At 41.7% G+C, this 40,702-nt stretch carries 37 protein-coding genes (1 of these 37 only partly in view); 12 read left to right on the top strand and 25 right to left on the bottom strand.

What is annotated here, in order from left to right:
* Nucleotides 1-426, top strand: a 426-nt coding sequence (locus tag ACOV1Q_RS05580; protein WP_424493376.1) for a transposase, incomplete at its 5' end; no start/stop codon positions are given.
* A 44-nt stretch (nt 427-470) separates the two neighbouring features.
* On the opposite strand, the gene ACOV1Q_RS05575 is transcribed toward ACOV1Q_RS05580, so the two are convergent.
* From ACOV1Q_RS05575 to xerA, 3 genes are all read right to left on the bottom strand, one after another.
* On the bottom strand, nt 471-1,013 hold the full coding sequence (locus ACOV1Q_RS05575) for a hypothetical protein (protein WP_424493375.1): 543 nt from the start codon (nt 1,011-1,013) through the stop codon (nt 471-473).
* Nucleotides 1,014-1,277: 264 nt separating this feature from the next.
* The gene (locus ACOV1Q_RS05570) at nt 1,278-1,676 is read right to left on the bottom strand and encodes a hypothetical protein (protein ID WP_424493374.1); all 399 of its coding nucleotides are present in this window, start codon (nt 1,674-1,676) and stop codon (nt 1,278-1,280) included.
* A gap of 199 nt (nt 1,677-1,875) precedes the next feature.
* Complete coding sequence (gene xerA / locus ACOV1Q_RS05565) at nt 1,876-3,000, bottom strand: site-specific tyrosine recombinase/integron integrase (protein WP_424493373.1); 1,125 nt, start codon at nt 2,998-3,000, stop codon at nt 1,876-1,878.
* A 99-nt stretch (nt 3,001-3,099) separates the two neighbouring features.
* On the opposite strand from xerA, the gene ACOV1Q_RS05560 reads away from it, so the two are divergent.
* From ACOV1Q_RS05560 to ACOV1Q_RS05550, 3 genes are all read left to right on the top strand, one after another.
* Complete coding sequence (locus tag ACOV1Q_RS05560; RefSeq protein WP_424493372.1) at nt 3,100-3,480, top strand: hypothetical protein; 381 nt, start codon at nt 3,100-3,102, stop codon at nt 3,478-3,480.
* A 292-nt stretch (nt 3,481-3,772) separates the two neighbouring features.
* A complete protein-coding gene (locus tag ACOV1Q_RS05555) occupies nt 3,773-5,077 on the top strand; it encodes a hypothetical protein (RefSeq protein WP_424493371.1) in 1,305 nt (434 codons plus the stop codon).
* 82 nt (nt 5,078-5,159) lie between these two features.
* Nucleotides 5,160-5,738 carry a hypothetical protein gene (locus ACOV1Q_RS05550; protein WP_424493370.1) on the top strand — a complete coding sequence of 193 codons (579 nt, stop codon included), beginning with the start codon at nt 5,160-5,162 and terminating at the stop codon, nt 5,736-5,738.
* A 128-nt stretch (nt 5,739-5,866) separates the two neighbouring features.
* On the opposite strand, the gene ftsZ is transcribed toward ACOV1Q_RS05550, so the two are convergent.
* From ftsZ to mraZ, 13 genes are all read right to left on the bottom strand, one after another.
* Nucleotides 5,867-7,861, bottom strand: a complete 1,995-nt coding sequence (ftsZ, locus tag ACOV1Q_RS05545) for a cell division protein FtsZ (RefSeq protein WP_424493369.1) — start codon at nt 7,859-7,861, stop codon at nt 5,867-5,869.
* 71 nt (nt 7,862-7,932) lie between these two features.
* Nucleotides 7,933-9,279 (bottom strand): cell division protein FtsA, encoded by a 1,347-nt coding sequence (gene ftsA / locus ACOV1Q_RS05540; RefSeq protein ID WP_424493368.1) that lies wholly within the window; start codon nt 9,277-9,279, stop codon nt 7,933-7,935.
* A 3-nt stretch (nt 9,280-9,282) separates the two neighbouring features.
* Nucleotides 9,283-9,999: a cell division protein FtsQ/DivIB gene (locus ACOV1Q_RS05535; protein ID WP_424493367.1), complete on the bottom strand. Its 717-nt coding sequence runs from the start codon at nt 9,997-9,999 to the stop codon at nt 9,283-9,285.
* Nucleotides 9,996-11,357, bottom strand: coding sequence for a UDP-N-acetylmuramate--L-alanine ligase (gene murC, locus ACOV1Q_RS05530; RefSeq protein ID WP_424493366.1), 1,362 nt, complete (start codon nt 11,355-11,357; stop codon nt 9,996-9,998). Before murC ends, ACOV1Q_RS05535 begins: the two co-directional genes overlap by 4 nt.
* A 1-nt stretch (nt 11,358) precedes the next feature.
* A complete protein-coding gene (murG, locus tag ACOV1Q_RS05525; protein ID WP_424493365.1) occupies nt 11,359-12,459 on the bottom strand; it encodes an undecaprenyldiphospho-muramoylpentapeptide beta-N-acetylglucosaminyltransferase in 1,101 nt (366 codons plus the stop codon).
* The gene (locus ACOV1Q_RS05520) at nt 12,456-13,664 is read right to left on the bottom strand and encodes an FtsW/RodA/SpoVE family cell cycle protein (protein WP_424493364.1); all 1,209 of its coding nucleotides are present in this window, start codon (nt 13,662-13,664) and stop codon (nt 12,456-12,458) included. Before ACOV1Q_RS05520 ends, murG begins: the two co-directional genes overlap by 4 nt.
* A 59-nt stretch (nt 13,665-13,723) precedes the next feature.
* Nucleotides 13,724-15,100 (bottom strand): UDP-N-acetylmuramoyl-L-alanine--D-glutamate ligase, encoded by a 1,377-nt coding sequence (gene murD, locus ACOV1Q_RS05515; RefSeq protein ID WP_424493363.1) that lies wholly within the window; start codon nt 15,098-15,100, stop codon nt 13,724-13,726.
* A gap of 6 nt (nt 15,101-15,106) precedes the next feature.
* Nucleotides 15,107-16,351, bottom strand: coding sequence for a phospho-N-acetylmuramoyl-pentapeptide-transferase (gene mraY / locus ACOV1Q_RS05510; protein WP_424493362.1), 1,245 nt, complete (start codon nt 16,349-16,351; stop codon nt 15,107-15,109).
* 30 nt (nt 16,352-16,381) lie between these two features.
* Nucleotides 16,382-17,845: a UDP-N-acetylmuramoyl-L-alanyl-D-glutamate--2,6-diaminopimelate ligase gene (locus tag ACOV1Q_RS05505; RefSeq protein ID WP_424493361.1), complete on the bottom strand. Its 1,464-nt coding sequence runs from the start codon at nt 17,843-17,845 to the stop codon at nt 16,382-16,384.
* Entirely contained in the window at nt 17,842-19,848 is a 2,007-nt protein-coding gene (locus ACOV1Q_RS05500; protein WP_424493360.1) for a penicillin-binding protein, read from the bottom strand. Before ACOV1Q_RS05500 ends, ACOV1Q_RS05505 begins: the two co-directional genes overlap by 4 nt.
* A 5-nt stretch (nt 19,849-19,853) precedes the next feature.
* Nucleotides 19,854-20,174, bottom strand: a complete 321-nt coding sequence (locus tag ACOV1Q_RS05495; RefSeq protein ID WP_424493359.1) for an FtsL-like putative cell division protein — start codon at nt 20,172-20,174, stop codon at nt 19,854-19,856.
* 24 nt (nt 20,175-20,198) lie between these two features.
* Nucleotides 20,199-21,095 carry a 16S rRNA (cytosine(1402)-N(4))-methyltransferase RsmH gene (rsmH, locus tag ACOV1Q_RS05490; RefSeq protein WP_424493358.1) on the bottom strand — a complete coding sequence of 299 codons (897 nt, stop codon included), beginning with the start codon at nt 21,093-21,095 and terminating at the stop codon, nt 20,199-20,201.
* Nucleotides 21,082-21,552, bottom strand: a complete 471-nt coding sequence (gene mraZ, locus ACOV1Q_RS05485; RefSeq protein ID WP_424493357.1) for a division/cell wall cluster transcriptional repressor MraZ — start codon at nt 21,550-21,552, stop codon at nt 21,082-21,084. Before mraZ ends, rsmH begins: the two co-directional genes overlap by 14 nt.
* A gap of 290 nt (nt 21,553-21,842) precedes the next feature.
* On the opposite strand from mraZ, the gene ACOV1Q_RS05480 reads away from it, so the two are divergent.
* The 3 genes from ACOV1Q_RS05480 to ACOV1Q_RS05470 all read left to right on the top strand — a co-directional run bounded on the left by ACOV1Q_RS05480 (nt 21,843) and on the right by ACOV1Q_RS05470 (nt 23,536).
* Nucleotides 21,843-22,607: an alpha/beta fold hydrolase gene (locus ACOV1Q_RS05480; RefSeq protein ID WP_424493356.1), complete on the top strand. Its 765-nt coding sequence runs from the start codon at nt 21,843-21,845 to the stop codon at nt 22,605-22,607.
* A 10-nt stretch (nt 22,608-22,617) separates the two neighbouring features.
* Nucleotides 22,618-23,223 carry a ribosome biogenesis GTP-binding protein YihA/YsxC gene (yihA, locus tag ACOV1Q_RS05475; RefSeq protein WP_424493355.1) on the top strand — a complete coding sequence of 202 codons (606 nt, stop codon included), beginning with the start codon at nt 22,618-22,620 and terminating at the stop codon, nt 23,221-23,223.
* 145 nt (nt 23,224-23,368) lie between these two features.
* The gene (locus tag ACOV1Q_RS05470) at nt 23,369-23,536 is read left to right on the top strand and encodes a hypothetical protein (protein WP_424493354.1); all 168 of its coding nucleotides are present in this window, start codon (nt 23,369-23,371) and stop codon (nt 23,534-23,536) included.
* A gap of 84 nt (nt 23,537-23,620) precedes the next feature.
* Here ACOV1Q_RS05470 and gldC read toward each other — a convergent pair whose 3' ends face one another.
* Nucleotides 23,621-23,959 carry a gliding motility protein GldC gene (gldC, locus tag ACOV1Q_RS05465; RefSeq protein ID WP_424493353.1) on the bottom strand — a complete coding sequence of 113 codons (339 nt, stop codon included), beginning with the start codon at nt 23,957-23,959 and terminating at the stop codon, nt 23,621-23,623.
* Nucleotides 23,959-24,918, bottom strand: a complete 960-nt coding sequence (gene gldB, locus ACOV1Q_RS05460; protein WP_424493352.1) for a gliding motility lipoprotein GldB — start codon at nt 24,916-24,918, stop codon at nt 23,959-23,961. The genes gldC and gldB overlap by 1 nt, the downstream gene beginning before the upstream one ends.
* Nucleotides 24,919-25,021: 103 nt before the next feature.
* On the opposite strand from gldB, the gene nadE reads away from it, so the two are divergent.
* The gene (gene nadE, locus ACOV1Q_RS05455; RefSeq protein WP_424493351.1) at nt 25,022-25,810 is read left to right on the top strand and encodes an NAD(+) synthase; all 789 of its coding nucleotides are present in this window, start codon (nt 25,022-25,024) and stop codon (nt 25,808-25,810) included.
* A gap of 141 nt (nt 25,811-25,951) precedes the next feature.
* On the top strand, nt 25,952-26,590 hold the full coding sequence (locus tag ACOV1Q_RS05450) for a response regulator transcription factor (RefSeq protein WP_424493350.1): 639 nt from the start codon (nt 25,952-25,954) through the stop codon (nt 26,588-26,590).
* Here ACOV1Q_RS05450 and dnaG read toward each other — a convergent pair.
* The 4 genes from dnaG to ACOV1Q_RS05430 all read right to left on the bottom strand — a co-directional run bounded on the left by dnaG (nt 26,583) and on the right by ACOV1Q_RS05430 (nt 31,100).
* Nucleotides 26,583-28,535, bottom strand: coding sequence for a DNA primase (gene dnaG / locus ACOV1Q_RS05445; RefSeq protein WP_424493349.1), 1,953 nt, complete (start codon nt 28,533-28,535; stop codon nt 26,583-26,585). The two genes, ACOV1Q_RS05450 and dnaG, sit on opposite strands and share 8 nt — an antisense overlap.
* Nucleotides 28,536-28,648: 113 nt before the next feature.
* Nucleotides 28,649-29,680 (bottom strand): hypothetical protein, encoded by a 1,032-nt coding sequence (locus ACOV1Q_RS05440; protein WP_424493348.1) that lies wholly within the window; start codon nt 29,678-29,680, stop codon nt 28,649-28,651.
* Nucleotides 29,681-29,800: 120 nt separating this feature from the next.
* Entirely contained in the window at nt 29,801-30,556 is a 756-nt protein-coding gene (locus ACOV1Q_RS05435) for a hypothetical protein (protein ID WP_424493347.1), read from the bottom strand.
* Nucleotides 30,543-31,100 (bottom strand): RNA polymerase sigma factor, encoded by a 558-nt coding sequence (locus ACOV1Q_RS05430; RefSeq protein WP_424493346.1) that lies wholly within the window; start codon nt 31,098-31,100, stop codon nt 30,543-30,545. Before ACOV1Q_RS05430 ends, ACOV1Q_RS05435 begins: the two co-directional genes overlap by 14 nt.
* A gap of 304 nt (nt 31,101-31,404) precedes the next feature.
* Between ACOV1Q_RS05430 and ACOV1Q_RS05425 the strand changes: the two genes are divergently transcribed.
* The 3 genes from ACOV1Q_RS05425 (at nt 31,405) to ACOV1Q_RS05415 (ending at nt 36,223) form a co-directional block, all read left to right on the top strand.
* Nucleotides 31,405-32,304: an alpha/beta hydrolase gene (locus ACOV1Q_RS05425; protein ID WP_424493345.1), complete on the top strand. Its 900-nt coding sequence runs from the start codon at nt 31,405-31,407 to the stop codon at nt 32,302-32,304.
* Nucleotides 32,305-32,481: 177 nt separating this feature from the next.
* Nucleotides 32,482-35,082, top strand: coding sequence for a glycoside hydrolase family 2 TIM barrel-domain containing protein (locus ACOV1Q_RS05420; protein ID WP_424493344.1), 2,601 nt, complete (start codon nt 32,482-32,484; stop codon nt 35,080-35,082).
* Between the two features lie 4 nt (nt 35,083-35,086).
* Nucleotides 35,087-36,223, top strand: coding sequence for a formylglycine-generating enzyme family protein (locus tag ACOV1Q_RS05415; protein ID WP_424493343.1), 1,137 nt, complete (start codon nt 35,087-35,089; stop codon nt 36,221-36,223).
* 121 nt (nt 36,224-36,344) lie between these two features.
* Here ACOV1Q_RS05415 and ACOV1Q_RS05410 read toward each other — a convergent pair whose 3' ends face one another.
* From ACOV1Q_RS05410 to ACOV1Q_RS05400, 3 genes are all read right to left on the bottom strand, one after another.
* Entirely contained in the window at nt 36,345-38,054 is a 1,710-nt protein-coding gene (locus tag ACOV1Q_RS05410) for a sulfatase family protein (protein WP_424493342.1), read from the bottom strand.
* Between the two features lie 28 nt (nt 38,055-38,082).
* Nucleotides 38,083-39,666, bottom strand: coding sequence for a sulfatase family protein (locus ACOV1Q_RS05405; RefSeq protein WP_424493341.1), 1,584 nt, complete (start codon nt 39,664-39,666; stop codon nt 38,083-38,085).
* Between the two features lie 69 nt (nt 39,667-39,735).
* Nucleotides 39,736-40,702, bottom strand: the 3' portion of a protein-coding gene (locus tag ACOV1Q_RS05400; protein WP_424493340.1) for a glycoside hydrolase family 172 protein. 239 nt of this gene lie beyond the right edge of the window; only the last 967 of its 1,206 coding nucleotides appear in the window; its start codon lies beyond the right edge, outside the window; the stop codon is at nt 39,736-39,738.

Raw genomic sequence — 40,702 nt, 5'->3', positions numbered from 1 at the left:
GAGATCGTAAAGGAAGAGCAACAAAAACAATTAACCCTTCTGAAAAGTATTCCCGGGATGGGCAGTAAGACCGCGATTATGTTGATTGTTTTAACCGACGGATTTTCCAACTTTGAAAATGCCAGGCAACTTTGCAGCTACACCGGGATCACGCCCTCCTTGCGAGAGTCAGGTACTAGCGTGAGAGGTCGAAGTCGAATAACCAAAATGGGTAACGCAAAGCTTAGAAATCTGCTATTCATGTGTAGTTTTTCGGCTTGTAAACACAACAAAGCCTGTAGAGAGATCTATGAGCGGCTCATAGCAAAAGGGAAAAGTAAAAAGTTAGCTCTTATCGCTGTATGTAACAAGCTACTGAAACAGGCATTTGCTATCGCTAAATCAGGTCTGCCTTATGAGGAAAATTTTGTTTCGAAATTAGCCTAGAGAACTTGTTTTTTAACTCAGTTCTTTGTTGGCCACAGTTTTAATCAGTCTTCAAAATGTGCGTAAATATGTTTTACACATCTGACATTCCATTTTCCATTTTCCTTTACTAAAACAAATAGAGTTTCTTCACTATTCTTATTAGTCCGATAAATGATTGCTTTGTTTTTATAAACTAAAGGAAGAGTAATTGCCTGATGGATGTTCTTCCTATCTCTTACCAATTTCACTTTATCTGTAAGGAGCTTCCTATCCAATTTATTATAATCTCCAAATGAGCTGATTTGAGTACCTAATTCCGCAATTTCTTTAGGAGACAGGATCTCTGAATAGGAGTAGTATTTATTCTTTTCCAGATCCACACAACTGCCCATTAGATCTTCCATTAATTCCAGGTCTGATATGATTACGCTCAGCCCTAAAAAAGGAAAGAATTTTTTATCCAGCTCTACTTTGCCATATTTCTCAACGTCAAAACTTCCATACAACGCATTAATCACTTCGTAACGTTCTTTGTGAATTGAATCGTTTTGCGCATAAATAACGCCCGTTAATGTCAGAAATAAACACCATATGATTTTCTTCATTTTTCTAAATTGTGGGCAACGTCTCGTATAAAAACAGTGCGAGCTGGAGAGCTTGATTGTCCGCAGGACAATCAGGCGTTGCAAGCGAGCAGGAAGTTTCGATTTAAGACTGAATTAAGCATTGTTTTNTTATCGCTGTATGTAACAAGCTACTGAAACAGGCATTTGCTATCGCTAAATCAGGTCTGCCTTATGAGGAAAATTTTGTTTCGAAATTAGCCTAGAGAACTTGTTTTTTAACTCAGTTCTTTGTTGTTGCAAGTTTTATTTCACGGACTTTTGATCTTCATTATAAACTATGATTTTACCTTGATTTTTTGTCATCAATGAGAAAATCCCATTTTCATCATAATTTATACCTTCTATGTAGGCACAGGAGAAAATTCCATTTTCATCTATTACTTTCAAAAAGAAATCTTTATTGGAGAGCTTCTCTCCATCACAGTCTTTAGTAATTTCATATTTCTCGATTGAGATTGATCCATTTTCATCAGATCTTTGTAGAGTTCCGTCTTTAAAAAAAGTTAATCTGTCTTCAGCGCTGTTTTCTAGATGCCAAGACCCGATAATCTGTTTTGCTAATTCATCTTTTGTCTGGTAATCTTGGGCGCAAGCAGTGTTTGTAATAAGTAATAATAGAACAGTAATTTTAAGATATTTCATAAGTAAGTTAGTATCGAATTAATGATTAAATTTTTAGATATGACTGATTGGAGTCCGTTTTATTATCAAACGATTTATTTGATTAATTATATAACGAATCGCACTAATAAAATTTGCTACAACGTACCTATAAATGCACTAGTGCATTTATTTACAAATAAACGTACTGGTACATTTATATCTACTTTGTCTTTACCAGCTAATCTAGCGGATTTTTGATTTTGAAAAAAATATTTGTGGCTACGTGGGTGTAAATTTCTGTGGTCTTGGTGCTTTTATGTCCAAGTAATACCTGTATGTAACGTAGATCTGTTCCGCTTTCGAGTAAATGTGTGGCAAAAGAATGGCGCAACATATGAGGGGTCACTCGTTTTCTTATCCCTGCTCTATTGGCTGCCTCCTTTACAATCTTAGCAATACTTTCTGCCGAATATGCATGGCCGGAGGGACCTTCAAATAAAAGATTCCGCGGCTTCCACTTCACATAGTATGTGCGCAGGTTCTTGAGAAGTTTTTCAGACAGGATAGTGTACCTGTCCTTATTTCCTTTCCCAGAACGTATTTTTATCACCATTCTCTTGCTATCAATGTCATCTGGTTTGAGGTTCAAGATTTCACACCTGCGCAACCCGGCTGAATATAAGAGGCTTACAATGCACCGGTGTTTTATATTATTGGTATTTTCGATGATGGAAAACACTTCTTCTTTTGCCAGTACCTGTGGCAGCTTCTCTTCTGCCCTTGGGCGTTCCACCGCATAGAACCTGTTGGGCATCTCCAGGACTACTTCGTAGTAGAACTTGATGGAATTGATCGCCTGGTTGAGATAGGAGTTAGATCGATTTTCTCTAATTAAATGCTGAAGATAAAGCCTGATGTCGTTTTCGTCCAGCTCCTGCAAAGATCTCTCCCGGTAGTAATTCATGAAATTTTCAAAACAGGACACATAGGTCCTCACCGTATTCTTCGCATAGCATTTTAGTTGAAGTTTGCTAAGATAGTTTTCGGGGCAATGCCTCTTTCCTTCTACTGGCATCCTTTTTCTAAACCATTCCACATCAATAGTTTCCTGCTGCCTCCCAAAACTACTCCTGGAATAAAAATGATTACAGTTGATCCAGGCCACGCCTCTAAAAGTTTTAAAAACAAGATCAAGATTTTCCGGGGAATTCAGCAGGTAATCCATTCCATAGTCCTCGCTCCATTTCACCTCTGGCAGATCGTTCACCAGGGCCTGTAGCACTTTATCAGTATAAAATTTAAGGCCAATGCATTTCTTCTGCTCTATCACAAGATTCTTTAAAGTAATATATTTCCGGTCCATGGTCTTTTCCTATTCTCCAATCTGCTTTTTAAATATCGCAGTCCTTAGGTCAAAAAAGGTTTATTAAACGTATATTATACGACTAAAACGGATCGCTGAATGGATAACTTCAAGAAATGTTTGGCCTGTAACCGGCAACTCGAAGGAAGAACTGATAAAAAATTCTGTGATTCCTACTGTAAAAGTTCCTGGCATTATCAGAAAAACCGGGAAGGCGCAGCCGGATTTTATTCTAAAGTAGACCGCCAGTTAAAAGCTAACAGAAAACTCCTGAAATCCTTCAACAAAGCAGGCAAAGCTACAGTTCGTGCCCAGATGCTATTGGATAAAGGATTTGACCCACAATTTTTTACGCATTACTGGAAAAACAGCAAAGGTGATGTTTATCTGTTTGTTTATGAATATGGATTTCTTCTAAAAATGGAAAACGGAAAGAAAAAATATATCCTGGTCACCTGGCAGGATTATATGAGGAAATAATATAATCTGCGGGTGTTCCCCACACCTCCGGTCTCCTGAGTCACACTCACAATTGGAAAGACCCGGAATTCAATATTCAAAAATAGCAGATTTTTCCTACTATCCTAACAAAAAATTAAAGTCTGCCGAATCCTTAAGTAAACCGTTTGTTCCCGGGTAATAATTAACTACATACAGGCAAATTGCACGGAAAATTCCGTCGTTTCAGGATGTTTTCTTAAATTTATTCCCACAAGAGGAACCCGTTTTAACCTTGCATTTTTTTTTAAATCCATATCATCAATCATTTCCAATGCAAAAACCAATTTACCTGGGCCTACTCCTGGCTGCTGCTCTATTATTTTCTTCATGTGAAAAAGACGACGCCGTTTCAGAAACCGATTATTCCATTGAACCTGACACTTACTTTGAGCTCATAAGCCAGCACCCCAACGGCTGGATTAAGGAAGCCAGGTATAATGATTTACATTTAGGCGAGGAAGTTCCTAAAGATGAATTTGAATATTATGAAAACGGCTATATTAAATGGGCTAAAGTGTACTCTCATTATCCGAAACAACATTTGTATATGGAAGTAAGCCGCAGTGAAGATAATAAACCGCTCTGGTCAAAATATTATACTCCTGAAGGAGATCTCTGGTTTGAAACCCAATACACCCAAGGCCTGCCTTCTCAAAAAAAGGTCTATAGCGAAGAAGGTACGGCCGTACATACTTACGCTGACGGTGATTTAATTTCTGTGGAATTTACCACGGTCAATGATGAAGCAGGAAGTACTACTGTGCTCGACAAAGCTTCAGCAACCAGGAAGGTAACTATTACTAAGGACGCAGAAATTATACTGACAGAAGAGTATAAAGATGAAGATTTTGGCGACGGAGTGCTAACTGGTCATCATGTCCCCCTGGCCAATCCGTTCGAAACTACAGAAGGATCCTATCGCAAAACGGAAGAGTCCTTCTTCCATAGTCCTACCTGGAAAAACAATTTAGATCCTATTGAATACATTTATCCTTACCGTCATTTTTCCGAGGTCTATGTGCCGGGACCAAATTTTGCTACAAAATTTGCAGTAAGTTCAGATCTATACCAATCGGTTATTGAGCAATATCCCGTAACCGAGGATGATATCCTGGTACAAAGTTACAAGTACGTGGAGGGGAACAGTAGTTTCCTGCCTAATTTTGAAGAGAGTCGTGCACTAAAAGAGGAAATGGAACAAAATCCCACCCTTTTTGAATTGAAGTATGGCAATGAATATGTCGAGAAAATGTACTTCGGAAAAACAATTTTGGTCATTGGTGCCCTGCGAAATATACCTACTGGCGAAATCGCAGCCAAAGAGATAAAAGAACTGGCTCAAAAGCATATGAATGCCATTGTAAGCGGTAACAATGCTTTGAGCACCGAAGAAGTGAACATTTTAAATAAAGCATGGTTTGAAGTGAAGTTTTTCTCAAGGCTTAAAATGCACCACAACGGCCTGGTACTCAATACTACTGAAGATTATGAAACTGCTGTACAGGAGGTGCTGGATGCAGAATCATCTGTACTTCAACTCGAATATGCTGCGTATGAGCATTTATTTGGGAACTAAGAGAGAGTTTAGACCATAATATGAAAAATCATGTTTTAAATTATTCATCCCGATGAGCAGATAAACATTTTAATCCGCTTCCATGAAAAAACGAAGGCTTAACTTCCTTTTTTGGATATTTCTGTTTTCAATTGTCCTGAAATCCTGCAGTAAGGATGATGGTGTAGATTTACCCGGTACTGGTGAGAATTCCTTTAGAGCCAAAATTGAAGACAGAATTTTTATTCCTGAAGATGTTCATAAATTCATTGGAACCACTCATGGTATTCTTTGTAATGTTCAGGAAAACTCCTGGCATATGACGTTTCGTAATAGCAGCAAAAAAAATATTCACATCTATTTGAAAGATGTAAATGGGCCTGGAAAATATAGGATAGGAAAACTTGATGATGATTTTATATTTTTTACACCCACAGATACCGAGTCTGCAATAGGCATCTCCAACGGTGAGGATAATTATTATGGAGTAGCATTTGCTTCATCTAATTTGCACGAACAATATCTTGAAGTAACAAAGGTAGAAGGTGATTCCATCATAATAGGTTCCTTTAAAGAAATCATCCTGAAAAACCAAAACAACCCGGAAAAAATAGTGAAATTAACTAAGGGACAATTTCATATAAATACAAATAATTTAAATCCGCCAAACTACATCGAGTAAGGTTCATTTCCAGAAATAAATATTCTTTATTTAACACCTGGTTTCCATTCTGAAATTTTAAAATACCCCAAATAAAAAACCCGAAATTCATCTTGAACTTCGGGTTTCAAAAAGGGTATTTTCGCTTCTTAATCTACATTGTCATGTAAAAAGGAATTGTTACTTCTAAAATGAAGCTCATTGTTATCATCAGAGCTTATAGAAGTTCGGGACATCCTTTCCTCGCCGGGATTAGCACTATTAAGTTCAATTCCGGCCCTTTTGTAAGCCGGCTGCTTCTCAATATCCTCGATCTTGGTCACATTATTCCTGAACTTGTAATTAAACTCCTTCATTTTCGCTCTCCGCTCGGCTGCACGCTTTACAAGATCTTCAGAAATAGGACTATTAAATGGGTCTACTTCCTCCTCTTTTGCCGGTATGGAAGGAGCCTCCTGCTGCGCCTTCTGCTCGGGTGCAGGTTGCTGTGATTGTTGTGAATGCTGTGGCTTCTCCTGGATTGGCCGGGAAGTAGGTTCAGAATTCTTCATCATCTGCTCCACTTCCATATAATCTTCAAGACTGTAACGCTTTACGCCATTTTGTCCCACTTCGGGAGAAATTTCCCGCTTTTGGCTGCTTCTTTTAGCTTCGTTTTCTTCTTCTGAAAGATGATGAACGATCTTGGATTCCTCTTCGGAAGCATCGTTGTTATTTTGAATATTTTCCTGTTTCACCTCTCTATTTTCAGAAACAGCCGGCTTTTCCACCTTTTTGGGCATATCAAAGCTGAACATGAACTGTTCCTGTTCTTTTGCCTCCTGCGACGCCTGTTTCACTTCTTCAGGCTCATTTACCTCAATTTCCTTTACGGCATCAGTAATGATAAAATCTTCAATGGGTGCAGGTTTAAGTGCTTCGGTAGGTTTTACCTCTTCAAAAATGACATCCATGTTCCTCACTTCAGCAGAAGGATTGCGATCATCTGGCTCCTCTGTTTCCTCTTCTTCTAGGGAAAGGGTGTGAACAATTTTATCTTCTTTTGGCGGTATGGCTTCGTAAGAAGATGTTTTCTTCGGATTCAAATTCTGCTCCGCTCTTTGCTCATCTTCCAGCGTGTGAATGATCTTTTTTGTTTCAGTATTAACGATCTCATTTTGTTGTTCAATATCAAAACCCGTAGCAATAATGGTTACAGAAATTGCTTCATCAAGGCTTTCATCTTCTCCAACCCCCATAATGATGTTAGCACTATGGCCGGCTTCTGCCTGGATGTGATCATTGATCTCCCCTATTTCGTCAATGGTAATTTCCTCGGAACCTGAAACGATAAGCAGCAACACGTTTTTAGCACCGGTAATTTTATTGTCGTTTAGAAGTGGGGAATCAAGCGCTTTGGCAATGGCGTCATTAGCCCTTGTAGCACCCGAAGCCTGCGCAGAACCCATAATTGCAGTACCGCTGTTGCTTAATACTGTTTTGGCATCGCGCAAGTCAATGTTCTGCGTGTAGTGATGTGTAATTACCTCGGCAATTCCGCGGGAAGCGGTGGCCAAAACTTCATCGGCTTTGGAGAAACCGGCTTTAAAACCTAAGTTTCCATAAACTTCACGCAGTTTATTGTTGTTGATCACGATTAAAGAATCTACATGGCTTCGAAGGTTTTCAACTCCCAACTGGGCCTGCTCATTTCGCATTTTTCCTTCAAACTGGAAGGGAATGGTTACTATACCAACGGTAAGAATATCCATTTCCTTGGCCTGTTTGGCAATAATGGGTGCAGCTCCCGTACCTGTACCACCACCCATCCCGGCGGTAATAAATACCATCTTGGTATTGGTATCAAGCATTCCTTTAATATCGTCAAAACTTTCTACAGCTGCCTGCTCTCCCACCTGCGGGTTTGCCCCCGCTCCAAGTCCTTCTGTAAGGCTTACCCCCAACTGGATCTTATTGGGCACAGAACTGTTCTCAAGTGCTTGTGCGTCTGTATTGCAAATAACGAAATCAACCCCCTTGATTCCCTGTTGGAACATGTGGTTGATCGCATTGCTACCTCCACCACCTACACCAATAACTTTAATTACGTTCGATTGGTTCTTTGGTAGATCGAATGAAATGTTCTCGAATTCTGTGCTGCTCATAAATTCTGTTTTACTGGTTTTCTACTTCTTTCTCTTCTAATTTTCATAGAATATTTTATCAATTTTTTTTCTTATTCAGCCTTGTCTAAAAAGTCCTTGAACTTTTCTGCCCACTTTTCAAAAAAGGTCTTTTTTTGCTGTGTTACACTGGCCGACAAATCTTCTTCTTCAAATTCCTCCTGTCCGGCTTCAATTGAATTCGCCGGCTCGGGAGCAACCTCTTCTTCTGCTGCTTCTTCTGCTTGTATGTTCTTCTTGCCTATCTCCAGGCTGTTTAGCACAAGCCCCACTGCCGTTGCATATAACGGGCTGGTAGTTTCTGCATCGCTGTCTCCCGCCAAATGTTCGTTGGGATAACCTATCCTGGTATCCATGCCGGTGATGTATTCCACCAGCTGCTTAATATGCTTTAGCTGTGCCCCGCCACCGGTCAAAACAATCCCTGCGATCAGTTTTTTCTTCTGCTCCTCGTGTCCGTAATTCTTGATCTCTAAGTATACCTGCTCAATGATTTCCACAACTCGTGCATGAATGATCTTGCTAAGGTTCTTAAGGGTGATCTCCTTAGGCTCCCTTCCGCGTAATCCCGGAATTGAAACAATCTCGTTATCCTTATTCTCACCCGGCCATGCACTTCCGAATTTAATCTTCAGAAGCTCTGCCTGCTTTTCAATGATCGAACAACCTTCCTTGATGTCTTCGGTAATTACGCCACCGCCAAAAGGAATTACAGAAGTATGACGAATAATGCCATCTTTGAAGATCGCAAGATCTGTCGTACCACCTCCAATATCCACCAAGGCCACCCCGGCTTCTTTTTCCTCCTGACTCAAAACCGCATTTGCTGAAGCCAAGGGCTCAAGGGTTACGGCCGATAGATCAAGGCCGGCGCTTTTCACGCACCTGCCAATATTCCTGATGCTGGAAACCTGTCCAACCACCACGTGGAAGTTTGCTTCCAGTCTTCCGCCGTACATTCCAATGGGCTCTTTGATCTCGGCCTGCCCGTCAACTTTAAATTCCTGCGGAAGCACATGAATAATTTCCTCTCCCGGCAGCATTACCAGCTTGTGAACCTGGTTGCAAAGCTTATCAATATCTGTTGAATCAATAACCTCATCGGCATTGGGTCGTGTAATGTAATCACTGTGCTGCAGGCTTCTAATATGCTGCCCCGCGATTCCCACCACTACTTCCTTTATCTTCAATCCTGAATCCGATTCAGCTTCCTGAATGGCCTGCTGAATAGATTGTATAGTTTGTGTAATGTTATTTACTACCCCACGATGAACACCAAGACTTTTTGCTTTCCCAATTCCAACAATCTCCATCTTACCGTAATCATTCATACGGCCAATCATGGCAACAATTTTCGTGGTACCAATATCTAATCCTACTGCAATGTCGTTTTGTTCCATATCTTATTTTTTAGTGCTTACAACCTGGTCTCTAAATTGTAAATCCACTTTTTTGTAGGCGTTCAGTTTTTTATCTTTCATTGCTTTCTGATAAAAAGCCTTAAAATTTGTTGCCTTTCTTTCTATATTTTCAATCGCCCCAAAGTGAACAGAAAAATCCTGCTCCCGCACCTCCAGCTCATACATCCCGTTGTAGAGACGGTTGATTCCGGTTACATGGATCTTCAAAAAAGGATCTTTCCTAATGAAATCCAGCAACGGAAAAACCTCTTTCACATGCTCTTCCCTTATCCCGGTTACCAGCGGCACCCGCGCAGAATAGAACTCTGAAAGCGGCATTTTTTCTCCCTGCCTGTCAACATAGTACTGCCTGGCAGCCAGCACTCTGCCTATTGGTTTACGTTGTGTGATGTCTGCTCCCATCCTGCCGTCAACGCTCATATAAACCTCTGCCTTCTCTATCATTTCATGAGCATCCAGCACAGCCTCGACCCTACTCAAATCTAAAGTATCTTTATCTATAGATTTGGGTACTACGTGATTTTGTATTAACAATTTATTAACCGCTTCTTCAGTTACATAGAGGTTTTCGCTATTGGTAAACTGAAGATTTACTTCGGCTAATTTTCGGGAATTATTGCGTTTTTCCGCAAATGCAAATAAAAAGAACACTGCGGCAATGAGCAAGAAACCTTTTATGTAATTCCAGTTAATTTTCACGATAACAAATATTTTTTCACCACATCCACTTCTTCGCCAATATCACCGGCTCCCAGCATTAGAACTACCTGCGCCTTATCTTTCCTCACCGCTTCAAAAATAGCCTCTGAAAGTGCCTCTTTTTGAACCAGTTGCTTCTTCTCATTCACTATCTTGTTTAAAAGCCAATCTGAAGTAATTCCTTCTACAGGCTTTTCCCTGGCCGGATAAATATCCAATAGCATGATTTGATCAAATAAGCCCAGACTTTTCGCAAAATCTTCAGCAAAATCCCTTGTTCGGCTAAAAAGGTGCGGCTGAAAAACCGCCAGAACCTCTTTTTTGGGGTGCATTTCACGCACCGCCTGGTGCACGGCCGCAATTTCGGCAGGATGATGTGCATAATCGTCAATCATCACTAGGTTTTCCTGTTTGATCCTGTAAGAAAACCTTCTATGAACTCCTTTAAAAGCAGCCAAAGCCCGGGCGAGGCCAGCTGGGGGGCAGCCGAATTCTAAGGCCATCGCCAGTGCTGTGACTGCATTAAACAAATTGTGCTTACCGGGTAAGCTCAAACTAAAATCTTTATATACTTCTCTTCTAAAATTTAAATCGAAGTGATAAGTGCCATTTTTGACACGTATGTTTTCCGCAGTAACATCGGCATCGTCTTCTATTTCAAGGGAAGTGCCATTTAGTGGAAGTCCCTTTTTGTAAAACAAAGTGCCATCCTGCGGTACGAGTCCGGCGAAATCCAAAAATGACTGCTGCAGTTGTTCATTTTCACCGTAAATATCAAGGTGATCTGCATCCATAGAGGTGATTGCGGCAATATTCGGCGAAAGCTGCAAAAATGATCTATCAAATTCATCGGCTTCGGCCACCATGACTTTAGAACCTTCCAAAACAAGATTGCTTTGAAAATTTTCTGCCAGTCCGCCAAGGAAAGCGGTTACTTCGGCTCCTGTTTCTTTCAGTAGGTGTGCCAGCATGGCCGTAGTAGTGGTTTTTCCGTGGGTTCCTGCTACAGCAAGGGTATAAATTTCCTTGGTGATCCTGCCCAGCACCACAGATCTCTTTTCTACCGTAAATCCTGCAGATTTAAAATAATTCAACTGCTTATGATCCTGCGGAACAGCCGGTGTATAAACAATAAGTGCATTTCCCGGATCTTTAAATTCTTCAGGAATAACTTCTACTACATCTTCAAAAATGACATTTATTCCTTCCTTTTCCAGTGCATTGGTTAACGTCGTTCTGGTTTTATCATAACCGGCAACGCGCATTTTCTGCGCATTAAAGTAACGGGCGAGCGCACTCATGCCTATTCCTCCAATTCCGAGGAAATACATATTCGTTATGTTCTCAAAGCCGCTCATATCACTTTTTCCCGATTAATTTTTCTATTTCATCCACAATATTGGAAGTGGCGTAAGGTTTCGCCATCTTCTGAATATTTTTTCCCAGCTCATACAGCTTGTCTTCAGACTCCAGCAACGGGAAAAATATCTCCCTGAATTTTTTATCCAGGTCTTTTTCTGAAATCACTACCGCGGCATCTCTTTGCGCGAGGGCTAGGGCGTTTTTTGTCTGGTGATCTTCGGCCACGTTTGGAGAAGGGACGAAAAGCACCGGTTTTCCCACTATGCACAATTCAGAAACAGTTCCTGCACCGGCACGCGAAATGATTACATCTGCCCCGGCATAGGCAAGGTCCATTCGGTTCATGAACGCATAAGTCTTGACATTTCCGGCCTCGTTGTATTTTCTGTATTCATCAAAGTACAGCGTTCCCGTCTGCCAGATGATCTGTAAATTATGTCTCTCGAATTCCACCAGATTTTCATGAACCAGTTCATTGATCTTCCGGGCACCAAGGCTTCCGCCCAGTACAAGTAAGATTTTCTTTTCAGGATCCAGTTTAAAAAATGAAATCGCTTCTTCCCTTTTTTGAGGTACGCTCAAAAGATCCTGTCGCACCGGATTTCCGGTTAAAACCGTCTTTTCGGCGGGGAAAAACCGTTCCATATCTGGATAAGCCGTGCAAATCACGTTAGCTTTTTTTGCCAAAAGTTTGTTCGTTACTCCCGCCAGAGAGTTCTGTTCCTGAACTACCGTCGGAATGTTATTTTGATTCGCCATTTGCAATAGAGGGCCACTTGCAAATCCTCCTGTACCAACAACCACATCGGGTTTAAAGCGGTTTAATATTTTCTTTGCCTTCCAGAGACTTTTCATAAGCTTTACCGGAAAAAGCAGGTTTTTGAAGCTTAATTTTCGTTGAAATCCGCTGATCCATAGGCCTTCGATCTTATATCCTGCTTCGGGCACTTTTTGCATTTCCATGCGATCTTCAGCTCCTACAAAAAGAATTTCGGCATCAGGGTATCGTTCCTTTATCTCATTGGCAATTGAAATGGCAGGATAAATATGCCCTCCTGTTCCTCCTCCAGATAATATCACTCGTACTCCTCTTTTCATATCGCTTCACTTAAAATTTCCAGTGGATTTTCTTCCTCCTCGCTCTCCTGGTCTTCGATTTGCTTTATCTCTTCTTCGCGTTTCGCACTAACACTAAGAATAATTCCCAGCGCCAGGCAGGTCATCCAAATGGAAGAACCACCACTACTTATAAGCGGCAAGGTTTGCCCGGTTACAGGAAAAAGCTCCACCGCAACCGCCATATTCACCAGCGCCTGCACGATAATGGGTAAACCCAGGCCAATGACCAGCAATTTTCCAAAGGCGCAGTTTGCTTTAGTGGCTACAATGATGATCCTGAATAGTAATAAAAGATAAGCCAGCATAACTCCAAGGCCGCCAATAAGCCCCATTTCCTCTACAATGATTGCATAAATAAAATCTGAAGAAGACTGCGGAAGAAAATTCCGTTGTACACTTTTGCCTATTCCGTTACCGCTAATACCACCAGTGGCAATCGCAATTTTAGCTCTTTCTATCTGGTAATCTGCTTCAGTGTCCTCATCATTGGCGAAATTTTCTACCCTGCTTATCCAGGTATCCACCCTGTTTGGAAAAAGCCCCGGAAATGCTTTTGCTGTTAACCCGAAGATCAAAAGCACCACAAGGCCAGAACCTACAATAATAGATAAGTATTTAAAAGGATATCCACCAATAAAAACCAGCAAAATAACCATTGCAAATAAAATTGCTGTAGTTGAAAAGTTAGCGGGAAGGATAAGCATTAGTATAATCGCCACCGGCACCCATAAAGGCAAGATGGTTTGCACAAAATTGTACTCCCTGTCCTTGAGTTTTGCCATATAACGCGCCACGTACGTAAGCAGCACGACAGAGGCTAGTGTGGAAGTTTGAAAGGTTTTATTAATAAACGGGATGTTGATCCATCGGCTGGCATTTGCCCCGTCAATGGTGACACCTTGTGAAATGGTATAAATGAGAAGCACTACCAGAATGGGCATCACCAGAATGGAGAGTCCTTTGAAATAGTGATAAGGAACTTTATGAATAAAGAACATAATCACAAAGCCCAGGAAGAGATAAATTAAATGATTGACCAGGTAGTGAAATGTACTTCCGTCTCCATACAAATAGGCGAGATTGCTACTGGCGCTGTACACCGGCAAAAATGAAAATACAGCCAACAATCCGGCGGTGGCCCAGATGGCTTTATCTCCCTTTACGTATGAAAAAATAGTACTCATTTTCTAATTTCGTTGAGATCCTGAAATAAATTCAGGATGACGATCAATCCTTATTCTGATTATAAATTTCTAACTGCGTCTTTAAATTGTCTTCCCCTGTCTTCATAGTTCTTGAAGAGATCAAAACTTGCACATGCGGGAGATAATAAAACTGCATCCCCTTTTTCGGAAAGTCTGTAGGCTTCTCTTACAGCTTCTTCCATATTGCGGGTTTCCACAATAGTGTCTACACAATTTCCGAAGGCATTCTGGATACGAGAATTATCCACACCAAGGCAAACGATCGCCTTTACCTTCTCATTCACCAGCGACAAAAGTTCTGAATAATCGTTGCCTTTATCAACGCCACCAACGATCCACACGGTTTCTGCTTCCATGCTTTCCAGCGCATAATAAGTGGCATTTACATTGGTCGCTTTAGAATCATTGATATATTGCACATTATTGATCTTCAAAACCTTTTCAAGACGATGTTCTACCCCCTGAAAATTTTCAAGGCTTTCCCGAATGGTTTCTTTTCTAATTCTTAGCAACTGCGCTACCGTGGCAGCAGCCATGGCATTCTTTGCATTGTGTTTCCCTTCCAGGGATAATGTATTTGTTGGCATAGTGAAAATGTTGTTATCAATCTTGATTTGTATTTCATCATTTTTTATACAGGCGCCATTTTCCAATTCTTCCTGAAGGGAAAAAGGCAATTTTCTTGATCTAATAGGAAATTCTTTAAGCCATTTTGCAATAATTTCGTTATCTGCATCGTATATAAAAAAGTCTTCTTCTGTCTGATTTTTAGTAATCCTGAATTTTGAAGCAATATATTCTTCAAACCTATGATTATATCTGTCCAGATGATCTGGGGTGATGTTTGTAAGCACCGCGATGTGTGGCCTGAAATTTTCAATTCCATCCAGCTGAAAACTGCTTAGCTCCAGCACAAAAGTTTCTGCTGCATTTTCTGCCACCTGCCGCGCGAAACTTTTCCCTATGTTTCCCGCCATTGACACATTTAGATCTCCATTCTTTAAAATATGATGTGTAAGAGACGTGGTCGTGGTTTTGCCATTGCTTCCGGTAATTCCGATAATTTGACTCTCTGTAAATTCTGAAGCAAATTCTATTTCAGAAATAACATTGATGCCTTTGCCCCGCAATTGGTTCACCATTGGGGCGTCCTCAGGAATCCCCGGACTCTTCATTACGAGTCCGGCTTCAAAAAGGACATTTTCAGTATGCTTTTCCTCTTCCCATTCCACCTGGTGTTCTACCAGAGTTTCCTTGTATTTATCGGCTATCTTTCCAAGATCGGACACAAAGACCCTGTAACCTTTTTGTTTTGCTAGAATAGCAGTACCCACGCCGCTTTCACCACCACCAAGAATGACGAGGAAATTGTTCCCGTCGTTCTTCAAAGTTGTATTTTGAGTGGAAATTGCCATTTTATGCTATCTTAGTTTTAATGTTACTACAGTGACAATTGCCAGGAAGATCCCAATGATCCAGAACCTCACGACGATCTTGCTCTCATGAAAACCTGCTTTTTGAAAATGATGGTGCAGCGGTGACATCTTAAAAATGCGCCTTCCTTCGCCATATTTCTTCTTGGTATATTTAAACCAGCCCACCTGCATCACTACCGAAAGGTTTTCGATCAAAAACACACCGCACAACAGCGGGATCAATAATTCTTTTCTAGTGGCCAGGGCAAGTACCGCGATAATTCCGCCAATAGTTAAACTTCCCGTATCGCCCATAAAAACCTGGGCAGGAAAGGTATTGTACCAAAGAAATCCCACCAATGCTCCCGCAAAAGCAGAAATATAAATCGTCATTTCACCCGATCGCGGAATATACATGACGTTCAAATAATCTGAAAAGATGATGTTCCCCGAAACCCAGGCAAACAGCCCCAGCGTAAGAACAATAATTGCTGAAGTTCCTGCCGCTAGTCCGTCAATTCCGTCTGTAAGGTTTGCCCCGTTTGATACCGCTGTTACGATGAAAATGACAATTGGAATAAAGATAAGCCAGGCATATTTCGCCCATTCTGGATTTATCCAGGAAATGAGACTGGCGTAATTGAATTCATTATTTTTTACAAACGGAATGGTGGTTTTGGTTGACTTTTCTTCCGTAGAAATCTTTGCTTCAGGATTTCCCGCTGAAGAAACCATCTCTACAGCCGATGTTCTGCTGGGCAGCACCGGGTTTTCATTAATGGTAATATCTGGATGAAAATAAATAGTAGCACCTACAATGAGTCCAAGACCTATCTGGCCAAATACTTTAAAAATGCCTTTTAGCCCTTCTTTGTCTTTTTTAAAGGTTTTAATATAATCATCTATAAAACCAATTGCTCCCATCCAAAGCGTGGTCACAATCAACAGGATCACGTAAATATTTGTGAGATTCGCAAAAAGTAAGACAGGAATGAGCGTGGCAATGATAATAATCACACCACCCATAGTTGGCGTACCTGCTTTTTCGCTCTGCCCTTCCAGGCCAAGATCCCGCACACTTTCTCCCACCTGCTGGCGCTGCAGATAGTTGATGATCTTTTTTCCAAAAATAGTTGAGATACCCAAAGAAAAAATGATCGCCATGGCAGACCGAAAAGAGATGTACTGGTACAAACTCTCCCCCGGAAACTGGTATAATCGCTCTAAATATTCAAATAAGTGATACAACATAAGCTTTCCTACTTCCTTCCTGCGGAAGAATTATTTTTTTAATTCTTTTAGAAATTCTGTTACGATCTTTAGATCATCAAAATCAAATCTTTCTCCGTTGATCTCCTGGTACGTCTCATGACCCTTGCCGGCAATGAGAATAATATCATTCTTACCCGCTATTTGGCAGGCAGTTTTTATCGCCTGCTTGCGGTTGGTTATGGACATTATTTTCTTGAAATTCTGTGGTTCCACCCCGGCTTCCACTTCTTCCACGATCTTATCGGGGTCTTCGGTACGTGGATTATCGCTGGTAAATATCACTTTAGTACTTAAAGCCGAAGCGATATATCCCATTTTTGGCCGTTTTGTTTTGTCGCGATCTCCGCCGCAGCCAACCACGGTAATAAGTTCTTCGTTTTTCGTACGAATGGTATTGATCGTTTCCAGTACATTTTGCAAAGCATCGGGCGTGTGTGCGTAATCTACGATTGCCGTAACTTTTCCTTCGGAAATGAAATACTGAAACCTGCCGCTTACGGCCTGCAGTTCACTTATATATTTCAGGCTTTCAAGCGTCTTCAGGCCAAGCAATTCCGCGGCTGCGTAAATAGCCAGAACGTTGTATGCATTAAAAGTTCCTATGAGCTTGGTCCATACATCCTGCCCGTTGATCTTAAGAAGCAATCCGCTGAATTCATTTTCCAGGATTTTTGCTGAATAATCTGCATAAGATTTAAGGGCGTAAGTGACCTTTTTGGCTTTGGTGTTCTGAAGCATCACCGGCCCGTTCTTGTCATCAATATTGGTAAGCGCAAATGCCGAAGGAGAAAGTTCATCAAAAAACCTCTTTTTGACATCCCTGTATTCAGCAAAGGAACTGTGATAATCCAGGTGTTCGTGCGACAGATTGGTGAAAATCCCGCCGGCGAAATTCAATGCCGTAGTACGGTGCTGGGCAATCCCGTGGGAACTCACTTCCATAAAACAATACTCTACTCCAGCCTCGTTCATTTTTTTGAGGTAAGAATTAATGATCAGGGAATCTGGCGTGGTGTGCAAGGTTTTAAAACTTTCCTCACCCACTTTAATTTCAACGGTAGATAATAATCCCACCTTAAAACCGGCTTTTGTGAACAGCTGGTAAAGCAGGGAAGCAATGGTAGTCTTACCATTGGTTCCGGTTACACCTACAAGCCTAAGGTTTTCGGAAGGATTTCCGTAGAAATTTGCCGCCATGATGGCAAGAGCCTTGTGAGAATCCTGCACCTGGACATAAGTAATGCCGTTTTCATGTTCTTTAGGAAGCTCCTCACAAACAATGACAGATGCACCTTTTTTGATAGATGGTTCGATGAAATCATGTCCATTAGATTTTGTTCCTTTAATAGCGACAAAAACGTCGTTTGAATCCACTTTTCTGGAATCAAAATGTATGGCATTCACGGTGGTGTTGGTGTCGCCAATTACTGCTTCCAACGGAACTTTATATAATATGTCTTTTAAAATCGTCAACTTAAATTCAGGTTTATCGTCTGGTTTGGTTTAATGCTTTCCCCGGCGCGTATAGATTGTTGAGCTACTTTCCCATTTCCGGATATCTTCACCTGTAGTCCCAGGTTCTCAAGAATGGAAATAGCATCCATGGCAGGCATTCCTCTTAAATCTGGCATCACCTGCTTTGCAGATCTTGAAATGGCAAAGTACTGTTCGTATTTTTTCTCAATCTTCGCGTCGGTACTGTCAAGATTCTGAAGTTCATCGGTCACCGGAGTATCTGTAAAGATCTTTTGAGCGATTCTCTTAAATACAGGTCCGCTTACATCGGCACCGTAATAACCAATTTTGTTGTTGGGTTTATGGATGACCACAATACAGGAGTATTTAGGATTTTCTGCCGGGAAATATCCTACAAAAGAGGAAATGTACCGAGGGTTTGACGGCCAGTCGTCCATCCAATATTCGGTTTGTGCAGTTCCGGTTTTTCCTGCCATGGAAAAATCGGGATCATAAAGGCTTTTTCCGGTACCTCTTTCCACCACATTTTTCATCATTTCCTGCACCTTCGCCACCGTTTCTTCAGAACATATTTGAGGATCGATCACCTCTTTATCAAATTTTTCAATGGTTTTATCCCACTCCTTAACCTCTTTAATAAACCTTGGCTTTACCATTTCCCCTCCATTGGCAATGGCGTTGTAAAAGGTGAGGGTTTGCAACGGAGTGATTTGGATACTTCCATAACCATATGCCATCCACGGCAATGACAACCCGGACCATTTACTATCTCCCGGAGCCGGAATGTAGGGTTTTCCTTCTCCTTTTATTGCCAGTCCCAGCTCCTCTCCAAGGTGCATGTCCTTAAGAGCGTCTACAAATTCCTGTGGCTTATCTTTATAATTGTCATAAATAAGTTTCACCACCCCCACGTTTGAAGAAACTTCAAAAGCCTTGGCAGCAGAAATTTTTCCATATCCTCCACGGCGCGAATCTCTTACTTTTCGACGGTAGATGGTCATGATCCCGTTCTCGGTATCAACCACTGTACTGGTGTCAATTACCTTGTCCTCCAGTGCCACTACCATGGCCATCAACTTGAAGGTTGATCCCGGTTCATGAGATTCACCTACAGCGTAATTCAATTTTTCATAATAGGTGCCTCTGGAAGTGCGGCCGAGGTTGGAAATCGCACGTATTTCCCCAGTTGCGGTTTCCATTACCACAACAGAGCCATGATCTGCTTCATATTTTTCCAGCTGCTTTAATAGAGCATGGTGGGCAATATCCTGAATCTTTACATCTATGGTAGAGATAAGATCATAACCGTCTTTTGGCTCCAGTTCATTATTGTCACTTATAGGCTTCCACTGCCCCTTGGCGATCTTTTGCTTAAGCCGCCGTCCTTCTTTGCCACGCATGTATGGTCCAAAAGCACCTTCTAAACCCACTCTTGTAAAATATCCGTTTTCATCCTGGCGCTCGTAACCCACCGTTCTTTCCCCCATTTTACCCAAAGGATGCTCCCTTACGGTACGCTGCTCTACGATAATGCCGCCGCGATTGGAACCTAGCCTGAACATGGGAAAATTCTTCACCTTAATATATTCGGAATAGCCAAGATTACGCGCAATGAGAAAATACCTGTGGCGATTTGCACGTGCAGTCCGTAAGGTTTGGGAATAATGTGCGGCAGACTTCCCAAACATTTTCGACAACTCTTCTGAAAGCGGCGTGATATTTTCCTCAAAATTTTTATCCGAAACCGTTACAGCATCAAACCTTATGTCATATTTTGGAACAGAAGTCGCCAGAAGATTCCCGTTTACATCGTAAAGATTACCACGGTTTGCAGGAATTGTAAAATTCCTGTAGGTTCTCTCCTGGGCCAACTGCTTGTATTCTTCGCCCTCCACGAATTGTATATCCATCAACTTCAACCCTACCAGGACAGCAAAAAGGAACATGCAGCCTACCACGATGTACATTCTGTTTAATATGTGCTTCTCTGTCGTAGCCATTGGAGCTATTCAGGTTGAGATTTGATTACAATTTTCGTGGGCGGAGTTTCAGATGGTTTTATTCCTTTTTCCGCCATTTTTTCGGTTATGGTCGATTCCATTTTAATGCGCATTAACCTGGATCGTAGATCGGAGAATTCACTGCGCAATTCCAGCACATCATTGTTCAGTTTTGCAATGTCATGAACCTTTCTTTCTGCACTGTGCGAACTGGCGATCATAATGATAGCCAGCCCGGTACAAAAAAGAATAAAGCGCCAATTTTTAAAAGCGTCATTGCTTATTAAAAACTTCCCCTTTAATATGTCATAAAAACTCTTGGTCATACCATCCAAAAATGCCGTTTCCCGCTATAGTTTTTCAGCAACACGAAGTTTGGCACTTCGGGCGCGATTATTTCTTTTTATTTCTTCGGAAGAAGGAACAATTAACTTTCCCACCTTTTTAAAGGGAACAGAAATGTTTCCGTAGAAGTCTTTTTCGGGCTCCCCTTCAAACATGCCGCTTCTAATAAATCGCTTCACCAGCCTGTCTTCGAGCGAGTGATACGAAATAAGGCTCAATCGTCCGCCCTCGTTCAGCAATTCCTCCGTCTGCAGTAAAAATTCCTTTAAAGCTTCAATTTCCTGGTTCACTTCAATGCGAATCGCCTGGTAAATTTGCGCCAGGATCTTATGCTCTTTGGCAGCAGGTAAAAATGGCTTCAAAACCTCCTTTAAATGCTCACTGGTCTCAATCGGCTTTTCTTTTCTTTCTGAAACAATCGTTCTTGCGATCTTTGGAGCATTGCGCAGCTCTCCATAATTATAAAGAACAGCCTTTACCTGCTTTTCTTCATATTCATTCACAACATGATATGCACTTAGGCTGCTTTTTTGATCCATTCGCATATCCAGCCTGGATTCAAAGCGGGTTGAAAACCCCCTTTCTGCGACATCAAACTGGTGCGAAGAAACTCCAAAATCCCCGAGAATTCCATCTACCTTCCGGATTCCGTGAAACCTCAAAAAACGCTTTATGAACCGGAAATTTTCATTGATAAGCGTAAAACGCTCATCATCAATCGTGTTATCCAAAGCATCTTTATCCTGGTCAAAAGCAAAAAGTTTCCCGCCATGACCAAGCCGGTTAAGAATTTCCTTAGAATGCCCGCCACCGCCAAAGGTCACATCCACATAAACACCATCTTCCCTGATGTTAAGACCATCTACCGTTTCCTTTAATAATACCGGGTTATGATATTCCATTGTTCTGTTGGTTTCCCATAATTTCTTCAGCCAGTTCTGCAAAATCGTCTACTGAATCATCAAGGGTATTTTCATATTTCTGCTTGTCCCAAATCTCGATGTAATTCATCGCCGAAGTGAGTACAATTTCTTTATCTATTCCGGCAAACTCCACCAAATCCTTAGGAATAAGCAATCTTCCATTTGTATCCACATCCACAGTTTTCGCTCCCGCTGTAAACCTTCTCATAAGATTCCTGTGCGGCTTCAAAAAACGGTTCAACCTGCCGTCCATTTCTTCCATGACCGCGTCCCACTCCTTTAAAGGATATAGCTCCAGGCAGTTCTCATAAACCGATCTTTTCAACACAAAACCATCTTGTAACATAGGCACAAGCTGCTTTTTCAGAGGCGCCGGGACCATTAATCGGCCCTTTGCATCTACCTTGCATTCATATGTTCCAACGAGGTTTACCACTGTGAATAGATTTCGATTCAAATATATTGAAAAAATTACCACTTTTTACCACTTTTTACCACATTGTTAATAAATTACGCCAACATTGAAGCTCCATTGCAGATACAATCAACTATCTGACAGAGTTTCAGTTGGGTGCAGGATTGTTAAGAATTTTTTTTCGAACCGGCAGATTTTAAGGAAAAAGAATTGCAGCAAAACTGCCTCTCAGGGATTAGGAATTTTAACTAAAATCCTTATACTTGTAATGAAATCGCTATATTTGCGATTGCTAACAGCAAAGGCAACCAATGAAAAATAATTTAAGGAAAGAAGGAAAATTCAGTTATGTAGAAGAAGGTGAAGGAACTCCAATAATCATTCTGCACGGACTAATGGGCGGGCTGAGCAACTTTGAAGGAGTGATGAATTTTTTTCCAAAAAATGGATATAAAGTGGTCATTGTAGACCTCCCTATCTACAGCATGCCTCTCATCAAAACCAGCGTAGCAAACTTTGCCAAACATCTTAAGGAATTTATAGATTTTAAAGGATTTAATGAAGTAATTCTTCTCGGAAATTCTCTTGGGGGGCATATCGCCCTGCTAACCACCAAAATGTATCCTGAAGTTGTTAAAGCTCTGGTTATTACCGGAAGCTCTGGCCTCTATGAAAGTGCAATGGGTGAAAGCTACCCAAAACGTGGAGATTACGATTACATTAAAAAGAAGGCAGAAAACGTATTTTACGACCCGAAAGTAGCCACAAAAGAGATAGTGGATGATGTGTTTGAATCTGTCAATGACCGCAAGAAATTGATCAAAACCCTTGCTATAGCCAAAAGTGCAATAAGACATAACATGTCCAAGGATCTTCCAAAGATGCGCACTCCTACCTGCATCATCTGGGGGAAAAATGATAATGTCACTCCTCCTGAAGTTGCAGAAGATTTTAATCGCCTCCTGCCAGATTCAGATCTTTACTGGATAGAAAAATGCGGCCATGCAGCCATGATGGAACACCCGGAGCCTTTCAACCAGATCCTGTACACATGGCTCACCGAAAGGAAATTATAAAACAGGTCTCATGAAGATCAAATCGGCTGAATTCGTTATCAGCAACAGTGAAGTTTCTAAGTGTCCGGACAGTAAGTTGCCGGAGTATGCCTTCATTGGGCGCAGTAATGTTGGAAAGTCTTCCCTCATCAACATGATCACCGAAAGAAAGAGCCTAGCCAAAACTTCAGGACGACCGGGAAAGACCCAGTTGATCAACCATTTTTTGATCAACGGGGAATGGCATCTTGTAGATTTACCAGGCTATGGTTATGCCAGAGTATCAAAATCGGCAAAAAAAACCTTTCAGAAGTTTATAACAGCTTACTTCGAAAAGCGAGAGCAAATGTTATGTGCTTTTGTATTGATTGACAGCAGGCACAAACCCCAGCCAATAGATATGGAATTCATGCAATGGCTGGGAGAACACCAGGTTCCATTCTGCATCATTTTCACTAAAACCGATAAGCTTAAACCAAAAGCCCTGGAAAGGAATATCGAAGAATACAAAGCTGAAATGCTGCAAACCTGGACTGAAATGCCACAGTATTTTGTCACCAGTTCCACTACAGGAATGGGCAGGGAAAGCGTTTTGGATTATATTGACAGCATCAACGAACAGTTTCTTCCACAGTAAAACTCTTCTTCGCGACTTAATATTATCTCAGTTTTTAAAAGCAGGATTTTGGAAGAAAAAGCTTCCTTTTACCAGCCCAAAAAATAGTCCCGCTCCGGAAAAAAATCCGCAGCTACAAAAGAAAATGTTTCAAAGAGTGGCAAAAATGTCATTTTCCCGCGCTTTTTTGGAGGAGCAAGGCTTCAAAGGATGCCGGGATTCAGAACATCAATATTGCCAGACAATTCTTTTCTTCGGAAAAGCCTTTTTCACCTACACCCCCAAAACTGCGGCGCTTTCGTTTATGCAAAACCTAATAGCCAGGTTCTATTAGAACTTAAAAATTCCACGAACTGGTGCACGAATTTTCTCGCATCAAAAAAATGGGATCCTTCTTTTCCTAAAGGTATAAGGTCTATTACTTCTTTTTAAGATCAAGTTTATCTGCAAAATAATCTGTAAAATCCTTCATGGTATCCCGCATTTTGTCATCCTGGGTTGCCCTGTAGAAAGTATCACTCATCGCAACCAGGGTTTGATGAAAGAAAACCTTCATGTCATCGAGCGGCATGTCTTTTGTCCACAGGTCGATTCTTAAGGTTTCCTTCTGTTTTGGATCCCACATAGATAAAAGCATTGCTTTCGCTTCTTCGTTTTCAACACCTCCATCTTCGGCACTCCAGTGAAGTTCTTCAGGAACCCGGTTTTCATCAAGCGTTACGTTAATATTGATATTGGATTTTTTAAATTCAGCCATTATTTCTTTGGTTTATAATTCGATTGATTAAAAATAGTTTCTGCCTCTGCCTCTATTAAATCTTCTACAGAAATGTCATTTTTGGACATGTACTGCCGTACAATCTGCCAGCCAATATACTGTCCCAGTTTCGCAGGAGAGTCGGCATCGAGCTCCAGGTAAAATTTGGAGAAAGGTCCGGGAAACAAGAACCGGCTTTGCAGCTCAGAATTTGTATCATACAACAGCTCCTTTTCCACAAAATATCTCCAAACCTGCGTTTCATTTTGCCGGGCCCAGTTTAATTCGGCTTCGGTATATCCAATTTTTTGGGCATCGGTTTTAAATGGGATCAAAAGATCATTGAGGTATAATATTTTTCCGTAGTAGATCATATGCGCCAGGAAAGTTCGGGCGGTGGGCCTGTTGATCTGGTTCTGAGCAAAAGCATCTGCTACATCCGAGGCGATTTGCTCCTTCTCAAAAGTCTTCTTTATATACTCTTGAATCCCGATATAAAAATGATGATCTGTCCCTAAGTAAGTGTCCAAAGAAATGAGCAATAGATCGTCCTCCCAAATTACTTTGTTTCGATAATCTACTTCGGAAGTGAGGGTAACAACCTCCGGAATATTTTCCTGCGGAAAATAATATTTCACATGCTGAAAAAGAGAATGCAGCTCCTCTTTCGTTTGATCAAGGTTTGGAAATTCTTTGGCGACTTCCCTATTTATCTCCAGTTGTATGGTGTCCTGCATCTTCTCAACCCACACCTCATCGGGAAACTGCGAAGGGAAAAGGTAAGAAAAATCTTTCTTTAAGCCGCGTAAATCTTCCGGCGCGGCCGCTGCAAATATTTCATCAAAGCGGATAAGTTCCACTTCTACAGGAATAGCTGCAATTTCTTCCTCCCTTTGGTCTTCATTGGCGCAGGAAAGGCATAAAAAGAGGAAAAACAGGGCAATGAATTTTCTTAGCATAGCAAGAATTAAGAAGGCTTTAACGGGTCACGCTACCAGGTTTTGAAGCTTTCCGTTATTTTTGTGTACAAAGATATTGTTTACTTCTTTAAAACACCAATTTATGCAAAGCGAAAAAGTGATCGACCATATTGTAAACTGGCTAAAAACCTATGCTACTAATTCGAAAATGAACGGGTTTGTACTTGGCATTAGCGGCGGAATTGATTCTGCTGTGGTTTCGGCGCTTTGCGCGAAAACCGGCATGCGAACCCTATGTGTGGAAATGCCAATTCACCAGCAGCAAGCGCAGGTAACCAGAGCAGAAAATCACATTTTGGGACTTAAGAAGAAGTTTGCCAACGTTACAGATATCCGCGTAGACCTTACCCAGCCATTTGAACAATTAAAAGGGTCTCTTCCTCATGTAGAGGCCAGTCCTTCCCTGGACCTTTCACTTGCCAATACCCGAGCCCGTTTGCGAATGACAACGCTTTACTATTTTGCCGGACTCCACGGTTACCTGGTGGCAGGAACAGGAAATAAGGTAGAAGATTTTGGAGTTGGCTTCTTTACCAAATACGGAGATGGCGGCGTAGATCTTAGTCCCATCGCCGATCTTATGAAGAGCGAAGTCTATGAACTGGCGAAGCACCTGGATGTTGCCGAAGAAATCATCAATGCAGCTCCTACAGACGGACTCTTTGGAGACAGCCGCAGTGACGAAGACCAGATTGGTGCCACTTACAATGAACTGGAATGGGCTATGAGAATGGAAGAAGATGGTAAGACTGCCGAAGATTTCTCCGGAAGACAAAAACAGGCCTTCGAAATCTACAAATCCAGGAACAATGCCAACAAACATAAAATGGTTCCTATCCCGGTTTGTGAAATTCCCGTTCAACTGAAATAGCTGCCCTTGGTCGAAAATTTTGTTGTTTTTTTTAAAATATGACTTATCTTTCCTTCTCCCCTGCGATTTAATATTATAACTGATTATATATCAGTTAAATGAGTCGGAAAAACCAGTATCCATATTTTAAATAAATGACCGATGAATACAATTCTCATTGCAGACCATCATCCAATAACCCGAATGGGAATCTCAGCTCTTCTGGAGAGAGATGGAATTTATGAAGTTATTGGAAAGGTGACAAATGGGAAGGATTTGTTCAGGTCTCTTCGAAATAGAATTCCAGATGTCTTAATTATGGAAATAGACCTTCCAGAGATCAATGGCATCACCGCTCTACGAACTATTAAAAGCGAACACCCAGGAACGAAAATTCTCATCTTGAGCTGTCACCCGGAAGAAATGTATGCATTAAATGCTATTAAAGCCGGGGCTGCAGCATACCTGAGCAAAACAGTTTCCACAGAAGTACTTAAAGAAGCAATTCATCAAGTAGCCCGTGGAGGAATTTATCTAAACAAAGAGATAAGTGAAAAACTGAATTCAGGAACGATACGATCTAATAATCTCATTTCGAGGTATAAGAAACTGTCCACCCGGGAAATAGAAGTGCTAAACCTTCTTTCTACCGGAAAAAGAAATAAAGATATCGCAGAAGCCCTTAACATTAATGAAAAAACTGTAAGCACTTATAAAACCAGGCTTCTTAAAAAATTACGGGTAGATAACCTTGCAGATTTGATCAACCAGTCAAGGCTGCTGCAACTAAAAGTTACATAACACGGTTAAGTTTGTTGGAAAGCACCTTTTTGAGGGATAAATAATCCATAACATCCTGCAGAAGATCTGAAGTTTTGTCTGCAGGCGCTTCTTTAATCTCCTTGTTCAATTCGTCGATCTTCTTTGAAACCAGGTAACGCCGCATGGAAAGTATAGTTTCATTTACCATCCTTCCTACCCTTTTCTTTTTATCGGTCACAAAGATTTCCATTCGCTCCCAGTCGTGAAGTACATACTGTTCCTCCTCCATGAGAATAGTGGTTACTTCCGCAGCATTTTCAGAAGGCATTTCATTTATTAAATTCTCAATTGCAAAATCATTCCCTTCGGTAAGTTTGGCAATGACATGCTGATAAATTTTCTGAAACATTTCATTTGTAAACTCCACTTCGTCCTCTTGTAGGTCAAGGTAAACCTTTTCAAATACTTTTGAAGTGTGAATTTCAGGAGTTAGCTCCAGCTCTCCTTTTTCGTTTTCCTTCATGATGAGATCCTCAAACTCCTCTTCAAGGTTTCCATAAAGAAGCAGCAGGCTAATAATCGTTCGCTCCAGCTCATATAGTTCGTTCACCTTGGCCCGGGGAGCAGGTTCATCCTTTACGACACTTAAAGCTTCTTTTTTCTTTGCTGGTTGTTTTTGTTGTTCCCTGGCACCCAGTTGCGCGAGCGTCGTAAAAATAACCTCTTCAGAGATGTCCATGATACGCGAGGTTTCCTGGACATAGATTTCCTGCTGAATAGAATCTGGGATCTTAGAAATACTGGTGACCATATCCCGAATCAAAGAAGCCTTCTTAACAGGATCATTTTTAGCTTCTTCCATTAGAAGCGACGCCTTGTAACTAATAAAATCGGTGGAATGATCTATAAGGTACAGCTTCAGTTCCTCTTCCGAATGTTTTTTGGCAAAACTATCGGGGTCTTCTCCTTCCGGAAAAGTACAAACCTTCACGTTCATTCCCTGCTCCAGGATCAAATCAATTCCACGGAGTGAGGCCCGTTGCCCCGCAGCATCACTGTCAAAAAGCACCGTAATGTTTTTTGTAAGCCTGTTAATAAGCCGAATTTGCTCGGGCGTCAAAGCAGTCCCCGAAGAGGAAACCACATTTTCAATTCCCGTTTGGTTAAACTGGATCACATCTGTATAGCCTTCTACTAGATAACAGTTGTCTTCTTTTGCAATAGCCTGTTTGGCGTGATAAATACCGTAAAGCACTTTGCTTTTATGGTAGATCTCGCTTTCGGGACTGTTTAAATATTTTGCTGCTTTTTTGTCATTTCCAAGAATCCTACCGCCAAAACCCAGGACTCTTCCTGACATCGACTGAATTGGAAACATTACCCGTCCTTTAAACCGATCGAACTGTTTTTCTTCCTTTACGATCGTTAGGCCCGTTTTTTCAAGATATTCAAGCTTATATCCCTTTTTAATGGCTTCGGTCGTAAAAGCTTCCCACTCATCGGGAGAATAGCCAAGGTTAAATTTTTCAATCGTTTCTTCGGTAAAACCTCTTTCTTTAAAATAACTAAGGCCAATGGCTTTTCCTCGTTCTGTATTCAGTAGTACCTTCTGAAAATATTCACTTGCAAATTCAGAAACCAGGTACATGCTTTCCCGCTCATCTGCCTCCTGCTTTTGTTCCTGGCTCTGCTCGGTTTCCTCAACTTCAATATTATATTTCTTCGCCAGGTATTTTATAGCTTCAGGATAGGTGAAATGCTCGTGCTCCATTAAAAAAGCAACCACATTTCCTCCTTTTCCGCTGGAGAAATCCTTCCAGATTTGTTTCACGGGAGAAACCATGAAGGATGGGGTGCGCTCATCGCTGAACGGACTTAATCCCTTGAAGTTGCTCCCAGACTTTTTTAACTGAACAAAATCCCCCAACACCTCCTCTACCCGGGCAGTTTCGAAGACCTTGTCTATGGTGTTTTTTGAAATCAAATTGGCTACGGAAAAGAATTACGTGAATGGCCAAAAATAGGAAAAAAGGAGAGAGGAAACATAATTATTCCTCTCTCCTTATGGCTAAAAATTTATAAAAATGAAACGGCTTTTTAATCAAGATCCAGGCGCAGTCCTATGGAAACATTATTCAGTTGCACGTTTGGTTCTTTAAAAATGTGGTTAAGATCATACTTTGCGTAGAGCGAAGTATCTCCCCACCCTATATAGGCGCTCAAACCATAGATGAAATCATTGGTATTAAAGTCATTTTTGTTCTTTTCCTTCACTTTATCACCATCTTCGGAATATTTCAATTTTTGGCGTTCCCCAATATTCAAACCTGCATAACCACCAAAGCCTATCTTAAATTGATCTTCGTCGGAAAACCATACGCGGTTATCTGACTCCCTTCTTAGTGAAGGCCCAATTTCAAAATGCACAGGAATTACCAGATTGTCCATTCTAAATTTTGATTTATCCAGGTCTACAGGAAATTCCTCAAGTACGGTCAAGTCACCATCTTCTACAAAGTAGCGATTTTCTGTTGGCTTTAATCCGTTGAACTGAAATGAGAATCCATATCTAAAACGCAACCAGTTGGAGTTATTGAAAACCCTGGTTTTCCAGTCGATCCCAATTTCAAAGAACCTACTCCCCGCCACCTTAAAGTCTGAATCATTAACAGACTGTCCCTCCTGTAGTGCGTTGTTAAACCCGGCGGCAATAACGAGGCTCGTGTTGGTTCGGTTATACCTGTCCTTTTCGTCTGAATTCCAGTCCCAGTTCCATTCATTATCAAAATCGTCGTCCTCATCTTCAAATTCATCATCCCCATCTGTACGGCTTAAAAGGGCAATTTTATTGTCAATTATAGCAATACGATTTTCAATATTAAGGGCGTGTTCTTTTGCCGCTTCCTCTTTTAATCGGGCAGCTTCATCCTGTGTAATTTCTTTATTGTCCAGGCGCTGGTTGATCCTCTCCACCTTTGCTTTTAACGCAGCTTTTTCTTCAGCAGTAATTTGCTCTTTTTGCTTTTCCAGGCGCTCGATCTTGTCCCACATAGATTCTTCCTGGGCCTGTGCTACCGGCATGGCAACATTCAGGAACATAATGGTAAGTAAGATTGTAATAGTTCTCATAATAGTGTGATTTTAGTTCTCCGGCTCCCGGCCTCCCCTTACGGAGAGGCTTCCCCGGAATTTTGATTGATGAAATTATTTATTGATTGGAAGCCAAAAATGGCGTTTTGACATACTTTTCTAGAAATTCCTGTTAGCCACCGCGGTTTTTGTTTTAAAATAACTGTCTTTCAACACTTCAAAAACTTTATCACGAAAACTCTTTTCAATTTCCCTTTCCACCTCATAGAGCAACGAGTTTGCATCTATTGGAGTCCCGGCTACTGCATTTTTTTCCATATGAATTTGATTGGCGGCTTTGCGAAGCAATTCTTCAAGCTCGGCATCACTCACGGCGTCACCATTATTTTCTTCGGAAGCCACTGCAGCTATCACTTCTTCAAGTCCGCGGGAAATTTCCTCTTTTGGAATACTTTTCAACTCCGCTAGTTGTATAACCTCCCTTGACCTTGATGGCTCTTGACTTTCAGTTGCCAGCGCGACAGCCGTACTTTCTTTTTTCGGTTTCAAGGTAGTTTCTTCACTCTTTCTATCTTCGAAAACCGTAGTTTTCTCTTCCGTTTTTACGGGAATTGCTTCTTCAAAAGCCACTTTTGTCTCCTCTTGTGGATTTATGCTTTCCACCTCTCCTTCAGAAGCTGAATTTACTATCTCTGTTTCCTGCGGCACGTCTTGATGATTAAAAGCAAGACTGTAGATCAATACTGCAGCGGCAATAGAAGCTGCGATACCTATCCATTTTACGGGGAACCTGCTCTTTTTCTCTTCCGAAGTTTCCAGCCGCGCCTGTAACTTTTCCCAACTGCCCGGTGTGGCTTCAAGCTCGCGGTCACGCAACTTCTCAGCAAACTCCTTTTCAAATCTATGTCGTCCCATAACCTGAGGTTTTTTCTGTTTTTAATTTTTCCTGCAACAGCTTTCTTGCTTTAAAAAGCTGTGATTTTGAAGTGCCGGGCGAGATGCCAAGAATTTTTGCGATTTCCTCATGTTTGTAGCCTTCTATGGCATACATTACAAAAACCACCCTATAACCTTCGGGCAACGCATCAATAAGCCGTTGAATGTGTTCTGCATCAATGCCCGACTGGATATTATTGAAACTTTCATTGGTGATCACCTCTTCCCGAAATTCCAGTTTCTTATGACTTCGCAGAAAGGAAATTGATTCCCTAATCATGATTCGCCGTATCCAGCCTTCAAAACTGCCTTCACTTTTGTAATCTTTAATATGGGTGAAAACTTTAAAAAAACCGTTAAGCATTACTTCTTCTGCATGCTGCAGGTCTTTGGTATACATCCTGCAAACGCTCAGCATTTTCCCCGAAAACATCTGGTAAAGCTGCTGTTGCGCCTCCCGGTTGTTTTTGGCTGCCCCGGCAATAAGTTGCCGTTCGTTCTTATAAAGCGGAATTACTTTCACAGGTTCTTTTTAAAGCCTTCTATTAACATAGACGCATGAAAATTACAAAAGGTTGCCTGAGGTTGGATTTTTTTTTCATTTTTTCTGAAATTATTTAAACTTCGGAAGAATGCTAACATTAAAAACCTCTCTAAAATGTGCAATTAGCACCAAATTCCTGAAGTGGTTCATATGCAAAATCCGGAAAAATAAAAGGATTAAAATTTGTCATTTTTGAAGAATTAGGTACGGTGTCTTTAAACCGAATAAACTTTCAGGACTCTGGGAATAATCTTATTTTTCAATTTTATAATTCTTTCGCACAATGAAACAATTTCTCAGCCTTTTTATCCTATTCATCAGCACATTAGCCTTAGGGCAAAATAGATACATTGAAGATCAATTTGAACTAAAAGACAGAACGACCGAAATTTATGCTACCAAAGACGGCGAGCAATTGAGTTTAGATCTTTATCAGCCTTTAAAAGATACCATGAATTCGCGCCCGCTTATTGTCTTTATGCACGGCGGCGGATTTTCGGGTGGTTCTCCGCGCAGTGAAGGAGAAGTTAAGTTTGCTGAAGCAGCTGCGAAAAAAGGCTATGTTGTAGCACAAATTTCTTACAGGCTTACCAGGAAAGGAGCAAATTTTGGTTGCGATTTTAACGCTGCAGGAAAAGTTGAAACTTTTAGGAAAGCAGGAGAGGATTTTCTAGATGCCGTTGCATTTTTGATAGAGAACAAATCCCGCTTTAAAATAGATCCCGAAAAGCTCATTGTAGGCGGCAGCAGTGCAGGTGCCGAAGCTGTTCTTAATGCCGTTTACAATCGCCCGCTACTCCTGAAAAATGCCAGAAAATACGACCATCTTAACTTCAACGGCGTCTTTTCCCTCGCAGGTGCTTTGCTCGATGCCCGCTACATCAACAAAGAAAATGCGGTTCCCGCAGTTTTTTTCCACGGAACAGATGATAATCTTGTTCCCTATGCAACAGCGCCACATCATTTTTGTGAACCATCAGCCCCGGGATATTTGATTTTGGACGGTTCCAAAACCATTGCTGAAAGGCTCGAAAAGAATGGAAGTTCTTATCTTCTGGTAACTTATGAGGGTGCGGGGCACGAAATTTCCAGCATGCCCATTAATGAATTTCCTATGGTTTTCAGTTTCTTTAAAGAAGTATTTCTTAATAACGAATGGCAACAAACTCATGTTTTGAAGTAACAAATGGCAAAATGAACCTTCTGCGATGATTTCTTTTCTGTGTTCTTTTGTGAGCGCAAAGATCATTTCCAGCAAACCAAAAAAGAATCTTTAATCTGAAGGCGAAGTAGAAGTGGTACGGACGCAGCCGGTACAATTTTAACCTGCAACCGCAAATTAATTTTACAATTTATGAAGATGAAACACTTAAAAATAGCATTTCTATTATTCCTTTTTGGCACTTCCATATACGCGCAGCGTACGGTGCAAAGTCTGAATAGTTCATGGCAATTCAGCAGGGAAAATAATCCGGGTAAAACTGAAACCGTGAATATTCCCCATACCTGGAATGCCGAAGATGCCTTTAGGGACGGGAAGGAATATTTCCGCGGAAAAGCAACTTATACAAAGAACCTCTTCGCGCCTCAAAAATGGCAAAACGATCAGGTTTTTCTGAAGTTTGAAGGCAGCAATCAGGTAACCGAAGTGTTTGTAAACGGCATTTCTGCGGGGAAACATATTGGAGGATACACCGGTTTTGTTATTGATATCTCAGAAGAATTGAATTTTGCTGCCGAAAATGAGCTGAAAATAGTGGTGGATAACAGCCACGACACTAATATTCCGCCGCTGGATGCCGATTTCAACTTTTACGGCGGAATTTACCGCGACCTGGAATTAATTATTACCGATAAACTGCATTTTGAACTGGAAAATGCCGCTGCAGGCAATATTTTAATTCGTACGCCCGAAGTTTCAGAAGAAAAAGCTACAGTGAAGATCGAAGCTACGGTTGTAAATGATTCCGAAGCTTCTAAAACCGCTATTGTAGCCGTAGATATACTAGATCCCGCCTCTAAAATTCTAAAAACGCTTAGTAAGAAAGTCCGGCTAAAAGGAAAGGAAGCTAAAAATGTCATTTTTGAATATTCAGTAGAAAATCCGCGGCTTTGGTCTCCCAAAGATCCGCAGCTTTACAGCTTTGAAATGAATATAAAGGGTGAAAATGCCGAGGAAAAACTGGATGAGTTCAGTTCTAAATTTGGACTTCGCTGGTTTGAAGCCGATCCCGAAAATGGCTTTTTCCTCAATGGAGAACCTATCAAACTTATTGGCGCCAACCGGCACCAGGATTTGAAAGGATTAGGGAATGCGCTGCCAAATGCCGTTCACAAAAGCGATTACAAAATGATCAAGGAAATGGGCGCAAATTTTGTGCGAACTGCTCATTATCCACAAGATCCTGAGGTTTACAGAATTTGCGATGAGCTTGGGCTCATCGTCTGGTCTGAAGTGCCTGTGATCAACAATGTTACCGCCACCGATGCTTATCATGAGGTCGTGCTGCAAATGCAAAAAGAACAAATTCAGCAGTATTTCAACCATCCATCAGTGATCTTCTGGGGTTATATGAACGAGATCTTCATTCGGCTGGTGTTCAACAACGAAATGACCGAACCAGACAAAAAAGCCAAAATTGAAACTTCCGTGGAATTGGCCGAAAAACTTGAAAAGCTCACCAAAGAACTTGATCCTTACAGGTTAAGCGTCATGGCGCTGCATGAAAATGAGCTTTACAACACTTCCGGAATTGCTGATATTCCTGATGTCATTGGCTGGAACCTCTACTTTGGCTGGTATTCGCCCGGACTTGAAAACTTCGGAAAATTCCTTGATGAGCAACACGAGCGCTATCCAAACCGGCCGCTGATCATTTCAGAATACGGGCCCGGCGCCGATGTGCGCATTCAAACGGAAGATCCAAAACCCTGGGATTACAGTGAGGCATATCAATTGAAACTACATCGCAGCTATATCAACCAGGTGCTGGCGCGGGATTACGTGGTGGGAATGGCCGCCTGGAATTTTGCCGATTTTGGTTCCTCCTTTCGGCAGGACGCGATGCCTTACATTAATCAAAAAGGGCTTTTGAACTTCGACCGTTCGAAAAAGAATATTTATTATTACTACCAGGCGAGATTACTGGAAGCGCCAATGATTTTCATTGCCGGCGAAGAATACGAGTATAAATTTCCAGAGGATGAAAATGAGCCAATTGTGATTCCGGTTTTTTCAAATGCCGCAAATGTGACTCTTAGTGTCAATGACAGTCTGGAATATTCTTCAGAAATCAGTGACGGACTCGCATTTTTCGAGCTGCAGCTTCCGGAAGGAATCCATCAACTCACCGCCACCCATGGCGAAGTTTCCCATTCCAGAACTATTTATGTTCTTCAGAGAAAAAGTCTTTTAAAAAAGCTGCACAAGCGGGATCTCACTATTAATGTGGGAACTCATGTAAACTATAAAGATCCTGTGACAAAAGAAATATGGATAAGCGATCAGCCTTATGAGGCAGGCGAGTTTGGCTATGTGGGCGGAGAAGTTTACCAGAAGTCGGTCACAAAGTTCCAGGGAACAGCTTCAGATATTCAGGGGACTGAAAATGATCCTCTGTTCCAGACCATGCGCGAAGGCATTGAAGCTTATAAGTTTGATGTGGAAGATGGAACTTACAAAGTCACCCTCTTATTCGCAGAACCCGAATTCAATGCTTCCGAAGAAAATATTTATAATCTTAGTACTTCCGAAGCACAGAATTTGGAAGGTGTGCGGAGTTTTGATGTGTTAATCAATGGAAGAACCGTTTCTGAAGATCTTAATCTAGCACGTGACTATGGCCGAATTCGAGCGGTCACAATTTCATACACCGTAAAGGCGGAAAATGGCATTAGCATTGAATTTTCCGAAAATACAGGAAGATCATTGCTTTCGGGAATTAAACTGGAGAAAATATAACCCTATGAATGCATCACCTTCTAACATACACCCTAAAAAAGGGCATTTTAAATGCCTTTTTTGGAGCTCCATGCGTTGGGGAAAATGTATTGCTACCGCTGTTTTACTGATCTCAACCGGCTGCCAGGAGAAAAAGGATTCTGAAGAAGTTTATGCCATCAAAGAAAAACCTGCAGATCTACAAGCGCCCGAAGGAATGGTATGGATCCCGGGCGGGGAATTCAGCCAGGGAGCGATAGAGAAAGATGTCATGGCGATGCAGCACGAAAAACCGGCACATAAAGTCATTGTAGATGGCTTTTTTATGGATAAAACCGAAGTCACCAATGCCGAATTTCAAAAATTTGCTGATGCCACAGGTTATGTTACCCTTGCGGAAAGAAAAATTGATTGGGAAGAAGTAAAACAACAGTTACCTCCTGGGACTCCCAAACCTCACGATTCGCTGTTGCAGCCGGGTTCCCTGGTTTTTAAAAAGCCCGAAACTGAAGTCAGTAATTTAAATGATTACTCTCAATGGTGGGAGTGGAAAGCCGCTGCAAACTGGCGACAGCCCTATGGCCCCGGAAGCAGCATTAAAGGAAAAGAAGATTTTCCGGTGGTACATATTGCTTACGAAGATGCCAAAGCCTACGCAGACTGGGCAAACCGGCGCCTGCCCACAGAAGCCGAATGGGAATATGCTGCGAGAGGAGGTGCCAAAAATGCCATTTTTGCATGGGGAGATGACGAAGAGAAACTAACGCAGCAGGCAAACACCTGGACCGGTAAATTCCCTGTGGAAAATGATTCTGTTGATGGATTTAGCAGGATAGCTCCCGTAAAATCTTATCCGCCAAACGATTATGGCCTTTATGAAATGGCCGGAAATGTTTGGGAGTATACACAGGACTGGTACAACATTAATTATTATTATGACGCACGGGAAGAGGGAACGGTGATTAATCCGCGGGGAGCCGTGCAGGCATTTAATCCTCACAACCCACAGGTGCAGGAAAAGGTCATCAAAGGAGGTTCTTATTTATGTCACGCCTCCTACTGCGCGAGTTTTCGTCCTTCTGCCCGCATGCAGAACCCTATAGATTCTTCACACGAGCATGTAGGTTTTAGAACTGTTGCCACTCCGGAGATGCTGAAGTAGTTTCTTAGGGGTGTCAGTGGTCAATGGGCAGTAAACAAGAAAAAGATAAATTCATGAAGCTATTTCTTTAGCACAAAATGTCATGTCTCCTGGTTCTTTGTTCTTGCAGCGCAGCCGTCTTTTATTTCACATTTTTCGGTACCTCGCCGGAGCCATATTGCCTTACATAACCTTCATAATTTTGCACATCGTCGTTTGCTAGTCGGGCGAAATTTCGGTAGGCCTGCTCCACTTTTGCGGGCGGGGTTTGTGCAAATTCAGCATCGGTTACTTTGTACTGGGTTTGTAAAGAATCAAGGGTTTCATGTAATCTCTCCTGAATTTGAGCATAATTGGGGTCGTCATAAATATTTTTGAGTTCCCGCGGATCTTCCTCAAGATTATACATCTCCCATTGATCAATATCATCGTAAAAGTGCATTAATTTATACCTTTCTGTACGCACGCCATAATGCCGTTTTACCATATGGAATGCGGGAAAATCATAATAATGGTAATAAATGGCATTTCTGAAACTGGTGCCGTTTTCCTGTTGTTTCAGGAGATTCCGAAGAGATTTTCCCTGCATTTCAGCAGGAATATTAGCTTCAGCATAATCCAAAAACGTAGGTGCAAAATCCAGATTTTGAGTAAGCGCACTCACTTCTGAACCTGCCGGAATCTCCTTTGGATACTGCACCAGCAATGGCATTGCAAGGGATTCTTCATACATAAAACGCTTGTCAAAAAAGCCCTTTTCACCAAGGTAAAAACCCTGGTCTGTCGTGTAAACTATAATAGTGTTTTCCATTAGCCCGTTTTCCTCCAGGTAATCTAAAATTTTGCCCACGCCTTCATCCACCGAAGCCACCGTTGCCAGGTAATCCCTCAAATACCGCTGACCTTTCCACTCGGCCAGGGCTTTCCCGGTGAGATTTGCTTCATGAAAAGCATCATTTTTTGGACGGTAAGCATTGTTCCATGCTTCCCGCTGTTCTGTAGTCATTCGTACAAAATCATTTGGCCATGGGTTGTGCCGTAGGGAATCGCTGCCTTTTTCTACCGTCATCTTAAGATCATGTCCTTCATACATATCTTCATAAATGGTTTGCAGCTGCTCTTGCGAGGCAATGGAGCCTTCATGACTTGCAAAGTAAGTTTCCGGCAGCGGAAAAGTAATGGAATCATACTTATTTATGTGGCGAAGGGCCGGCATCCAGTTACGGTGCGGAGCTTTATGCTGCACCATGAGCAGAAAAGGTTCCTCTTTCCCTGCATTTTCCTTGAGCCAGTCTATTCCCATTTCGGTAATAATATCTGTTGCATAGCCTTCGATCCTGGTGGTGTCATTATCTTTAATAAAATCGGGGTTGTAATAATTCCCCTGATCGACCAAAATATTCCACTGGTCAAAACCTTCGGGCGTGCCGTGTAAATGCCATTTTCCGAAAAGCGCGGTATTATAACCTACTTCTTTTAAATACTTCGGAAGCGTAGGCTGGGAACCGTCAAATTTTTCACCGTTCATCCTGAAACCATTCAAATGGCTGTGTTTTCCTGTAAGGATGACAGCACGGCTGGGGCCACAAATGGAATTCGTACAAAAGTTGGTATTGAACCTGGCGCCGTTTTCAGCGATTCTGTCAATATTTGGGGTTGGAGCGAGCTTACTTACAGGATGCCCGTAAGCACTAATGGCCTGCGCCGCATGGTCATCGGTCATTATGAAAACAATATTGGGCTTTTTGACAGTTGCGTCTTCATCATTTTCTTCGGAATAGGCATTTTTACATGACGCAGCAAGCAGCGCAATACACGCACTGAAAATCAAAAGTTTCAAAAAATCGTTCATAAGATCTGTTTTAACTGATATTTTAAATTTATTTTTTATGCCCAGGCCGGGTTTGAGAAGCCGCTCTTATTTCTTCTATCCTGGAGCTCATTTCCTTCACTTTTTCAGGATATTTTTCATATTTATTTTCCTTTTGCGAAGGATCTTCTTTCAGATTGTACAATTGCGCCGGAGGCGCATTTTCTTTTATCTGCCCATTTTCAATATCACTGTTCTCCTGGCCGGTAAAGGGAGTGGCAGCAGGACCTCCAAAATCATGCATTCCCCGGTATTCCGCAGCAAAACCACCGCCTCCCTGCGCCGAAATGTAAATCCAATCGCCCATCCGAAGCGCGATATTTTCAAGATCATTGGGTGCAATAAGCATTTCTTCCCTAATTTCTTTTTCGGTTTCTCCCAAAAATATGGGAAGTATATTATAACTATCTACAGCTTCGCCTTTTTCAAGCGGCCTGTCAAAAATTGCTGCAAAAGTTGCTGCCATGTCCACATTACTGCTAATGAGCTGCGACGAAATGCTGTTTTCTTCAACTTTCCCCGGCCACCGAACAATAAAGGGTACCCTGTGCCCACCTTCCCAGGCATCAAATTTGAATCCCAGGAGATCAGCATTCTGGCGATGCCCCATTTTGTAGGCATCCTGACCTCCCATGTTCAGCATTCCGCCGTTATCACTGGTGAGGATGAGCAAAGTATTATTAGTGAGATTTTCTTCTTCTAAAGCTTCAACGATTTCTCCCACGATCCAGTCAAGCTCAGCAATGAAATCGCCATAGCGTCCTGCTTCACTGCTTCCCATAAATTGTTTCGCAGGCGTGAATGGATGATGAATGTTGGTGGTAGCATAGTACAAAAAGAAAGGTTGTTCATTGTGCCTTTTTATAAAGGCCACTGCAGAATCTTTCAGTGTGGTTCCCACCAGTCGGTCAATATAAAAAGAATGTGCTTTTTTTGCGCCTCCGATTTTCTGATTCCCACGATTCCATTTTTCAGGAAATGGTTGTGTATTGGCTTCTTCGCCCCACACAAAGGGGTCATCTGCTTCTAGACCAACAACATAATGATTGCGCACGTAAACGAACGGAGGATGTGAATTTACAACCGGAACCCCAAAATAATAGTCAAAGCCCAATTCCAGCGGACCGGGATTTAACTCTCCGTTCCAGTTTACCGGTCTTTGGTTTCCGAATCCTAAATGCCATTTTCCGATAATCCCGGTGGCGTAACCCTGCTCCTTAAATATATCGGCCACTGTGAGCTTATCCTCATCTATAACCAGAGAATCCCTGTCAAAAACTGCACTGGACAAGTTATTGGCCCTCACTGGATATTCCCCTGTAATAAAGGCATATCTCGACGGAGTACAGACTGCAGAAACTGTATGCGCATCGGTAAATCGCATTCCCTGAGAGGCCAGTTTATCAATATTCGGGGTCTGCACTTTTGTAGCTCCGTAAACCCCAAGATCACCATAACCAAGATCATCTACGTTAATGTAAACAACGTTTGGTTTCTCACTCTTGTTCTCTTGTCCAAAAGCTTGCTGCGAAAATAATCCCACAACAGAAGCAATGAAGATCCAAAAATGCAGTTTACAAGGCGCTTTTTCCATGGCTTTTTATATTTTTTGAAAATCTCTGAACGAGTCAAAAATTTTCAATGTTATTCCACTCCATCTTTCCTATTCTTGGGATAGATCAGCTGTCCTTATCTCCAATTCCTGCAAAGCAGGTAATGTGCCTCCTGGCCGGTCCAAATAGAAGTAAGCCGTGGCCGATACATCATCACTCCGGTAGAAATTGGTCCATCCCTTCGGAAAATCCTCATCCTCCAGGGCCGGAATTTCATCCAGCTCTAAAAGATTGGTGAAATTTGGAAAATGATCGACAGTAACAGGAATGAGCCTGGCGCCATTACTTACCAGCTCCAGTACTTTCTCCCTGGGCGCACCCCCCATTTGCTGAATGCTGACTTTAATATCTTCGTAGAAATAGACGGGATCGGGAATGTGAAACCTGTAAAAGGCATATACCCCTTTTTCGGCATCCACTATAGGGCTACCCTGGAATTGATGATTAAAAGCCCCCTGTCCATATGCTGTGCCCACGTAATCTTCGGTTCCGGAGCCAACGAGACTCGGGTAATCGCTATCACCATCAAGATGAATTTTTACTTCGCCTTCGCCCCACCAGGTATCTTGATATAACTCATCTGTAAAGATGCCAATGTTTGTTCCCAAAAAGCGGCCCTTTCCTTTCACCTGAGGCAAAATGACAAAGTCTTCACCAAGTTCTGTTTCCAATTCTCTATTCCAGTAAGCGTGGAAATACAATACTTCCTCTTGAAAATGAGATTTTTCCAATAGATTTATTTCATAAAATATCTGGTGCAGGTCCTTTTTAGATTCATTGGTGACCCTAATCACTGCTTTTTCCTTGAAAGGCATGGGAATAAAGCAGTTGAACGAACGACCTTCGGGATCTGCAAACAAGGCACTTTCAAAAGCCGCTTTTCTGCCAAGTCCTATTCCAAAAAAGTCTCCCAGTGGTACAGAAACTGCTGGGGTTTCCTCCCCGTCCCAAAACATTTCAATTTTCAAAGACCTGAGCATTTCGGGACTGCGGTCACTAATAGTAAGCCATATCCTG

The sequence above is a fragment of the Salinimicrobium maris genome (genome assembly GCF_049680855.1).
In the GTDB taxonomy this organism is placed as follows: Bacteria; Bacteroidota; Bacteroidia; order Flavobacteriales; family Flavobacteriaceae; genus Salinimicrobium.
Note: the sequence above shows the minus strand (reverse complement) of the source record. Positions and strands in the feature narration are given on the sequence as shown.

Bases quoted from the DNA above. Each gene is read 5' to 3' on its own strand.
- ACOV1Q_RS05575 (WP_424493375.1), bottom strand. From the start codon at position 1,013: ATGAAGAAAATCATATGGTGTTTATTTCTGACATTAACGGGCGTTATT.
- ACOV1Q_RS05570 (WP_424493374.1), bottom strand. From the start codon at position 1,676: ATGAAATATCTTAAAATTACTGTTCTATTATTACTTATTACAAACACT.
- xerA (WP_424493373.1), bottom strand. From the start codon at position 3,000: ATGGACCGGAAATATATTACTTTAAAGAATCTTGTGATAGAGCAGAAG.
- ACOV1Q_RS05560 (WP_424493372.1), top strand. From the start codon at position 3,100: ATGGATAACTTCAAGAAATGTTTGGCCTGTAACCGGCAACTCGAAGGA.
- ACOV1Q_RS05555 (WP_424493371.1), top strand. From the start codon at position 3,773: ATGCAAAAACCAATTTACCTGGGCCTACTCCTGGCTGCTGCTCTATTA.
- ACOV1Q_RS05550 (WP_424493370.1), top strand. From the start codon at position 5,160: ATGAAAAAACGAAGGCTTAACTTCCTTTTTTGGATATTTCTGTTTTCA.
- ftsZ (WP_424493369.1), bottom strand. From the start codon at position 7,861: ATGAGCAGCACAGAATTCGAGAACATTTCATTCGATCTACCAAAGAAC.
- ftsA (WP_424493368.1), bottom strand. From the start codon at position 9,279: ATGGAACAAAACGACATTGCAGTAGGATTAGATATTGGTACCACGAAA.
- murC (WP_424493366.1), bottom strand. From the start codon at position 11,357: ATGAGCGGCTTTGAGAACATAACGAATATGTATTTCCTCGGAATTGGA.
- murG (WP_424493365.1), bottom strand. From the start codon at position 12,459: ATGAAAAGAGGAGTACGAGTGATATTATCTGGAGGAGGAACAGGAGGG.
- ACOV1Q_RS05520 (WP_424493364.1), bottom strand. From the start codon at position 13,664: ATGAGTACTATTTTTTCATACGTAAAGGGAGATAAAGCCATCTGGGCC.
- murD (WP_424493363.1), bottom strand. From the start codon at position 15,100: ATGGCAATTTCCACTCAAAATACAACTTTGAAGAACGACGGGAACAAT.
- mraY (WP_424493362.1), bottom strand. From the start codon at position 16,351: ATGTTGTATCACTTATTTGAATATTTAGAGCGATTATACCAGTTTCCG.
- ACOV1Q_RS05500 (WP_424493360.1), bottom strand. From the start codon at position 19,848: ATGGCTACGACAGAGAAGCACATATTAAACAGAATGTACATCGTGGTA.
- ACOV1Q_RS05495 (WP_424493359.1), bottom strand. From the start codon at position 20,174: ATGACCAAGAGTTTTTATGACATATTAAAGGGGAAGTTTTTAATAAGC.
- rsmH (WP_424493358.1), bottom strand. From the start codon at position 21,095: ATGGAATATCATAACCCGGTATTATTAAAGGAAACGGTAGATGGTCTT.
- ACOV1Q_RS05480 (WP_424493356.1), top strand. From the start codon at position 21,843: ATGAAAAATAATTTAAGGAAAGAAGGAAAATTCAGTTATGTAGAAGAA.
- yihA (WP_424493355.1), top strand. From the start codon at position 22,618: ATGAAGATCAAATCGGCTGAATTCGTTATCAGCAACAGTGAAGTTTCT.
- ACOV1Q_RS05470 (WP_424493354.1), top strand. From the start codon at position 23,369: ATGTCATTTTCCCGCGCTTTTTTGGAGGAGCAAGGCTTCAAAGGATGC.
- gldC (WP_424493353.1), bottom strand. From the start codon at position 23,959: ATGGCTGAATTTAAAAAATCCAATATCAATATTAACGTAACGCTTGAT.
- gldB (WP_424493352.1), bottom strand. From the start codon at position 24,918: ATGCTAAGAAAATTCATTGCCCTGTTTTTCCTCTTTTTATGCCTTTCC.
- nadE (WP_424493351.1), top strand. From the start codon at position 25,022: ATGCAAAGCGAAAAAGTGATCGACCATATTGTAAACTGGCTAAAAACC.
- ACOV1Q_RS05450 (WP_424493350.1), top strand. From the start codon at position 25,952: ATGAATACAATTCTCATTGCAGACCATCATCCAATAACCCGAATGGGA.
- ACOV1Q_RS05440 (WP_424493348.1), bottom strand. From the start codon at position 29,680: ATGAGAACTATTACAATCTTACTTACCATTATGTTCCTGAATGTTGCC.
- ACOV1Q_RS05435 (WP_424493347.1), bottom strand. From the start codon at position 30,556: ATGGGACGACATAGATTTGAAAAGGAGTTTGCTGAGAAGTTGCGTGAC.
- ACOV1Q_RS05425 (WP_424493345.1), top strand. From the start codon at position 31,405: ATGAAACAATTTCTCAGCCTTTTTATCCTATTCATCAGCACATTAGCC.
- ACOV1Q_RS05420 (WP_424493344.1), top strand. From the start codon at position 32,482: ATGAAACACTTAAAAATAGCATTTCTATTATTCCTTTTTGGCACTTCC.
- ACOV1Q_RS05415 (WP_424493343.1), top strand. From the start codon at position 35,087: ATGAATGCATCACCTTCTAACATACACCCTAAAAAAGGGCATTTTAAA.
- ACOV1Q_RS05410 (WP_424493342.1), bottom strand. From the start codon at position 38,054: ATGAACGATTTTTTGAAACTTTTGATTTTCAGTGCGTGTATTGCGCTG.
- ACOV1Q_RS05405 (WP_424493341.1), bottom strand. From the start codon at position 39,666: ATGGAAAAAGCGCCTTGTAAACTGCATTTTTGGATCTTCATTGCTTCT.